The organism is Streptococcus sp. (assembly GCF_032481935.1).
In the GTDB taxonomy this organism is placed as follows: Bacteria; Bacillota; Bacilli; order Lactobacillales; family Streptococcaceae; genus Streptococcus.
The window spans coordinates 1-44,815 of record NZ_JAWERU010000013.1 but is presented as its reverse complement, the minus strand read 5'-3'; the positions used below and the strand labels follow the sequence as shown (position 1 = coordinate 44,815).

The 44,815-nt window shown below is 39.5% G+C and carries 42 protein-coding genes, 1 tRNA gene and 1 pseudogene; 39 read left to right on the top strand and 5 right to left on the bottom strand.

Going from position 1 to position 44,815, the window contains the following annotated elements; translation table 11 throughout:
* From rpsR to E7C97_RS04100, 9 genes are all read left to right on the top strand, one after another.
* Positions 1–214 (top strand): 30S ribosomal protein S18 (rpsR, locus tag E7C97_RS04140; protein WP_316108248.1); only part of this gene is annotated, 214 nt, incomplete at its 5' end.
* Between the two features lie 351 nt (positions 215–565).
* The gene (locus tag E7C97_RS04135; RefSeq protein WP_316108247.1) at positions 566–1,069 is read left to right on the top strand and encodes a GNAT family N-acetyltransferase; all 504 of its coding nucleotides are present in this window, start codon (positions 566–568) and stop codon (positions 1,067–1,069) included.
* An 80-nt stretch (positions 1,070–1,149) separates the two neighbouring features.
* Positions 1,150–2,550: a bifunctional Cof-type HAD-IIB family hydrolase/peptidylprolyl isomerase gene (locus E7C97_RS04130; protein ID WP_316108246.1), complete on the top strand. Its 1,401-nt coding sequence runs from the start codon at positions 1,150–1,152 to the stop codon at positions 2,548–2,550.
* A 1-nt stretch (position 2,551) separates the two neighbouring features.
* On the top strand, positions 2,552–2,914 hold the full coding sequence (locus tag E7C97_RS04125; RefSeq protein ID WP_281334780.1) for a S1 RNA-binding domain-containing protein: 363 nt from the start codon (positions 2,552–2,554) through the stop codon (positions 2,912–2,914).
* Between the two features lie 45 nt (positions 2,915–2,959).
* Entirely contained in the window at positions 2,960–3,709 is a 750-nt protein-coding gene (locus E7C97_RS04120; protein WP_316108249.1) for a tRNA1(Val) (adenine(37)-N6)-methyltransferase, read from the top strand.
* Complete coding sequence (locus E7C97_RS04115; RefSeq protein WP_000349621.1) at positions 3,699–3,983, top strand: GIY-YIG nuclease family protein; 285 nt, start codon at positions 3,699–3,701, stop codon at positions 3,981–3,983. The genes E7C97_RS04120 and E7C97_RS04115 overlap by 11 nt, the downstream gene beginning before the upstream one ends.
* A gap of 84 nt (positions 3,984–4,067) precedes the next feature.
* On the top strand, positions 4,068–5,003 hold the full coding sequence (locus E7C97_RS04110; RefSeq protein ID WP_316108245.1) for a manganese-dependent inorganic pyrophosphatase: 936 nt from the start codon (positions 4,068–4,070) through the stop codon (positions 5,001–5,003).
* Between the two features lie 63 nt (positions 5,004–5,066).
* On the top strand, positions 5,067–5,579 hold the full coding sequence (locus tag E7C97_RS04105) for a YiiX/YebB-like N1pC/P60 family cysteine hydrolase (protein WP_248034775.1): 513 nt from the start codon (positions 5,067–5,069) through the stop codon (positions 5,577–5,579).
* Positions 5,563–6,213, top strand: coding sequence for a DUF1803 domain-containing protein (locus E7C97_RS04100; protein WP_316108244.1), 651 nt, complete (start codon positions 5,563–5,565; stop codon positions 6,211–6,213). The genes E7C97_RS04105 and E7C97_RS04100 overlap by 17 nt, the downstream gene beginning before the upstream one ends.
* Positions 6,214–6,247: 34 nt before the next feature.
* Here the strand turns inward: E7C97_RS04100 and E7C97_RS04095 are convergent, their stop codons facing one another.
* Positions 6,248–7,693, bottom strand: a complete 1,446-nt coding sequence (locus E7C97_RS04095; RefSeq protein WP_316108243.1) for a UDP-N-acetylmuramoyl-L-alanyl-D-glutamate--L-lysine ligase — start codon at positions 7,691–7,693, stop codon at positions 6,248–6,250.
* A gap of 105 nt (positions 7,694–7,798) precedes the next feature.
* Between E7C97_RS04095 and E7C97_RS04090 the strand changes: the two genes are divergently transcribed.
* The 19 genes from E7C97_RS04090 to E7C97_RS04000 all read left to right on the top strand — a co-directional run bounded on the left by E7C97_RS04090 (position 7,799) and on the right by E7C97_RS04000 (position 29,683).
* On the top strand, positions 7,799–9,421 hold the full coding sequence (locus tag E7C97_RS04090) for a polysaccharide biosynthesis protein (protein WP_316108242.1): 1,623 nt from the start codon (positions 7,799–7,801) through the stop codon (positions 9,419–9,421).
* Positions 9,422–9,610: 189 nt separating this feature from the next.
* Positions 9,611–11,569 (top strand): peptide ABC transporter substrate-binding protein, encoded by a 1,959-nt coding sequence (locus E7C97_RS04085; protein WP_316108241.1) that lies wholly within the window; start codon positions 9,611–9,613, stop codon positions 11,567–11,569.
* Between the two features lie 145 nt (positions 11,570–11,714).
* Positions 11,715–12,809: a cystathionine gamma-synthase gene (locus E7C97_RS04080; RefSeq protein ID WP_316108240.1), complete on the top strand. Its 1,095-nt coding sequence runs from the start codon at positions 11,715–11,717 to the stop codon at positions 12,807–12,809.
* Between the two features lie 4 nt (positions 12,810–12,813).
* On the top strand, positions 12,814–13,980 hold the full coding sequence (locus E7C97_RS04075) for a MalY/PatB family protein (RefSeq protein ID WP_316108239.1): 1,167 nt from the start codon (positions 12,814–12,816) through the stop codon (positions 13,978–13,980).
* Between the two features lie 91 nt (positions 13,981–14,071).
* A complete protein-coding gene (locus tag E7C97_RS04070) occupies positions 14,072–17,158 on the top strand; it encodes a DEAD/DEAH box helicase (protein ID WP_316108238.1) in 3,087 nt (1,028 codons plus the stop codon).
* Between the two features lie 58 nt (positions 17,159–17,216).
* The gene (locus E7C97_RS04065) at positions 17,217–17,813 is read left to right on the top strand and encodes a cystathionine gamma-synthase (RefSeq protein ID WP_316108237.1); all 597 of its coding nucleotides are present in this window, start codon (positions 17,217–17,219) and stop codon (positions 17,811–17,813) included.
* Between the two features lie 11 nt (positions 17,814–17,824).
* Entirely contained in the window at positions 17,825–19,159 is a 1,335-nt protein-coding gene (murC, locus tag E7C97_RS04060; RefSeq protein ID WP_316108236.1) for a UDP-N-acetylmuramate--L-alanine ligase, read from the top strand.
* 8 nt (positions 19,160–19,167) lie between these two features.
* Positions 19,168–19,683, top strand: a complete 516-nt coding sequence (locus E7C97_RS04055; RefSeq protein WP_316108235.1) for a GNAT family N-acetyltransferase — start codon at positions 19,168–19,170, stop codon at positions 19,681–19,683.
* Positions 19,680–20,174, top strand: coding sequence for an N-acetyltransferase (locus E7C97_RS04050; RefSeq protein ID WP_316108234.1), 495 nt, complete (start codon positions 19,680–19,682; stop codon positions 20,172–20,174). The genes E7C97_RS04055 and E7C97_RS04050 overlap by 4 nt, the downstream gene beginning before the upstream one ends.
* An 81-nt stretch (positions 20,175–20,255) precedes the next feature.
* Positions 20,256–22,016 (top strand): endolytic transglycosylase MltG, encoded by a 1,761-nt coding sequence (mltG, locus tag E7C97_RS04045; protein WP_316108233.1) that lies wholly within the window; start codon positions 20,256–20,258, stop codon positions 22,014–22,016.
* Positions 22,017–22,370: 354 nt separating this feature from the next.
* Entirely contained in the window at positions 22,371–22,853 is a 483-nt protein-coding gene (greA, locus tag E7C97_RS04040) for a transcription elongation factor GreA (RefSeq protein ID WP_000818756.1), read from the top strand.
* An 82-nt stretch (positions 22,854–22,935) separates the two neighbouring features.
* Positions 22,936–24,309: an amino acid permease gene (locus E7C97_RS04035; protein WP_070459129.1), complete on the top strand. Its 1,374-nt coding sequence runs from the start codon at positions 22,936–22,938 to the stop codon at positions 24,307–24,309.
* A 100-nt stretch (positions 24,310–24,409) separates the two neighbouring features.
* Positions 24,410–24,835, top strand: a complete 426-nt coding sequence (locus E7C97_RS04030) for a GNAT family N-acetyltransferase (protein ID WP_080982689.1) — start codon at positions 24,410–24,412, stop codon at positions 24,833–24,835.
* A 36-nt stretch (positions 24,836–24,871) separates the two neighbouring features.
* Positions 24,872–25,468, top strand: a complete 597-nt coding sequence (locus E7C97_RS04025) for an HAD family phosphatase (protein WP_316108232.1) — start codon at positions 24,872–24,874, stop codon at positions 25,466–25,468.
* A gap of 149 nt (positions 25,469–25,617) precedes the next feature.
* Positions 25,618–25,827, top strand: coding sequence for a helix-turn-helix transcriptional regulator (locus E7C97_RS04020; RefSeq protein ID WP_001107501.1), 210 nt, complete (start codon positions 25,618–25,620; stop codon positions 25,825–25,827).
* Positions 25,817–26,305 (top strand): DUF6773 family protein, encoded by a 489-nt coding sequence (locus tag E7C97_RS04015; protein ID WP_316108231.1) that lies wholly within the window; start codon positions 25,817–25,819, stop codon positions 26,303–26,305. The genes E7C97_RS04020 and E7C97_RS04015 overlap by 11 nt, the downstream gene beginning before the upstream one ends.
* A 107-nt stretch (positions 26,306–26,412) precedes the next feature.
* Positions 26,413–27,873, top strand: a complete 1,461-nt coding sequence (locus E7C97_RS04010) for a nicotinate phosphoribosyltransferase (protein ID WP_316108230.1) — start codon at positions 26,413–26,415, stop codon at positions 27,871–27,873.
* The gene (gene nadE / locus E7C97_RS04005) at positions 27,870–28,694 is read left to right on the top strand and encodes an ammonia-dependent NAD(+) synthetase (protein WP_316108229.1); all 825 of its coding nucleotides are present in this window, start codon (positions 27,870–27,872) and stop codon (positions 28,692–28,694) included. The genes E7C97_RS04010 and nadE overlap by 4 nt, the downstream gene beginning before the upstream one ends.
* A 446-nt stretch (positions 28,695–29,140) precedes the next feature.
* Positions 29,141–29,683, top strand: a complete 543-nt coding sequence (locus E7C97_RS04000) for a GNAT family N-acetyltransferase (RefSeq protein WP_316108228.1) — start codon at positions 29,141–29,143, stop codon at positions 29,681–29,683.
* A 45-nt stretch (positions 29,684–29,728) separates the two neighbouring features.
* Here E7C97_RS04000 and E7C97_RS03995 read toward each other — a convergent pair whose 3' ends face one another.
* The 4 genes from E7C97_RS03995 to E7C97_RS03980 all read right to left on the bottom strand — a co-directional run bounded on the left by E7C97_RS03995 (position 29,729) and on the right by E7C97_RS03980 (position 34,455).
* The gene (locus E7C97_RS03995; protein ID WP_316108227.1) at positions 29,729–30,811 is read right to left on the bottom strand and encodes a Xaa-Pro peptidase family protein; all 1,083 of its coding nucleotides are present in this window, start codon (positions 30,809–30,811) and stop codon (positions 29,729–29,731) included.
* A gap of 115 nt (positions 30,812–30,926) precedes the next feature.
* Entirely contained in the window at positions 30,927–31,709 is a 783-nt protein-coding gene (gene gatD, locus E7C97_RS03990; RefSeq protein WP_316108226.1) for a lipid II isoglutaminyl synthase subunit GatD, read from the bottom strand.
* Entirely contained in the window at positions 31,709–33,052 is a 1,344-nt protein-coding gene (gene murT, locus E7C97_RS03985) for a lipid II isoglutaminyl synthase subunit MurT (protein WP_316108225.1), read from the bottom strand. Before murT ends, gatD begins: the two co-directional genes overlap by 1 nt.
* An 86-nt stretch (positions 33,053–33,138) precedes the next feature.
* Complete coding sequence (locus E7C97_RS03980; RefSeq protein ID WP_316108224.1) at positions 33,139–34,455, bottom strand: FAD-containing oxidoreductase; 1,317 nt, start codon at positions 34,453–34,455, stop codon at positions 33,139–33,141.
* Between the two features lie 368 nt (positions 34,456–34,823).
* On the opposite strand from E7C97_RS03980, the gene E7C97_RS03975 reads away from it, so the two are divergent.
* The 11 genes and pseudogenes from E7C97_RS03975 to E7C97_RS03925 form a co-directional block, all read left to right on the top strand.
* Positions 34,824–36,401, top strand: coding sequence for a DEAD/DEAH box helicase (locus E7C97_RS03975; protein WP_316108223.1), 1,578 nt, complete (start codon positions 34,824–34,826; stop codon positions 36,399–36,401).
* A gap of 272 nt (positions 36,402–36,673) precedes the next feature.
* A complete protein-coding gene (gene codY / locus E7C97_RS03970) occupies positions 36,674–37,462 on the top strand; it encodes a GTP-sensing pleiotropic transcriptional regulator CodY (RefSeq protein ID WP_316108222.1) in 789 nt (262 codons plus the stop codon).
* On the top strand, positions 37,462–38,037 hold the full coding sequence (locus E7C97_RS03965) for an isochorismatase family cysteine hydrolase (protein ID WP_316108221.1): 576 nt from the start codon (positions 37,462–37,464) through the stop codon (positions 38,035–38,037). The genes codY and E7C97_RS03965 overlap by 1 nt, the downstream gene beginning before the upstream one ends.
* A gap of 42 nt (positions 38,038–38,079) precedes the next feature.
* Positions 38,080–38,165, top strand: a tRNA-Leu gene (locus tag E7C97_RS03960).
* Between the two features lie 288 nt (positions 38,166–38,453).
* Positions 38,454–39,065 (top strand): CPBP family intramembrane glutamic endopeptidase, encoded by a 612-nt coding sequence (locus tag E7C97_RS03955; protein WP_316108220.1) that lies wholly within the window; start codon positions 38,454–38,456, stop codon positions 39,063–39,065.
* Positions 39,066–39,190: 125 nt separating this feature from the next.
* The gene (locus E7C97_RS03950) at positions 39,191–40,468 is read left to right on the top strand and encodes an ABC transporter permease (protein WP_316108219.1); all 1,278 of its coding nucleotides are present in this window, start codon (positions 39,191–39,193) and stop codon (positions 40,466–40,468) included.
* Positions 40,469–40,481: 13 nt separating this feature from the next.
* Positions 40,482–41,129, top strand: coding sequence for an ABC transporter ATP-binding subunit Vex2 (vex2, locus tag E7C97_RS03945; protein ID WP_316108218.1), 648 nt, complete (start codon positions 40,482–40,484; stop codon positions 41,127–41,129).
* A gap of 47 nt (positions 41,130–41,176) precedes the next feature.
* The gene (gene vex3 / locus E7C97_RS03940) at positions 41,177–42,556 is read left to right on the top strand and encodes an ABC transporter permease subunit Vex3 (protein WP_316108217.1); all 1,380 of its coding nucleotides are present in this window, start codon (positions 41,177–41,179) and stop codon (positions 42,554–42,556) included.
* Positions 42,557–42,626: 70 nt separating this feature from the next.
* Positions 42,627–43,283: a response regulator transcription factor VncR gene (gene vncR, locus E7C97_RS03935; RefSeq protein ID WP_316108216.1), complete on the top strand. Its 657-nt coding sequence runs from the start codon at positions 42,627–42,629 to the stop codon at positions 43,281–43,283.
* Positions 43,280–44,611, top strand: a complete 1,332-nt coding sequence (vncS, locus tag E7C97_RS03930; protein WP_316108215.1) for a sensor histidine kinase VncS — start codon at positions 43,280–43,282, stop codon at positions 44,609–44,611. Before vncR ends, vncS begins: the two co-directional genes overlap by 4 nt.
* Before the next feature lie 135 nt (positions 44,612–44,746).
* A pseudogene (locus E7C97_RS03925) lies at positions 44,747–44,815 on the top strand (fructose/tagatose bisphosphate aldolase); the annotation flags it as partial.

Here is a 44,815-nt window from a genome sequence, read left to right as displayed (position 1 = left end):
CAAACGCCGTAAAAAAGTTGATTACATCGCAGCAAACAAAATTGAATATGTTGATTACAAAGATACTGAGCTTCTTAGCCGTTTCGTTTCAGAACGTGGAAAAATCCTTCCTCGTCGTGTAACAGGAACTTCAGCTAAAAACCAACGTAAAGTAACAAAAGCTATCAAACGCGCTCGCGTAATGGCTTTGATGCCTTTCGTAAACGAAGATTAAAAAAGGGGTCCGGGTGGACCTCTTTTTCATGAGCATGAAAACAAGAAAGCGAATTAAGACCCCGACGGGTCTTTTTTTCACGAGCATAGAAATGTGAAAGCGAGTTGAGGTCCGGTGGACCTCTTTTTCATGAGCATGAAAACAAGAAAGCGAATTAAAACCCGTTTGGGTCTTTTTTCACGAGCATAGAAATGTGAAAGCGAGTTGAGGTCCGGGTGGCCCTCTTTTTCATGAGCTTGAAAATAGGAAAGCGAATTAAAACCCGGTTGGGTCTTTTTTCACGAGATAGTTTTTTTCTGACCTTGGCGTGCTATAATGGTAATAGAAAGAGTAAAGGTGGGTAAGTCAAAGATGAATTGTACGATTAGAAATATGATTAAGTCTGATATTGAATCCTTATCTCATGGATTTATGAATCAAGGTTGGCCTGGTAGAGAGGAAATTTTGGCTAGATATTTTCTGGAACAGGAAAGTGGGGAGAGAGAAGTCTTAGTTGCAGAGATTGATGGTGTTGTAGTGGGCTACGTTACCATTTTGCCCTCTGCTAAACATGGTCCTTTTGCAGAAGTCTATCCAGAATTATCAGATTTTAATGTGTTTGAGCCTTTTCGAAATCAAGGGATTGGGAATCAACTGCTAGAAGAAGCAGAAAAACGAGTCAAGTTTGTTTCGAGTAAGGTCACTCTTGGTGTAGGCTTGCACTTAGGCTATGGCCCTGCCCAGAGATTGTATATCAGACGGGGCTACATTCCAGATGGGACAGGTGTCTGGTATCGAAATCAACCCTTGGAAATGAATGCAACTAGCCAAAATAATGATGATTTGGTTTTGTATCTAGTAAAGGAATTCGGATAAGAGATAAGGATTTTATTGGGGATGTGGGATTCCTCTACTTTATGGTATAATGGAAAGAGTGAATTGAAGGAGGTAATGAGATGGATGCGAAATTAAGATATAAGGCAAAAAAGATAAAGATTGTTTTTTTTGATATTGATGATACTTTGCGAAACTCAAAGACTGGTTTTATCCCAACCTCAATTCCAACAGTATTTCAACAATTACGTGAAAAAGGTATTTTGACTGGGATTGCGACTGGTCGTGGGATTTTCGGTGTCGTGCCAGAGATTCGCGAGCTTAAACCTGACTTTTTTGTTACTCTGAATGGTGCCTATATTGAGGATAAAAAAGGCAATGTGATTGATAGTAACAAAATCTCTAAAGATAAGGTTGAAAGCTATATTGCTTGGACTAAGGAAGTGGGGATTGACTATGGTTTAGTTGGTAGTCATACTGCTAAACTCTCCACTAGAACTGAGTTGATTAGTGAGGCCATTGATCCAATTTATCCCGACTTAGATGTAGATCCAGATTTTTATGAAAAAGAAGACATCTATCAGATGTGGACTTTTGAAGATAAGGGAGATGACCTGACTTTGCCTGAAAGTTTAGCATCGACTTTGCGTATGGTACGCTGGCATGAACATTCGTCAGATGTTGTACCAATTTCAGGTTCAAAAGCAGCTGGTGTAGCAAAAGTTGTAGAACATTTAGGTCTTAAACCTGAGAACGTCATGGTTTTTGGGGACGGACTCAACGATTTAGAGCTCTTTGATTATGCAGGTATTAGTGTTGCTATGGGAATTTCTCATGACGAAATCAAAGAAAAAGCAGATTATATTACAAAAACATTAGAAGAAGATGGCATTTTTGATGCCTTAGAAGGATTTGGTATGGTAGAAAAAGAATTACATTTTCCACAAGTAGACATTGAAGCAGTAGAAGGTCCGATTGCGACTATTAAAACAAATCATGGAGATATGCGTATTAAGCTTTTCCCTGAACATGCACCAAAAACAGTAGCCAACTTTATCTCTCTGTCAAAAGATGGTTACTATGACGGGGTCATTTTCCACCGTATTATTAAAGACTTTATGATTCAAGGTGGAGATCCAACTGGAACTGGTATGGGTGGCGAATCAATCTATGGTGAGTCATTTGAAGACGAATTTTCAGAGGAACTTTACAATATCCGCGGAGCCCTTTCTATGGCTAATGCTGGACCAAATACAAACGGTAGCCAGTTCTTTATCGTGCAAAATCAACACTTGCCATACTCTAAGAAAGAAATTGCTCGTGGTGGTTGGCCAGAACCAATTGCGGAAATTTATGCGGAACAAGGTGGAACTCCTCACCTTGATCGTCGTCACACAGTTTTTGGACAGCTTGCAGATGAAGCTTCTTATGAAGTTCTGGATGCAATTGCAGGTGTAGAAACAGGTGCAATGGACAAGCCAGTTGAAGATGTCGTTATCGAAACGATTGAAATCGAGGACTAAGATGAAAATAGGTGATAAGCTAACAGGGCGAATTACAGGGATTCAGTCTTATGGAGCCTTTGTGGAGCTAGAGACTGGTATCACAGGTTTGATTCATATTTCTGAAATTCGCACAGGATTTATTGAGAATATCTATGATGTACTGAAAATCGGTGAAGAAGTTCAAGTTCAGGTTGTCGATTTGGACGAATATACAGGGAAAGCAAGTCTTTCTATTCGGACTTTGGAAGAAGAGAAACATCAGTTACCGAGACGGAGACGTTTTTCAAGTGACCGTGTCAAATACGGCTTTGCTCCTTTGGCTCGCATGATGCCTATCTGGACCAAGGAAGCTATCTCTAATTTAAATAAGAAAAATTCCTAATTGATCCTTCTTTTTTGAAATGTTAATATAGTTTGATATAATAGAATTATGGTAGAAGAATTATTAAAATCAGGAGAGAGAATCAATCAACTCTTCTCTACAGATATCAAGATTATTCAAAATAGAGAGGTTTTCAGCTATTCGGTGGATAGTGTACTTTTGTCACGTTTTCCTCGCTTTCCTAAAAATGGCTTGATAGTGGATTTTTGTGCAGGTAATGGAGCTGTTGGACTTTTTGCCAGTAGTCGTACCAAGGCTAAAATTCTATCTGTAGAAATTCAGGAACGTCTCGCTGATATGGCTGAACGGTCAGTTCGTTTAAATAGCTTGGAAGAGCAGATGCAGGTCATTTGCGATGATTTGAAGAACATGCCTAGCTACATTCAGGGGAGCAAGGTTGATTTGATTTTGTGTAATCCGCCTTATTTTAAGGTAGATCCAAATTCTAATCTGAACGAGAGTGAGCACTACTTGTTGGCTCGGCATGAAATTACGACCAATCTTAAGGAAATCTGCCGTAGTGCCCAAAGTATTCTCAAATCCAATGGGCGTTTAGCCATGGTTCACCGTCCTGATCGTTTGTTAGATATTTTAGAAACGCTTCAACAACACAATTTGGCTCCAAAACGTCTGCAATTTGTCTACCCTAAACGGGAGAAGGAAGCCAATATGCTTTTGATCGAGGCTATTAAGGACGGCTCCACTAGTGGTTTTAAGGTTCTGCCACCACTCATTGTTCATAATGATGATGGTTCCTATACTCCAGAAATTCAAGAAATCTATTATGGATCATAAAGCTTATATGTATGTAGTTGAGTGTCGGGATGGTTCCTACTATACTGGTTATACAACGGATGTCAAAAAAAGAATAGCTGTTCACAATAGTGGTAAGGGAGCCAAGTACACACGAGCTCGGTTGCCAGTAAAACTCATCTATGTTCAAGGTTTCGATAGTAAGGAAGAAGCCATGTCTGCTGAAGCCCTTCTCAAACGTAAGAAGAGAGTGCAAAAGGAAAGATTTTTATCTGAAAACCAAGAGGAAAATTTACTCGGTCATTTTGAAGAGTAGAGGGGAGTTCTTTGACTCCTCTTACTTTTGTCAAAAATTGAAAAAAATGCTACAATAAAGAGAATAAAGAAACGAGGTATTATCATGTCTAAGATTCTAGTATTTGGTCACCAAAATCCAGATTCAGATGCTATCGGTTCATCAGTAGCCTTTGCTTATCTTGCAAAAGAAGCTTATGGTTTGGATACAGAAGCGGTGGCTCTTGGAACTCCAAATGAAGAAACAGCTTTCGTATTGAACTATTTTGGTGTGGAAGCACCGCGCGTTATCACATCAGCTAAAGCAGAAGGTGCAGAACAAGTCATCTTAACAGACCACAATGAATTCCAACAATCAGTTTCAGATATTGCTGAAGTAGAAGTTTACGGTGTTGTGGACCACCACCGTGTGGCTAACTTTGAAACTGCCAGCCCACTTTACATGCGTTTGGAGCCAGTAGGATCAGCATCTTCTATCGTTTACCGCATGTTCAAAGAACACGGTGTAGCAGTGCCAAAAGAATTGGCAGGTTTGATGCTATCAGGTTTGATTTCAGATACTCTTCTTTTGAAATCTCCAACAACTCATCCATCTGATAAGGTGATTGCGCCTGAATTGGCCGAATTGGCTGGTGTGAACTTGGAAGAATACGGTCTTGCCATGCTCAAGGCTGGTACAAACTTGGCAAGCAAGTCAGCAGAAGAATTGATTGATATTGATGCTAAGACATTTGAACTCAACGGAAACAATGTCCGTGTGGCTCAAGTGAATACAGTTGATATTGCTGAAGTATTGGAACGCCAAGCTGAAATCGAAGCAGCTATCCAAGCCGCAAATGCAGCTAACGGATACTCTGACTTTGTCTTGATGATTACAGACATCGTCAACTCAAACTCAGAAATTTTGGCTCTTGGTGCCAATATGGACAAGGTAGAAGCAGCTTTCAAATTCAAACTTGAAAACAATCATGCCTTCCTTCCAGGTGCTGTTTCACGTAAGAAACAAGTGGTGCCTCAATTGACAGAAAGCTTTAATGCTTAATGATTGATGGGGAAAACCATTATTAAAAAGGAGTTTCGACTCCTTTTTTGCTAGGAGGAGATCATGTTAGAAAATGGTGATTTAATCTTTGTGAAAGATGAATCGGATATAGGACAAGCCATCCAGGAATCTACTGGTAACTACAGCCATGTGGCCATCTTTTTGGACGGACAGGTCTATCATGCAATTACGGAAGGCGGTGTCCTTGCCCAGTCCCCTGAAGATTTCTTTGAAGCTGAGAAAGTATATGACCTTTATCTCTATCCAAAAATGGATCAAAAAGAAGTCAAAAAGCTGGCAGAGAGCCTTTTAGGGACTCCCTACAATTTCTCTTTTTATCCCGACGGAGATGGTTATTACTGTTCCCAGTTTGTAGCAGACATTCTACCTATTTTTGAGACCATTCCTATGAAGTTTGGGGATGATACACAGGAAATCAGTGATTTCTGGAGTGAATATTATAGAGAACTAGGACTCCCTGTACCTCTGAATCAGCCTGGCACTAACCCGAGTCAATTAGCAACATCACCACTTTTAGTTTGTAAAGAAAGGAATCTTCATGATTCAGATTTTTAATCCATCTCGCTTGACGCGTCAACCATTCTTTAGAGATTTGGTAAACTATCTTGATAAGCATGATGATGTTATCCTCCGCGAAATCAAGGCTCAGTTTCCAGAGGTTCCAGTTGACAAGTATTTGGAGGAATATATTAAAGCGGGTTTGATTTTGAGAGAAAATAAACGCTATTATCTCAATCTCCCATTTCTAGAATCTACAGAATCTCTTGAACTAGACCAAGAAATCTTTGTGAGAGATGATAGTCCAATCTATCAAGAAATCCTGGAGAAAGATTTTCAGACCGAATTGCGCAATCAAACCAATGCAGCTATCTTAGAAGAGCATACAGATTTTGCAAGAGAAAAGATGACCTTGTCTAATTACTTTTATAAGGTCAAACACCAGTATCCACTGACGGAAGAACAGCAGGCGCTCTACGGAATTTTAGGGGATGTCAATCCTGAGTATGCCCTCAAGTACATGACTACCTTTTTACTCAAGTTCCTCAAAAAAGATCAACTCATGCAGAAACGACGTGATATCTTTGTTGATAGTTTAGTCTTATTAGGTTACATCCTTCAAAATGAAGATGGGAAATACGAGTTAGCTGTAGAATTTGACAAAGAAAGACTCATATTTATAAAAAAATAAAGGCTAGGAAATTTCCTAGCCTTCTTTTAATTTATTATAGATAACGTTCAGCGATGGCTGCATCTCCAGGGTAGTCTTCCTTCTTGCCTTGGACGATTTGGTAGCAGTCTGCTCCTTTACCAGCGATAATCACAGCGTCCAGTTCTTGACTTGTAACAGACATAGCAGCCTTGATAGCTTGCTCGCGATCGACAATCTTTTCTACAGGATGGTTGATATAACTACTGATTTCATCTGCAATAGCCATTGGATCTTCGTGGTTTGGATCATCAGCCGTTAGAAAGACTTGAATTTCAGGGTGCTGATTGAGAAGAAGTCCAAAGTCCTTACGACGGCTTTCTCCCTTGTTTCCAGTTGAGCCAAGTACTAGAGCAATTTTTCCAGTCTGATGTGTTTCAACCACTGAGATTAGTTTTTTAAGACTGTCACCATTGTGGGCGTAGTCAATGAAAACTTTTGCGCCATTTTTCTGAGTGAGGACTTCCATGCGGCCAGGGACACGAGTTATCGCGATTCCTTTTTTAATGTCTTCCAGACTAGCACCTAAACGAAGGCAGGCAAGTCCAGCAGCGACTGCATTTTCTTGGTTGAAATGTCCAATCAACTGGATATCATAGTCTCCTGCTAATTTACCAGTAGCTGAGAAGCTAAAGGCTTTGGAGTTTTCGATCTGGTTATTTGACTGGCTACCGTAGAAGTCATGCTCTTGGTTCTCAACTTGTTCTTTTAGAACAGAGAAGTGGTCCATATCGCTATTAATGACAACTGCTCGGCTATTTTTCATCAAGAGACGCTTGTGGTAGAAGTAGTCTTCAAAGGTTGGATGTTCAATAGGACCAATATGGTCTGGTGTGATGTTGAGAAAAACTCCCACGTCGAAAGTTAAACCATACACTCGATTTACCAGATAAGCTTGGCTGGAAACTTCCATTACTAGATGAGTTCTACCATTTTTAACCGCTTGAGCCATCATATCAAAGAGATCAATATTTTCAGGTGTTGAGAAGGAAGATTTGAAGAAAGTCTTGCCGTCTAAAGTTGTATTCATTGTCGATAAGAGGGCTGTTGGGTAGCGTTGGGACAAGATATGATAGGCAAAGTAAGCAGCTGTTGTTTTTCCTTTAGTGCCAGTGAAAGCAAGGATTTTCAGTTTCTCCTGAGGGTTGCCATAAAATTCCATGGCAATCAAACTCATGGCCTTCTTGATATTGTTAACAACAATAACAGGAATTCCAACTTCATAATCCTGTTCCGCTACATACCAACCAAGCCCTTGTGCGATAGCTGAAAATAGATATTCTTTTTTAAAGGCAGCTCCTTTTGCAAAAAATAGAGTATTTTCTTTGGTTGTTCGGCTATCGTAACTGATGCTGTCAAAAATAACATCGTTGTAGTTGTAGTGGTAATGTCCTTGGTCGATAATCTCACGGAAGAGACCATCTTTCTTTAAAATATCTAATATAGTTTCAATCTTTATCATACTTTCTATTGTAAACCGAAAGTCTGAATTTTACAAGTAACAAGGAAAAGTTTATAATGGAATATAAGGAACATTTCCTAGTTATTAAAATTGAATGAGGAAGTTATGTCTAACGAAAATAATCATCAGCAGGCCCAGATGTTACGCGGAACTGCCTGGCTAACGGCTAGTAACTTTATCAGTCGCCTGCTTGGGGCCATTTACATCATCCCTTGGTATATCTGGATGGGGACTTATGCTGCTAAGGCTAATGGTCTCTTTACTATGGGTTACAATATCTATGCTTGGTTCTTGTTGATTTCGACAGCAGGTATCCCTGTGGCGGTCGCTAAGCAGGTTGCCAAGTATAACACCATGAAAGAAGAAGAGCATAGTTTTGCTTTGATTCGGAGTTTCCTAGGCTTTATGACTGGGCTTGGACTTGTCTTTGCTTTGATCTTATATCTCTTTGCACCTTGGTTGGCAGATCTTTCGGGTGTCGGTAAGGACTTGATTCCCATTATGCAGAGTCTAGCTTGGGCTGTCTTGATTTTCCCGTCTATGAGTGTTATCCGTGGATTTTTCCAAGGGATGAATAATCTCAAGCCTTATGCCATGAGTCAAATTGCTGAGCAAGTTATCCGAGTTATTTGGATGCTCTTAGCAACCTTTATCATCATGAAGCTTGGTTCGGGAGACTATCTAGCAGCAGTCACCCAGTCTACCTTTGCGGCCTTTGTGGGAATGGTAGCTAGCTTTGCTGTCTTGCTTTATTTCCTCTATAAAGAAGGAATGCTTCGAAAAGTCTTTGAAACACGAGATAAGATTGATAGCAAACATCTGTTAATGGATACGATTAAGGAAGCTATTCCTTTTATCATAACAGGGTCAGCTATTCAGCTCTTCCAAATCTTGGACCAAATGACCTTTATCAATAGCATGAAGTGGTTTACCAACTATAGTAATGAAGACTTAGTTGTCATGTTTTCTTATTTCTCTGCCAATCCTAATAAAATCACCATGATTTTAATTTCGGTAGGAGTTTCGATTGGTAGCGTTGGGCTGCCTCTCTTGACGGAGAACTATGTCAAAGGGGATTTGCCAGCAGCTTCTCGGCTCGTTCAAGATAGTATCACCATGCTTTTCCTATTCCTCTTACCTGCAACGGTTGGAGTAGTCATGGTAGGAGAACCACTCTATACAGTCTTTTACGGTAAACCAGATAGCTTGGCTATGGGCTTGTTTATTTTTGCAGTTTTACAGTCAACCATTCTTGGATTGTATATGGTCTTGTCCCCTATGCTTCAAGCTATGTTTCGTAACCGCAAGGCAGTCTTGTATTTTGTTTATGGATCAATTGCAAAAATTATTTTACAATTACCATCAATAGCGCTTTTTCATAGTTATGGTCCTCTCATTTCAACGACTATCGGTCTTATCATTCCAATTGTTTTAATGTATCGCGAGATCTGTCAGATTACAGGGGTTCATCGAAAGATCATCCTAAAACGAACCATCCTAGTGAGCATTTTAACTCTTGTCATGTTTATCTTGGTAGGCTTCTTACAATGGATGATAGGATTTGTCTTCCAACCAACTGGACGTTTTTGGAGCTTCATCTATGTCGCCCTAATCGGAACAATCGGTGGTGGGCTCTACGGATTCATGAGTCTCTATACTCGTCTCTTAGATAAGGTTATTGGACAGGCAAAAGCTGACCAGTTACGAGCACGATTAAAATTATCATAATGCTTTATAAATAAAATGAACAGTTTGAACTTTTAAGAGAAAAAAGTTTAAATTGTTCATTTTTTATTTAAAAAAGAGAGAAAAAAATAAAAATTGTAGAAAAATATAAATTTTTAACACATAAACGCTTGACTAAAAAAAACTTTAACTGTATAATGATACAAATATTTAATTTTGGAGGTTCTGGAAATGAAAAAGTCTAAGGCAAAATATCTGACGCTAGCAGGCCTTGCCCTAAGTGCCGGTTTACTATTGGCGGCTTGTAGCAACTCAGCTAGTTCAACTAAAACATACAACTATGTCTATTCTAGCGATCCGTCTAGTTTGAACTATCTTGCAGAAAACCGTGCAACAACCAATGACATCGTTACCAATTTGGTAGATGGGTTGATGGAAAATGACCAATACGGTAACTACGTTCCATCCTTGGCAGAAGATTGGACTGTTTCTCAGGACGGTTTGACATACACTTATAAACTTCGTAAAGATGCTAAGTGGTATACCTCTGAAGGTGAAGAATATGCTCCAGTAACTGCCCAAGATTTTGTAACTGGTTTGAAATATGCTGCTGATAAAAAATCCGAAGCTTTGTACCTGGTTCAAGATTCTGTAGCAGGTTTGGATGACTATATCAACGGGAAAACAACTGACTTTTCAACTGTCGGTGTTAAGGCGATTGACGACCAAACAGTTCAGTACACTTTGACACGACCAGAATCTTATTGGAATTCTAAAACAACATCAACCATTCTCTTCCCTGTCAATGCAGACTTCCTGAAATCAAAAGGGGATGACTTTGGTAAGGTAGACCCTTCTAGCATTTTGTACAATGGACCTTTCTTGATGAAATCCTTTGTTTCAAAATCTGTTATCGAGTTCAAGAAAAATCCCAACTACTGGGATGAAAAAAATGTCTTTGTAGATGATGTGAAATTGGCCTATTATGATGGTAGTGACCAAGATGCACTAGCTCGTAACTTTGTAGAAGGAGTCTACAGCTACGCACGTCTCTATCCAAATAGCTCAAGCTTTGAAGGAATTAAAGAGAAGAACAAGGATAACATCATCTATAGTATGCAAAATGCAACTTCTTATTACTTGAACTTCAACTTGGACAGAAAGTCTTATAACTTCACTTCTAAGTCCTCAGATATCGAAAAGAAATCAACCCAAGAAGCAGTTCTGAATAAAAACTTCCGTCAAGCCTTCAACTATGCTTATAACCGTACAGCCTATGGAGCTCAATCTCAAGGGGAAGACGGAGCAACGAAGATTATTCGTAACCTAGTTGTACCTCCTACATTTGTAAGCATCAACGGAAAAGACTTTGGTGATGTTGTTTCAGAAAAGATGGTCAACTATGGCCAAGAATGGCAAGGAATCAACTTTGCAGATGCGCAAGACCCATACTACAATCCTGACAAGGCTAAGGCTAAATTTGCGGAAGCCAAGAAAGAATTGGAAGCTAAGGGTGTGCAATTCCCAATCCACTTGGATGTAACAGTTGACCAATCAGCTAAAAAAGGTGTACTTGAAGCAAGCTCTTTGAAACAATCCATCGAATCTGTTCTAGGAGCTGAGAATGTGGTGATCGATATCCAACAATTATCAACAGACGATTACGATAATTCTGGCTACCTAGCTCAAACTGCAGCTCAAAAAGACTTTGATATCTATAATGGCGGTTGGAGTGCGGACTACTTGGATCCATCAAGTTATCTTGATATCTTAAATGTCAATAACGGTGGTATGTTGCAAAACATTGGTCTAGAACCAGGTGAGGTCAATGACAAGGCTAAGGCAGTTGGTCTGGATACTTACACTCAAATGCTAGAAGAAGCGAACAAGGAGCAAGAACCAGCAAAACGTTATGAAAAATATGCTGAAGTTCAAGCTTGGCTCGTTGATAGCGCCCTTGCTATTCCAAACGTTTCTCAGGGTGGAACACCGACTTTGAGAAAGACAGTTCCATTCTCATCGCCATTCTCACAAGCTGGAAATAAGGGTGTCGAATCATACAAGTACCTCAAGTTGCAAGATAAGACTGTAACGGCTGCTGAGTATGAAAAAGCTAAAGAAAAATGGCTGAAAGAAAAAGAAGAATCAAATAAAAAAGCCCAAGAAGAACTGGCAAAACACGTTAAATAACCAGTATATTCAACAGGAAAAACGATAGCTTCTCAAGGAACTATCGTTTTTATATAGTTTGAAACTATAACTAGCTCTTGAAAACAAGAAAACGAAGGATTCAAAATAAGTGGTACAATAGTTACTATAGATTTGGAGGTAAAGTATGAGCAAATCATTTCACATTAACACAATTTTAGCACAAGCAGGTATCAAGTCTGATGAGGCAACGGGAGCTTTGGTAACTCCCCTCCACTTTTCAACGACTTATCAGCATCCAGAATTCGGTCAATCAACTGGATTTGACTATACACGTACCAAAAACCCAACTCGTAGTAAAGCAGAAGAAGTCTTAGCAGCTATTGAATCAGCCCACTATGCTCTAGCAACTAGTTCAGGTATGTCTGCGATTGTCTTGGCCTTTAGTGTCTTTCCAGTAGGAAGCAAAGTTTTGGCAGTCCGTGACCTTTACGGTGGTTCTTTCCGCTGGTTCAATCAAGTTGAGCAAGAAGGACGTTTCCATTTTACCTATGCTAATACAGAAGAAGAGTTAATTGCTGAGCTAGAAAAGGATGTGGATGTACTTTATATCGAAACACCAACCAATCCTTTAATGTTGGAATTTGATATTGAAAAATTGTCAACATTAGCTCATGCAAAAGGTGCTAAAGTTGTCGTGGACAATACCTTCTACAGTCCAATCTATCAACGTCCAATTGAAGATGGAGCAGATATCGTCCTTCATTCAGCGACAAAATACCTTGCGGGACATAATGATGTGCTAGCTGGTGTAGTTGTGACAGATAGTGCTGATTTATACGAAAAACTCTTTTACAATCTCAATACGACAGGGGCTGTATTGTCACCATTTGATAGTTATCAACTGATTCGTGGTCTGAAGACCTTGTCACTTCGTATGGAGCGCTCAACTGCTAATGCCCAAGAAATTGTAGCCTTTTTAGAACAATCACCTGCTGTCAAAGAAGTTTTGTATACAGGACGCGGGGGAATGATTTCCTTTAAGGTAGCAGATGAGAAGCGTATTCCTCATATCTTAAATACTTTGAAAGTATTCTCGTTTGCTGAAAGTTTAGGTGGTGTTGAAAGTTTGATTACCTACCCAACTACTCAAACCCATGCAGACATTCCTGCAGAGGTTCGTCATTCTTATGGACTGACTGATGACCTCTTGCGCTTGTCTATTGGTATTGAGGATGCTAGAGATTTGATTGAAGACTTGCGTCAAGCCTTGGAAGGATAAAACTATGGGAAAATATGATTTTACGACCTTGCCCAATCGTTTTGGACATCATACCTATAAATGGAAAGAAGCAGAGACTGACCGTCAAGTATTACCAGCCTGGATTGCTGATATGGACTTTGAAGTGTTACCTGAGATTCGTCAGACTGTCCATGACTATGCGGAGCAATTAGTTTATGGCTATACCTATGCTAGTGATGGTTTGATTGAAGCAGTTCAAGACTGGGAAGAAAAACACCATGGTTATCGTTTTGATAAGGATGCTCTAGTCTTTATCGAAGGAGTAGTACCAGCCATTTCAACAGCCATTCAAGCTTTTACCAAAGAAGGCGAAGCAGTGCTCATTAACACCCCGGTTTATCCTCCTTTTGCTCGGAGCATTAAGCTCAATAATCGTAGACTAATCACCAACTCTCTAGTAGAAAAAGATGGACTTTTTGAGATTGACTTTGTCCAACTAGAAAAAGACTTTGTCGAAGAAGATGTGAAGCTCTACGTTCTCTGCAATCCTCATAATCCTGGTGGACGCGTTTGGGAGAAGGAAGTCTTAGAGAAGATTGGACAACTGTGTCAAAAACATGGAGTCTTGCTGGTATCTGATGAGATTCACCAAGATTTAGCCTTGTTTGGAAATAAACACCAGTCATTCAACACGGTAAATGAAGATTTTAAAGAATTTTCACTGATTTTAAGCAGTGCGACCAAGACCTTTAACATTGCTGGAACGAAAAATTCTTACGCCATTATCGAAAATCCCAAGTTGAGAGTGGCTTTCCAAAAACGCCAGCTGGCTAATAATCAACATGAAATCTCAGGTTTGGGATATTTAGCAACAGAAACTGCCTATCGATATGGTGAAGATTGGTTGACAGAACTCAAAGAACTGATTGAGAAACACATCAATTATGTAGTGGATGTATTTGGCAAAGAAACTAAAATCAAGGTCATGAAACCTCAAGGGACCTATCTCATTTGGCTTGATTTTTCAGCCTATGACCTGACTGATGAAAAATTGCAAGAGCTTTTGAGAAATGAATCCAAGGTTATCCTCAATCGTGGTTTGGATTTTGGGGAGGAAGGAAGTCTCCATGCCCGCCTCAATGTAGCCATGCCGACATCTGTCTTGGAAGAAGTTTGTCAACGAATTCTAACCACTTTCGCTAACCTTTAACAAGCTAGCCTTCTGGGGGAAAAGTACCCTAGAAGGCTATTTTCATAGGAAGAAATGTGGTATAATTAGGAGATAAAGAAAAGGGGAACATATGGCTAAATTGATTCCAGGGAAACTTCGGATGGAGGGAGCTCAACTCTACGAAACTAGTCAGATTGAAATTATCAAAGAGAAAGACCATCGTCTCTATGCGCGTGTAGCAGATGAAGAAATTCGCTATAGCCTGGATGATGATTTGGTTTTTTGTGCTTGTGATTTTTTCCAAAAAAGAGGGTTTTGTGTGCATTTGGCAGCACTAGAGCATTACCTGAAAAATGATCCGATTGGTCAGGAACTCTTAGGAAATCTGGAAAATGTGCACGAAAAGAAAGAAGAAGTTGAAACTCAGGTTACTTTTGGAGGAAAGTTTTTAGAATCCATTCAAATTCCGAAACTTTCTGAAATCTATCAGTTGTCTGCTCAAGGGCAGGTTGAAGCAGGGACTAATCGTATTATTTGGACTTTGAGAGTCGGTCTTATTCAGACACAGAAATTCTATGTAATCCGAGATATACCCCTTTTTCTGAAGGTTTTAGAAACTAGCAAACCCTATATGATTGGGAAGTTATATGAAACTTCCTTGAATATTCGTCAGTTTGATGAAAGTAGTCAATTTGTTCTAAATTTCCTTCAAGGAATTCTAGAAGATGAGGCTGAAAACGCCCTCTTTTTCCAAAATCAAGGTCGTCATCTTTATTTCCCGCTGTCTTTTTTTGAGCAGGGTGTTAGTCTGCTGATGGGCTTAGATGCATTTCAATTTGACCATCAGATTTCGAATTATCACCACTTTGTATTTCAAGATTATGATGGTCAAGCAGGTTTGTTTACCTTTCAAATTGAAGAAAAGTCCAACTATTTTGAGATGGAAATTGTTCAACAGGTAGGGCTTAATTCGTTTTATAAGGGACAAGTCTTGTTTACTAAAGGTACATTTTATCTTCTGTCTAAAGAACAAGCTAGACTTATAGAAAAATTAAAAAAAGTATCTATCGATAAAAGTGGTAGAAAGATTTTACAATTTGATACCAGTGATCGAGACCTTTTAGCTTCGACCTTATCCCAGTTCAAAAACGTAGGAAAGGTAGAGGCTCCTGATGGGCTTCGAATTCAGTCTTTCCGTCCTTCTTTCTACATGGAAGGAGAAGAGGATGGCTCTATTCGCTTGGATATGCAGTTTCAGTATGAAACTTGCCTAGTAAGGAATCGTAATGAACTAGAGAATCTTCCATTTGCTAGCGATATTCAACTAGAGAAAGAGATTTTTCAACTAGCTCTATCAGCTGGATTTGAAGCAGATTTTCGTTCATGGCGTCAAAGTTTGAAAGCTGATGCAGTCCATGCCTTCTTCCAGGAAGTTTTGCCAGCCTTTGCAGCACTTGGAGAATTAAAGATTTCTGAAAGCTTGCAAGACCTTTATCAGGTTCAGAAGCCTCAAGTTCACATCTCATCCAAGGGAAACCTATTAGAAATTCAATTTGATTTTCAAGATATAGATCAAGAAGAAATCGATCGAGCGATGAAAGCGCTAGTTGAGAAGCAGGATTATTACATCAGCTCTTCGAATCAGGTTTACTATTTCGATGATCAGACCAAGCGTATCCGTCAGGATTTAGAAGAATTAGGGATAGAGGACCTACAAGATGGAGCTTTTCGAGCTCGTAAATCCCTAGCTTATACCCTATCTCATCTATTTAAGGACCAGGATCAAATTTCTTTCACCGAAGAATTTCGCAATCTGGCCCATGATTTGACGCATCCAGAAGATTTTCCGATGAAAGTGCTGAATATCCAAGCAGATCTCAGGGATTATCAGAAAAAGGGAATTCAGTGGCTTCAGATGCTTCACCATTATGGCTTTGGTGGGATTTTAGCAGACGATATGGGACTTGGGAAGACCTTGCAAACCATCGCCTTTTTAAGTAGTCAGGTTCAAGCAGATACTAGTGTCCTAATCCTTGCTCCATCTGGCTTAATCTATAACTGGGCTGATGAATTTCAAAAGTTTGCTCCAGATTTGGATGTTGCGGTCGTGCATGGCTTAAAATCTCATCGAGAATCAATTTTGGCAGAAAATCATCAGATTTATGTGACAAGCTATGCTACTTTCCGTCAGGACAGTGAGATTTATCGAAACCTATCTTTTGATTTTCTTTTTCTAGATGAAGCTCAAGTGATGAAAAATGCACAAACGAAGATTGCTCAAAGTTTGCGACGATTTGTGGTTCCATCTGTCTTTGCACTATCAGGAACACCGATTGAAAACCATCTGGGAGAACTCTGGTCGATTTTTCAGATTGTCTTACCAGGCCTCTTACCTGCTAAGAAGGAGTTTATGAAACTATCAACTGAAAGAGTGGCTCAATTTATCAAACCCTTTGTCATGAGACGCAAGAAAGAAGAGGTTTTGACAGAGTTACCTGACTTGATTGAAGTCGTCTATAAGAATGAACTGGAGGATCAACAAAAAGCTATCTATCTTGCTCAGCTGCAACAGATGCAGGAGCGTCTGGGACAGGTAAGCGATTCGGAATTTCAACGAAATCGCGTCGAAATTTTGACTGGTCTCATGCGTCTTCGCCAGATTTGTGATACACCTGCGCTCTTTATGGAGGACTACCAAGGAGAGAGCGGGAAACTGGATAGTTTACGAGATTTGCTGGTTCAGATTGCTGAAGGTGGACACCGTGTACTTATCTTCTCACAATTTAGAGGTATGTTGGATCGGATTGAGCAAGAGCTACCTGACTTAGGCTTGACTTCCTTTAAAATTACGGGCTCAACTCCTTCTCAAGAACGTCAGGAAATGACTAAGGCTTTTAACCGAGGAGAGCGCGATGTATTCTTGATTTCTCTAAAAGCTGGTGGGGTAGGACTCAATCTCACTGGTGCGGATACGGTCATTCTAGTAGACTTATGGTGGAATCCTGCAGTTGAATCTCAGGCTATCGGTCGAGCCCATCGTATGGGGCAAGAGCAGGCTGTTGAAGTTTATCGCCTTGTGACTCGAGGTACAATTGAAGAAAAGATTCAAGAATTGCAAGAGAAAAAGAAAAATCTTGTTTCTGAAATCTTGGATGGAACAGAGTCTCGAGGAAGTCTGAGTCTAGCTGAAATACGAGAAATTTTAGGGATTTCATGAGCCTATACTTGAAAAATCAAGACATTACGCTATAATGGAGTATTGAAAGGAAATAAATATGACACAAAAACGATTTCCAATAGTGGCAGATGATGAAGTCATGTTGACAGAAATGCCAGTTATGAATCTCTACGATGAGTCTGATTTCATCAGTAATATCAAAGGTGATTATCAAGATAAAAACTACTTAGAATGGTCTCCAATCACTGAAGAAAAAAAGCAAGAGAAAGTCAAGCCTCTTGTTAAACCGATTGAGAAAAAAGAAAAATCCTATGCTGAATTAGCGCGTGAAGAAGCTCGTGCGGATTTGAAAAAGAAGCGCTCGGCACGATATTTGACTCAGGATGTGAGTCATACGAGACGTCAAACGAAACCAAGCCAGGTACGTCCAGCAAATCAACCGACAGCACCTTTTCAAAAAGAAAATCCAGGAGAATTTGCGAAATATAGTCAGAAATTAGGTCAGTCTCACTATATTTTGGCAGAAACAGTTTCTCAAGTGGAACATCCAATTTCAGATGGTGAAACAAGTCATTCTAAGAAAAACAATTATGACTTTTTAAAGAAAAGTCAAATTTATAACAAAAAAAGTAAACAAAAAGAACAAGAACGTCAAGTGGCCCAAGAGCTCAACTTGACTAGAATGAGCGAATAGAGGGGAAGAAAATGGCAAAAACCTATCATTTTATCGGAATCAAAGGATCAGGTATGAGTGCCTTGGCTTTGATGTTGCATCAAATGGGGCACAAGGTGCAAGGTTCTGACGTTGAAAAGTACTACTTTACACAACGTGGACTAGAACAAGCAGGGATTACAATTTTACCGTTTGATGAAAAAAATCTTCAAGGAGATTTAGAAATTATCGCGGGTAATGCCTTCCGTCCAGATAACAATGTTGAGATTGCTTATGCGGACCAAAATGGTATCAGCTACAAACGTTATCATGAGTTTCTTGGTAGCTTTATGCGTGACTTTATCAGTATGGGAGTTGCTGGTGCACACGGTAAGACGTCAACAACTGGGATGCTTTCTCACGTCTTGTCACACATCACTGATACAAGCTACTTGATCGGAGATGGTACAGGTCGTGGTTCTGAAAATGCCAAGTATTTTGTCTTTGAATCAGACGAGTATGAGCGCCATTTCATGCCATATCACCCAGAGTACTCTATCATCACTAACATCGATTTTGACCACCCTGACTATTTCACAAGCTTGGAAGATGTCTTCAACGCCTTCAATGATTATGCCAAACAAATTACTAAAGGCTTGTTCGTTTACGGTGAAGATGCTGAGTTGCGTAAGATTACGGCAAATGCCCCAATCTATTATTACGGTTTTGAAGCAGACAACAATGACTTTGTAGCCAGCGATTTACTTCGTTCTACAACAGGTTCAACCTTTACCGTTCACTTCCGTGGTCAAGAGTTGGGCCAATTCCACATTCCAACTTTCGGTCGCCACAACATCATGAATGCCACAGCAGTGATTGGTTTGCTTTATACTGCTGGCTTTGACTTGAATTTGGTGCGTGAACACTTGAAGACTTTTGGAGGAGTGAAACGTCGCTTTACAGAAAAGATTGTCAATGATACGGTTATCATCGATGACTTTGCCCACCATCCAACTGAAATCGTAGCGACTCTTGATGCTGCACGTCAGAAATATCCAAGCAAGGAAATCGTGGCAATTTTCCAACCGCATACTTTTACTCGTACAATCGCCTTGTTGGACGATTTTGCCCAAGCCTTGAATCAGGCTGATGCGGTTTACCTAGCACAAATCTATGGATCTGCTCGTGAGGTAGACCATGGTGATGTCAAAGTAGAAGACCTTGCCAATAAAATCAACAAGAAACATCAAGTTATCACAGTTGAAAATGTTTCTCCACTCCTAGACCATGACAATGCTGTCTATGTCTTCATGGGAGCTGGCGACATTCAAACGTATGAATATTCATTCGAACGTCTCTTGTCTAACTTGACAAGCAATGTTCAGTAAGGAAGATCATGGAATTTCCAATTAAAATCAGGAAAGCTCAGAATTCAGATATTGATCAGATTTGCTTGATCCAAGAAAGTACTTCAAATTCCCTAGAAGTATTGAATAGAGAAATAATAGAAGAACGTATCCGCAAGCATGCGGGTACGTTTCTCTTAGCTAGCCTGGATGATCAAGGGATTGCTTATATCACTGCGACGACACCTCCTATTCCCTCTTTAAGAAAATGGATGCTTGAGATTGGAGATGAGGAATTCATTCGTGAGAACTCAATCATCCTTGAAGATTTAGCTGTCGATCCCGATTTTCAGGGGCAAGGCTTTGGAACCTTGTTGCTAGCAGCTTTGAAGGAAGTTACCCGTCAGCAAAATAGACCAGGTATTTATCTGCTTTGTGAGGATGAGTTGCTGGCCTACTTTGAAATGAATGGATTTGTGGAACAAAGGATCGTAGATGGAGAAAGGAGCAGTGAAGTTGCCTTTCTCATGCGTTGGCAGAATCCCTATTATCAGGAGAAAATATGATTATTAGACAAGCTAGATTGACAGATTTAGATCGTATCTTTGAAATTGAACTAGAAAATTTTTCAATTGAAGAAGCCATTCCTCGTCCTGTTTTTGAAGCTCATCTGAAGGAAATTAAGACCAGTTTTTTAGTGGCTGAAAAAGAGGGGGAAATACTAGGCTATATTGAGGGACCAGTAGTACCTCATCGACATTTACAAGACCAGTCCTTTACAGAAGACATTAAAGATGATAGCCATCAAAAAGGTGGCTATATCTCTGTGACTTGTCTATCCATTGCTAAGAAAGCTCAAGCTTTAGGTGTCGGACGAAAATTATTGACCGCTTTAAAAGATCTCGCTCTTGAGCATGAGCGTGAGGGAATCAATCTAACCTGCCATGACTATCTCATTGGCTATTATGAGAAACATGGTTTTGTGAATGAAGGAAAATCAAAGTCGACTTTTGCTGGTGAAGAATGGTATGACATGGTCTGGGAAAACACGAATTAGGCATCAGAAAGGCATCTATGGTTGCTTTTCTTTAGTTTTTAAGATATAATATTATGGATTATCAACAAGGAGGTAACACCTTTGAGCGAAAATTCTCGAGAAGAAGAAAAGTTAAGTTTTAAAGAACAAATTTTAAGAGATTTAGAAAGATTAAAAAGAGAAGACGGCATCGCGAATACTAAAAGTAGCAACGATGATTTGTTTTCAAATTTAAGTAATAGTTCAGAAGCGGAAAACCCAGTGGAAGAACCTTCTGTAGAAGATTTGATGGCCAATTCTGTTTCTTTAGTGGATGAATTGCTTGCTAATGCTCCAGCAGTTCCACCACGTCCAGTTTTACAAGATGATTCAGTTGAAACTTCTGTAGCTTCAGAACCAGTTGTAGCTTCAGAGCCAACTGTAGCTTCAGAGCCAGCTGTAGCTCCATATCCTCTACCATCAACGGAAGCTGTTGAACCCGTCAAGCCTCTTGAACCTGCTCAACCAGCGGAAGAAGAGAAAGAGTTCAATGCTATTTCGACAAGGATTCCAGTTTCTTATCGTACGAATCAGGCTAAACCAAGTCCTGCTAGAAAGAATATTAAACCTCAACCGAAACCAACAGTTCTTGCAAAAGAAACTCCAAGTCAAGAGCCAGTTGCTCCAGTTGAAACTAGAACTGAACTTCCTAGAAGAAGTCGTAAAGAATCAGTGAAACCAATCAAGAAAAAGAAAAAATCACGCTTGAAAGGATTTTTCGTAACAGTATTTGTTTTATTGATTTTACTAGGTGTGGGTGGATTCTTCGGTTACCGTTATGTCGAATCTGCACTCCAACCAGTTGATGCAAATTCAAAACAGTATGTCACGGTTCAGATTCCAGAAGGGGCTAATCTTCAGCAAATTGGTGATACCTTAGAAAACTCTGGATTGGTAAAACACGGTTTTATCTTTAGCCTTTATGCTAAGTACAAAGACTACTCTGATTTAAAATCTGGTTACTATAATTTGCAAAAGAGCATGAGTACAGATGATATCATCAAAGAATTGCAAAAGGGTGGAACGCCTCAACCTCAAGAAGTTGCACTTGCAAATCTTACAATCCCTGAAGGTTATACCCTTGATCAAATCGCACAAACAGTTGGTCAGCTTCAAGGAGACTTTAAAGAACCTTTGACTGCTGATGCCTTCTTGGCAAAAGTGCAAGATGAAACCTTCATCTCTCAATTAGTTGCTAAGTACCCAACCCTTCTCGAAAGTCTACCAACTAAAGAAAGTGGTGTTCGTTATCGTTTAGAAGGATACCTATTCCCAGCAACTTATGCTATCAAAGAAAACACAACTATTGAAAGCTTGATTGATGAAATGGTGGCAGCTATGGACAAAAACTTGTCAGGGCATTATACTGCAATCAAAGAAAAGAACTTGACAGTGAATGAACTCCTCACCATTGCATCACTTGTGGAAAAAGAAGGATTGAAAACTGACGATCGCAAACTGATCGCTGGAGTTTTCTATAATCGTTTGAACCTTGGTATGCCGCTCCAAAGTAACATTGCTATTCTCTATGCAGAAGGTAAGCTAGGACAAAATATTAGCTTGGCAGATGATGCAGCAATTGATACAACAATCAATTCACCTTATAATGTTTATACAAACCTTGGCTTAATGCCTGGCCCAGTAGACAGTCCAAGTCTAGATGCAATTGAAGCAAGTATCAATCAAACTAAGAGCGACTATCTCTACTTTGTAGCCAACGTACAAGATGGCAAGGTTTACTTTGCAACCACACGAGAAGAACATGATCGAAACGTTGCAGAGCATGTCAACAGTAAATTGACACAATCAAGTAGTTCAAACTAACTCTTAGAACAAGATTTGCTATTAAATTCGTGAATGTAGAAGTAAAACTCTCTTTTTTACGATCAAAGCAAGTCCTACCAGTCTTTCCGCTATGATTAGAAACGCCTGAAATTCACAAGTTTTAGGCGTTCGGAAATTGCGAAAGTAAAAACCTACCTAATTTTTGAACCTGAGTCTAGAAGTGATAGAATCATTAGATTTAGGCACAGATTTTAAAAGGTCGATACTGACCAAAATCATTTAAGGAAAGCTTTTAAAAGACTTTGTCTTCATTGTAAAATTATGTGGTTTACCACATAATTTTGCTTTACTACCTAAAGAAATATAAATTTAATCAAAAGAAAGTTGAGAAAAATGGCAGAAAAAACATATCCAATGACCCTTGAAGAAAAGGAAAAACTCGAAAAAGAATTAGAAGAGTTGAAACTAGTTCGTCGTCCAGAAGTTGTAGAACGCATCAAGATTGCGCGTTCATACGGTGACTTGTCAGAAAATAGTGAGTATGAAGCAGCTAAGGACGAGCAAGCCTTCGTTGAAGGACAAATCTCTAGCTTGGAAACAAAAATCCGTTATGCTGAGATTGTCAATAGCGATGCAGTTGCTCAAGATGAAGTTGCTATCGGGAAAACAGTCACTATCCAAGAAATTGGTGAAGACGACGAAGAAGTATATATCATCGTGGGATCAGCGGGTGCAGATGCCTTTGCAGGTAAAGTATCAAATGAAAGCCCAATTGGGCAAGCCTTGATTGGTAAGAAAACAGGTGATACTGCTACGATTGAAACACCTGTAGGAAGCTATGATGTTAAAATCTTAAAAGTAGAAAAAACAGTTTAATAGGAATGAAAAGAAGGAGTAGATATAGGGAAAGCGCTTCCCATCACTCCTTTTCTTAATTCTCAAAACTAGAGGAGACTATATGAATTCAGAAAATAAGCACAAAAAGAAAAATAAAATGGAACGTGGGTTAACCAATCGCCATGTACAGGTTATGGCTATTGCAGGAACGATTGGAACGGGACTGTTTCTAGGGGCTGGACGTTCCATTAGTTTGACAGGTCCGTCAATCGTCTTGGTCTATATGATTACGGGTGGCTTTATGTATCTTATGATGCGTGCTATCGGGGAAATGTTGTACCAAGATCCGGAGCAACATACCTTTATCAACTTTATTACCCGTTATCTTGGTCAGGGTTGGGGTTACTTCTCAGTCTGGTCTTACTGGCTCTCAGTAGTCTTTATCGGTATGGCTGAGATCACGGCTATTGCTCACTATGTTCAGTTTTGGTTTCCATCCTGGCCGTCTTGGTTGATTCAGGTTGTATTTCTGACAATACTTGGCTTGGTGAACTTGATTGCCGTTAAAATCTTTGGTGAAGTAGAATTTTGGTTTGCTATGATCAAAATCGTGGCCATTCTTGCCATGATTGCGACAGGTGTCTTTCTAGTTTTGACTGGCTTTGAAACGCCTTATGGTTCAGCAAGTCTTGCCAATATCAGTGAACACTTCTCACTTTTCCCAAATGGTGCTATGAACTTTGTCATGGCCTTCCAGATGGTTTTCTTTGCATACTTGATGATTGAATTTATCGGTGTTACTACATCTGAAACTAAGGATCCAAGAAAAGTATTGCCTAAGGCTGTTAAGGAAATTCCTTTGCGAATTATCTTTTTCTATGGTGGAGCTCTTTTAGCCATCATGTCTATTATTCCTTGGCGTGAGCTTTCTGCAGCAGATTCACCATTTGTAACGGTATTTGAACTTGTTGGTCTTAAGTGGGCGGCAGCTTTAATTAACTTTGTTGTATTGACTTCAGCTGCATCAGCCTTGAATTCAACCCTTTACTCAACAGGTCGTCACTTGTACCAAATTGCCCATGATTCACCAAATCGTTTCTTGAAAGCTATTAAGGCAGATACCCTCTCACGCCACAACGTTCCTCAGAATGCAATCATTGCTTCTGCCGTATTGATTGGTTTTGCAGCATTCATCAATGTCCTTCCAGGAGTATCAGATGCCTTTGCTTTGATTACGGCTTCTTCATCAGGTGTTTATATCGCCATCTACATCTTGATCATGGTAGCCCATCTCAAATATCGTAAGTCTAAAGACTTTATGTCAGATGGCTATCTTATGCCTCAATATCGCTTGCTAAATCCTCTGACCATGCTCTTCTTTATCTTTGTATTTGGAACACTCTTCTTACAAGAGTCAACTGTAATGGGAGCTAGAGGTTCAGCTATCTGGATTGTTGCATTTGGTATTTATAGTCAATGGAAATTTAGAAAATAAGTTATACTCTCATCAACTTAGGTTGGTGAGTTTTTTTAAGTTTGACAGTTCTTCAAAATAGGAATATAATCAAGGCATAAGTGTCTTTGAGGAGGTTTTGATGCACATTAGATTGGATAATACAGAGTCTCAGAAAGCACAGGAAATAGGGAATTTGATTCGCTCCTATAATCGTTCTAAGAGAGAAGCAGCTGAAAGTGAGCCACTTAACCTTTATGTCGAAGACGATAGCGGTCAACTCATGGCTGGTTTAGTAGCAGAGACCTTTGGAAATTGGCTAGAAATCGAGTATTTATTTGTGAAAGAGGACTTGCGAGGACAAGGAATCGGCTCCCAACTATTACAGCAAGCAGAGAGTGAAGCTAAGAAGAGAAACTGTCGCTTTGCTTTTGTGAATACATATCAGTTTCAAGCGCCAGCCTTTTATCAAAAGCAGGGCTACAAGGAAGTCTTTACCTTAAAAGATTATCCCTACACTGGACAAAGATACTATTATCAAAAGGATTTGAAAACAGGAAATGAATGATCGAAGAAATCGACACATCATAATGGAGTTGGCTTAATGGATATCATACTAGATATGGGTAATGTTTTATTGGAATGGAACAAGGATAAGATTTTGAAAGCTGTAGCTAAAACTCAGAAAGATTATCTGATCTTAGACAAGGCTATTTTCCAGTCGGGGCTCTGGGAAAGATTGGACCTGGGGACCTTGACTCGAGAAGAATTGGTTGATAAGGTTCTTTCTATGATAGGGGATTGCTATCAGAAAAAGGTAGAAGAAGTCATTTGGAACTGGCCTGCCTATATCGATATTTACACGGAAGTCTTTCCGCTTCTTGCACGTTTAAAGGAAAATGGCCATCGTATTTTTGTCCTATCTAATACCTCACCAGTTTTTTATGAATTATTGAAAGATCAATTAGCACCTCTAGAAAAGATTTTAGATGGGTTTGTTCTTTCCTGTGATATTAAGGTCATCAAACCTGATCGAGAAATGTTTGAAGAAATCCTCCGTAAATACGAGTTGGATCCAGCAAATTGTGTCTTTCTTGATGATATAGCAGACAACACTAAGATGGCTGAGACATTAGGCATCAAAGCCTATCAAGTCAAACAGAGAAGTGACGTTGTAGATATTTTGAAAAAATTTGAATAAGCAGAAAACTCTCTATCATTTAGCTGGTAGAGAGTTTTTTGTTAAAAAAAATGTACAAAATGACAGATATATATTGCGTAATGTAAACTATATGATATAATGAACTTAGAAAGAAGCGCAACTTTTTAAAATTATAAAGGAGGTAAGAAGTGGCTAAGAATTTAAAATTAAAACTTGCTCGAGTAGAGCTTGATATGACACAAGGTGACTTGGCAGAAGCTGTAGGTGTGACTAGACAGACTATCGGCTTGATAGAAGCTGGGAAATATAATCCTAGTCTCTCCCTTTGCCAGTCCATTTGCAGATGCTTAGGCAAAACCCTAGACCAACTATTTTGGGAGGAAGAAGATGAAAAATAGATTTTATTATTATCAATTATTAGACGAAAGAGAAGAACAACTGATGAATAAAGCTAGTGCAGAGAGTTTTCATATCTCTATCGGATTGTTGTTTCTAGCTTATTTCATAGCAGTGTTAGCACCAAGCCTTTTTAATCCAAGTATGCTTCTCGTTATTATTTTCATAGGGACTTTTTACTTTTTCACCCGTGCTCGCAATCTCGGTGTGACCTACTATAGTCGTTTTCATTTTACAATTTTAGGATGTCTGTTATTTACTTTAGTGATTACAGCTACCTTGATGCTACAAAACTACCAGTTCAATATCGAAATTTATCAGCATAATCCTCTACATCTTAAATACATTTTTGCTTGGGTATTTACCTATATCTTTTATCTTCCTTGGGTATTTATTGGAAACTTAGGTTTGAAAAGTTATGGTGAATGGGCTCAGAAAAAGTTTGAAAAAGATATGGATAAGCTCGAGAGCATGGAATAGCTTGTTAGCTTTTTATCAATATCGAGAAAATGTGTTATAATAGTACTAATTTATGAGAAAAGAAGAAACATTTTCATTTTTTTACAAATAGGGAAGAAGGACAGTATATGTACCCAGATGATAGTTTAACTTTACACACTGATTTGTATCAAATTAACATGATGCAAGTTTACTTCGACCAAGGCATTCATAACAAGAAAGCAGTTTTTGAAGTTTATTTCCGCCAACAACCGTTTAAAAACGGTTATGCTGTATTTGCAGGTTTGGAACGAATTGTGAAATATCTTGAAAACTTGCGTTTCTCAGATAGCGATATTGCTTATTTGGAATCACTTGGTTATCATGGTGCCTTCTTGGAATATCTCCGTAATCTCAAGTTGGAATTGACTGTACGTTCTGCTCAAGAAGGGGACTTGGTATTTGCCAATGAACCGATTGTTCAAGTGGAGGGGCCTTTGGCTCAATGTCAATTGGTTGAAACAGCCCTCTTGAACATCGTCAACTTTCAAACCTTGATTGCGACTAAGGCAGCTCGTATTCGCTCGGTCATTGAAGATGAACCTTTGATGGAGTTTGGTACACGTCGTGCGCAAGAGATGGATGCAGCTATCTGGGGAACTCGTGCCGCTGTCATTGGTGGTGCTAATGGAACCAGTAATGTGCGTGCTGGTAAGTTCTTTGGTATTCCGGTTTTAGGGACTCATGCACATGCTTTAGTTCAAGTTTATGGAAATGACTATCAGGCTTTCAAGGCTTATGCCTCAACGCACAAAAACTGTGTATTCCTAGTGGATACCTACGATACTCTTCGGATCGGAGTTCCAGCAGCGATTCAGGTTGCGCGTGAACTTGGTGACAAGATTAATTTCCTTGGCGTTCGCATTGACTCTGGAGACATTGCTTATATTTCTAAAAAAGTTCGTCAACAACTGGATGAAGCAGGATTTACGGATGCTAAGATCTATGCATCCAATGACCTTGATGAAAATACCATCCTTAACCTCAAAATGCAAAAAGCTAAGATTGATGTCTGGGGTGTCGGGACTAAGCTCATTACAGCCTATGACCAACCAGCACTTGGAGCAGTTTACAAGGTTGTTGCCATTGAAGATGAAAATGGTCAGATGCGTAATACTATCAAACTTTCAAACAATGCAGAGAAGGTTTCAACACCAGGTAAGAAACAAGTTTGGCGTATCACCAGCCGTGAAAAAGGCAAGTCTGAAGGTGACTACATTACCTACGATGGTGTAGATGTTACTAGTATGACTGAAATCAAGATGTTCCATCCGACCTATACTTACATCAAGAAAACTGTCCGCAATTTTGATGCCGTTCCTCTCTTGGTGAACATCTTCAAGGACGGTAAGCTGGTCTATGATTTACCAAGTCTGCCTGAAATCCAAGCCTATGCTCGTAAGGAATTTGACAAGCTCTGGGACGAATACAAACGTGTTCTTAACCCACAACATTATCCTGTTGACTTGGCTCGTGATGTATGGCAAGACAAGATGGACTTGATTGATAAGATGCGTAAAGAAGCTCTGGGCGAAGGAGAAGAAGAATGAGTTTGCAAGAGACCATTATCCAAGAACTGGGGGTTAAACCAGTGATTGATGCCCAGGAAGAAATCCGTCGTTCGATTGACTTTTTGAAAAGATACTTGAAAAAACATCCTTTTTTAAAGACATTTGTCTTAGGAATTTCTGGGGGACAGGACTCGACCTTGGCAGGACGCTTGGCTCAACTAGCCATGGAAGAAATGCGATCAGAAACAGGTGACGACAGCTATAAATTTATCGCTGTTCGCCTCCCTTATGGAGTGCAAGCTGACGAGGATGATGCTCAAAAAGCCCTAGCATTTATTCAGCCAGATGTGAGCCTGGTAGTGAATATCAAGGAGTCTGCTGATGCTATGACGGCAGCAGTAGAAGCAACAGGCAGTCCTGTTTCCGATTTTAACAAAGGAAATATCAAGGCTCGTAGTCGTATGATTGCCCAATATGCACTCGCAGGAGCTCATAGTGGAGCAGTTATCGGGACTGACCATGCTGCGGAGAATATCACAGGTTTCTTTACCAAATTTGGTGACGGTGGTGCAGATATTCTCCCACTTTATCGCCTCAATAAACGCCAAGGAAAACAACTTTTGAAGGAGCTTGGAGCTGATCCAGCCCTCTATGAAAAAATCCCAACAGCAGATTTGGAAGAAGAAAAACCAGGTATTGCAGACGAAGTAGCTTTAGGAGTTACTTACAATGAAATTGATGATTACCTCGAAGGTAAGCAAGTCAGCCCAGAAGCTCAAGCAACCATTGAAAAATGGTGGTACAAAGGCCAACACAAACGCCACTTACCAATCACTGTCTTTGATACGTTTTGGGAGTAAAAAGGTCCGGGGGACCTTTTTACCTTCTTGCCTAGAAATAAGAAAGCAAGAATAACCTCCAGTGGAGGTTTTTACCCTCTCACCTAGAAATAAGAAAGTGAGAGTAAGTCCGGGGGACTTTTTTAGCCCGAGCCTGAAAATAGAGAAGCGAGGAAAGTCGGGGGGACCTTTTTACCCCGAGTCTAGAAATAGGGAAACGAGGCAGGTCGGTAACTCGAAGAGTTCGATTTCCTTGTCTCACCCCCGCAACGATGACTAGGCTTGAAAAAACTTGCTAAAGTGCATTTCAAGCCAGACAGCGACTGCGTCATAAAATTAGAGGAAACTGTTGTTTTCTCAATGTTTATGAGTAAAGTGTTTTTACCCTGATCCTAGAAATAAGAAAACTAAGAAGGTCCAGTGGACCTTTTTAGCTTGAACATTCAAATAGAAAGCGAGTTACGATTATGAAAGCACTAGGTACACAAACTATTGAGACAGAACGTTTGATACTGAGGAGATTTGTGGAAGGTGATGCTGAAGCCATGTTTGATAATTGGGCTTCACGCTCAGAAAATCTAACTTATGTGACTTGGAATCCACACCTGAATGTCGAACAGACTCGAAATTCTATTGGCAATTGGGTAAAATCCTATGACGATCCAAATTACTACAAATGGGCCATTAGTCTCAAAGAAAATACAGACTATGTCATTGGAGATATTAGTCTGGTCAGTGTGGATGAAGAAAACTTTAGCTGTGAGATCGGATATATCTTAGGGATGGACTACTGGGGGCGAGGACTCATGACAGAAGCCTTGAAGGCAGTTTTATCATACTGTCTGGATGAGATTGAATTTAAAGAGGTTGATGCTTGCTATGTAAGTCTAAATCCTGCATCTGGTCGTGTGATGGAAAAGGCTGGAATGACTTTTTGGAAGACAATTCCAAATGCAGTTGAACGAAAAGGTTATATAGCTGATAAAATTTATTATCAAATCAAAAAATAAGATGGAAAGTTAAGCTTTTCCATCTTATTTTTTGTAATATACTTTTTAATCAAAATAAAGCAAATCTTTGCTGGTACTTGTAAAGAGGTTGAAACCATCTTTGGTTACAACACCACAATCTTCGATACGGACACCGACTTTACCAGGGATGTAGATGCCGGGCTCAACTGAGAAACACATGCCTTCTTCGATAACCATGTCATTTCCTTCCATGATAGATGGGAATTCGTGGACATCCATACCGATACCGTGACCGAGACGGTGGTTGAAGTACTCACCGTAGCCAGCTTTTTCAATCACTTCACGAGCTGCGCGGTCTACTTCATGAGCCGTCACACCAGGTTTGATAAAGTCAAGGGCAGCTTGTTGAGCTTCTAGAGTCAAGTTGTAAATATCTTTCTTGAACTGGTCAGGTTTACCAACAGCGACTGTACGAGTCATATCTGATGCATAACCATTCACCATCACACCGAGGTCAAAGAGGAGAAGGGCATTGTTTTCAACCTTGTTAGCTCCAGGAATACCATGTGGATTCGCAGCATTGTCACCAGTCAAGACCATGGTATCAAAGCTCATTTCATAGCCTTCACGTTTCATAGCGAAATCGATTTGCGCAATGATATCAGTTTCCGTATTATCAAGAGAGATATTGTCAAAACCAACTTTAACAGACTTGTCGGCGTAAACACCTGCAACCATCATCTTTTGCACTTCGTCTGCTGATTTGATCAAGCGCATGCGTTGGATCAATGGAGTCAAGTTTTCAAACTCGGCAGTTTCAAAGACAGTCTTCAAGCCATGATATTTGGTCAAGATGAGATTATCAAACTCAACTGCTACACGTTTGAAATCAAGCTGAGGCAAGGCATTTTGGATCTTCTTCCAAGGGTTTTCAGAGTCCACATAACCAACTACTGGGAATGAGACAGTGCTAGTTGCACGCTCAACCTCAAGTGCTGGAACGAAGAGAAGCGGTTCCTGATCTGCAAGGACAAAAAGGAACATTTGACGTTCGTGTGGATCACTGTAAAAGCCAGTGAGGTAATTAATTGTGACGGGGTCAGACACGACAGCGACGTCTAGTTTTTCTGATTCAAGATATGTTAGGATTTGTTGTAATTTAGACATATGCTACCTTCTTTCTACCCCTCTATTTTTGCAAAAATTAGTAGAAAATGCAAGGGAGAAGGGGAAAAGAACCTAAAAAAATTCCAACAGCTAATAGCATGTTGGAAACTAAATATTAATTGAAGTCTGCCTTGCTTTTAACATCGCTGTATTCTTCAGCAACTTCTTGGCTAAGGATATCCTCATAAGCTGGAAGGTCGATGTCCTGACCATATTTTTTCTTAAGAGCAGTAGTGATCAAGCGATAGGCTAGGTTGGCGTTACGAGATAAGATAGGCCCATGGAAATAAGAACCGAAAACATTTTTATAGTGAACACCTTCACCGACCTTTTCTTCGTTGTTTCCATTTCCGTAGACAACCTGCCCCAGTGGTTTTTGGTCATCTGAGAGGAAGGTACGGCCTTGGTGGTTTTCAAAACCATAGTAGGTTTCATCGAATTCTTCGTTATGAATTTTAATGTCACCAATGAATCGGTTATTGGTTTGGTTGAGTGTGTAATGTCCCATGACACCGAGACCTTCGATGCGTCTTCCGGAAGCTTCAATATAGTATTGGCCTAATAGCTGGAAGCCACCACAGATAGCAAGGACGACACCATCATTTTGGATAAAGTTATCGATGTGTTCTTTTTTAGCAGGCAAATCACCAGCAATGATGCTTTGTTCAAAGTCTTGGCCACCACCGAAAAAGGCAATATCGTAGTGATGTTCATCGAAATCATCATGAAGCGAAACGATATCAACTGTTACATGGGCACCCAGCTTTTCAGCGACGTACTTGAGCATGAGGATATTCCCATTATCTCCGTAGGTGTTCATGAGATTCCCATAGAGGTGGGCGATATTTAGTTGGTAAGGATAAATGCCGTCTTTTGAGGAAAGTGAAGTATAAACCATTAGTTCATCTCCTTTCTAACAAGTTGACGATTGGCTAGTAATTCTCGGAATTCCAGCATAGCAGTGTATGTCGCAAGGATATAGGCATGCTTGCAGTCTTGAGCTTCAATCGTTTTAAGAACTTGTTCCAGGCTACTTGTTTCAGTGATCTTGTCAGCTGGATAGCCAGTAACACGTAGACGACGAGCAATTTCAGAATGACGAACGCCACCCGCATTGATTTCAGGAATGTCCATATCAGTAATTTGCTCAAAGTCAGCATCCCAAATCCAGCTGGTATCAATCCCGTCCGCATAGTTGGCATTGAGGAGAACAGATAGACTAAATGGGTAAGGAGCTAGTTTGATCATTTCGATGGCCTGGGTAGCACCAACAGGATTCTTGATAAGGACAAGGGTACATTCTTTGTCACCAATCTGGAAGGTTTCTTGGCGTCCAAAAACTGCACGACTCTTGTCAAATCCTTGCTTGATTAGTTGTGGCTCAGCTCCGAGGAAGCGGGCAATAGCGACAGCAGCCAGAGCATTGTAGATGTTGTAGAGACCACCGATTTGAATACCGTATTCTTGGCCGTCGATAACAAAACGAGAGCGATTGTTGGTTAACTCAACCAATTCTGTCAGACGGTAATCCAAGTCAGGGCGTTTACATCCACAATTTTCACAGATGTAGGCACCCAAGTTGGCATAGGTATTGAGCTCATATTTGAGGATGCTATGACATTCAGGACAGAGGATTCCCTCCGTGTTGTAGTGAGCTAGCTGTGCTGGACCTTTTTCCAAATCAAAACCAAAATATTGAACAGGATTTGGAATTGCAGGTTTATAGAAAAGTGGACTATCACCGTTCAGCAGAACAGTAGCAGTAGGAACTTTTCGAATAGCATCCAAAATCATGTTATAGGTTGTATAAATCTCACCGTAGCGGTCCATTTGATCGCGGAAAATATTGGTGATAACGAAAAGACTAGGATGGATGTAGTCACAGATATGTGAGAGACTAGCTTCGTCGATTTCAAGAACTGCAATATTTTTTCCAGTTTTTGAAGATTTTGCAGTCAAGAAAGTAGTCGTGATTCCTGTTATCATGTTGGCACCACTAGGATTAGTTAAAACTTGACCATAAATTTCCTTTAGGATACCGACAGTGAGAGCGGTTGTCAAGGTTTTTCCATTGGTTCCAGTTACCACAACAATCTCGTAGTTCTTTGCTAAATGTTGTAAAATATCTTTATCAAATTGAAGGGCAAGTTTTCCAGGGAGTGTACTTCCACGTCCAAGACGACTCAAAATAAAATGAGAAGAACGCCCAGCAAGAAGGCCCAAAGTAGTTTTTAATTTCATGTTTCTATTATATCATAAATGCTGAAAAAGACAGATTTGAGATTTTAGAAAAAGAAAAACAGCCCAAGGAGGGCTGCTTGATAAAACTAAATCGCAAACAAGTCATTCAAGTTCTCAGCCAAGGTTGGGTGAGTGAAGATTTGTTTTGTGAAGTAAGTGTAAGGAATCTTGTTGTCCATTGCAACAGTGATGATATTAATGATTTCTTGTGATCCTTCTGAAAAGATAGTTGCACCTAGAATTTCTTTAGTTTCAGTGTTGACAACAGCTTTGAAGGCTCCACGAAGGTCACCATTTACATGACCACGAGGCATAGCAGCAACAGGAATTTCCTTAACAGCGTATGGAAGTTTCAAATCAGCTGCTTGGCTTTCAGTCAAACCAACTTGTGAAAGGGCAGGTGTGATGAACATGGTATTTGGCACATTGAGGCGGTCTTCAAGTGTGTAGCTGCCATCACCAGCAAGGTAGCTGTAAACAACACGAAAGTCATCTAGTGAAATGTAGGTAAATTGTAGTCCACCGTTGACATCTCCAACTGCAAAGACACCAGGAACGTTTGTTTGACAAAGTTTGTCCACCTTGATAGCACCACGTTCAGTTAGTTGAATATCCGTATTTTCAAGATGAAGTGGCTCTACATTTGGTTTACGTCCTGTTGCGTAGAGAAGGGCATCGAAACGGTAGGTTTCATTCTCTGTCACGACAAGAACTTGGTCACCATCGTTTTTGATTTCAGTAGTATGGATATTTTGAAGCAGTTCAATGCCGTCTTCTTCCATGTATTGTTTAGCAAGAGCTGCGATGGAAGGTTCTGCGCGAGGTAGGAAAGTATCTAGAGCATCTAGGACTGTTACCTTGCTTCCAAGTTTATTGTAGAGACCAGCAAACTCAAGGCCGATATTTCCACCACCAAGGATTCCGAGTTTTTCTGGTAATTGTTCCAAGTTTTGGATACCAGTTGAATCAAAGACATTCTTGCTAGTAGATAGTCCTGGAATAGGCAAAACGTTTGAAACAGCACCAGTGTTGATGACGATTGTTTCAGCAGTTAGTTCTTGTTTTTCATCACCAGCTTGAATTTCGATGACTTTATTAGAAACAAAGTGGGCTTCGGCATCAATGATATCAACTCCAGTACCAGCAATAGTAGCATAGTTTTTACCATTGAGACGACTGGTAATCGTATTTTTTGTTGCCATGACTTCGTCAAATGACAAGTTCTTTTCTGCAGCAACTAGCAAGGTTTTAGTTGGGATACAACCGATATTGATACAAGTTCCGCCGTACATCGCCTTACTACGTTCGATAAGGGCAACTTTTTTACCAGCTGAAGCTAGTTTGGCAGCAAGAGTTTTACCTGCCTTACCAAATCCAATAACAATTAAATCGTATGTTAACATTTTTAAATCCTCCTGTTTGATTTCATTCTAGCACAAGAAAAAAATAATTTCACAAATCTGCTACGGAAAATTAAAGAGACTTCCGCCTTGAGAGCAAGTCATTTATGAATGTTATTGATTAATCAAATTGAAGATATTACGAATACTTAAGCTAAAAAATCGTTTACATGATTTAATCAGAGGGTCTGACTATCTTTTAACCATTTCTTGTGTTATACTAGATAAGTTGCAAAGAAAGCAGTACTTTTCTTTTGTGGAAAAGAAGCAACACGATCTTTCATAGAAGATATGAAAATACGTCATGAAAAGAAAAGTATAAACTAAGCGCTATAGGGTGGCTTCGCACCACCTTTAGAAAGAAGAAAAACGTGAAATTTAATGAATTTAACTTGTCTGCTGACCTTTTGGCAGAAGTTGATAAAGCAGGATTTGTGGAAGCAAGTCCTATCCAAGAGCAAACTATTCCTTTGGCTCTTGAGGGAAAAGATGTTATCGGTCAAGCACAGACTGGTACAGGGAAAACAGCAGCCTTTGGCTTACCAACCCTTGAAAAAATTCGAACAGAAGAAGCAACTATCCAAGCTTTGGTGATTGCCCCAACTCGTGAACTTGCTGTCCAAAGTCAAGAGGAACTCTTCCGTTTTGGTCGAAGCAAGGGAGTCAAAGTTCGTTCAGTCTATGGTGGTTCAAGTATTGAAAAACAAATCAAGGCTCTTAAATCAGGGGCTCATATCGTAGTAGGAACACCAGGACGACTTCTTGACCTCATTAAACGCAAGGCTTTGAAATTGCAGGACATTGAAACTCTCATCCTTGACGAAGCAGATGAGATGCTGAATATGGGATTCCTTGAAGACATCGAAGCAATCATCTCTCGTGTACCGGAAAATCGTCAGACTCTACTCTTTTCAGCAACCATGCCAGAAGCTATCAAGCGTATCGGTGTTCAGTTCATGAATGAACCTGAGCATGTGAAGATTGCTGCCAAAGAATTAACAACAGAACTAGTTGACCAGTACTATATCCGTGTTAAGGAACAAGAAAAATTTGATACCATGACTCGTCTCATGGATGTTGAACAACCAGAATTGTCTATCGTCTTCGGTCGTACTAAACGTCGTGTGGATGAGTTGACTCGTGGGCTTAAAATCCGTGGTTTCCGTGCAGAAGGGATTCATGGAGATTTGGACCAAAACAAACGCCTTCGTGTCCTTCGTGATTTTAAAAATGGCAACCTTGATGTCTTAGTTGCAACAGACGTGGCTGCTCGTGGTTTGGATATTTCAGGTGTGACTCATGTCTATAACTACGATATTCCTCAAGACCCTGAGAGTTATGTTCACCGTATCGGCCGTACAGGGCGTGCAGGTAAGTCAGGTCAGTCTATTACCTTCGTTTCACCTAATGAAATGGGTTATCTACAAATCATTGAGAACTTGACTAAGAAACGCATGAAAGGTCTCAAACCTGCAAGTGCAGAAGAAGCCTTCCAAGCTAAGAAACAAGTTGCTCTCAAGAAAATTGAACGTGATTTTGCTGATGAAGCTATTCGTGGAAATTTCGAGAAATTTAGCAAAGATGCCCGTAAATTAGCAGCTGAATTCAGTCCTGAAGAATTGGCTATGTACATTCTTAGCTTAACAGTTCAGGATCCAGATAGTCTTCCAGAAGTTGAGATTGCACGTGAAAAACCACTGCCATTTAAACCATCAGGTAATGGCTTCGGTGGTAAAGGCAAGGGAGGACGTCGTGGTGAGGATCGTCGAGATCGTGATCGCCGTCGCGACAATCGTCGTGGTGAACGTCGAGATGATTTCAAAAAAGGCAGTCGCAAAAACGACCGCTTTGAGAAGGAAAAACGTTACCGTAAGGATAATAAAAAACCACGTAATACTTCAAGTGAGAAGAAAACTGGTTTTGTAATCCGTAACAAGGGTGATAAATAATAAAAAAAGCGGTTCACTGAGGTGGATCGCTTTTATATATAAGGAGACCGAGAGTCAAGAAAAGTTTAATACGAGAAAATAGATTTATATATTTATTATTTTGTAATATTATATTATCAAAAATTTAGAAACCTGTCAACAAGAAAATTAGAAAAAACTAGTAAAAATTTTCGAACAGTCATGAATTGCAATTCAATAAACAATTTTCAGATAATTATTGAAATAATGATCAATTTATGATATAATGGAAGCGATTAAATACGAGGTGAAAAATGGCACATTTATTAGAAAAAACGAGAAAAATTACGTCTATCCTGAAGCGTGCGGAGGAGAAATTACAAGATGATCTTCCATATAATGCCATCACACGCCAATTAGCGGATATTATTGATTGCAACGCTTGTATCCTAAATAGTAAGGGACGTCTTTTGGGATATTTCATGCGCTACAAGACTAATAATGATCGTGTAGAGCAGTTCTTCCAAACAAAGATTTTCCCTGAGGACTATATCCAAGGGGCAAATATGATTTACGATACAGAAGCAAATCTGACTGTAGATCACGAATTAAGCATCTTTCCAGTTGAGAGTCGTGCAGATTTCTCAGAAGGTTTGACAACAATTGCTCCAATCCATGTTTCTGGGATTCGTTTGGGATCTTTGATTATCTGGCGTAATGATAAGAAATTTGAAGATGAGGATTTGATTCTTGTTGAGATAGCTAGTACGGTGGTTGGTATTCAGCTTTTGAACTTCCAACGTGAAGAAGACGAGAAAAATATCCGTCGTCGTACAGCCGTAACGATGGCAGTCAACACTCTTTCTTACTCTGAGTTACGAGCAGTGTCAGCTATTTTGGGTGAATTGAAAGGCAATGAAGGACAATTAACTGCGTCAGTCATTGCAGACCGTATCGGTATTACGCGTTCTGTGATTGTCAATGCCCTTCGGAAGCTCGAATCAGCAGGAATTATTGAAAGTCGTTCACTGGGGATGAAGGGAACTTATCTTAAGGTCTTGATCCCAGATATCTTTGAAGAAGTGAAAAAGAGGGACTATTAATGGCTAAGGCTTTAATTTCGATTGACTATACAGAAGATTTTGTAGCGGAACATGGAAAATTGACAGCTGGAGCTCCCGCTCAAGCTATATCAGAAGCGATCAATCAGGTGACTAGATTAGCATTTGACCGTGGAGATTATATTTTCTTTACCATTGATGCTCATGAGGAAAATGATGTCTTTCATCCAGAAAGTAAACTATTTCCCCCTCATAATCTGATTGGGACTAGCGGGCGTAATCTATATGGTAAGTTAGCCGAGTTCTATCAGGAATATGCTGGCGATAGTCGTGTTTTCTGGATGGACAAACGTCACTATTCGGCTTTTTCTGGCACAGATTTGGATATCCGTCTGAGAGAGCGTCGCGTGGATACAGTCATTTTAACAGGTGTTCTTACAGATATCTGTGTATTGCATACGGCTATTGATGCCTATAATCTTGGGTATCAGATAGAAGTTGTTAAGCCAGCAGTCGCATCAATCTGGCCTGAAAATCACCAGTTTGCACTTGGACATTTTAAGAATACATTAGGAGCGAAACTCCTTGATGAAAATCTAGTTGAAATCAAAGAATAATGTATTCAAAAAAAATGAAAAAAATCTGAAAAAGTAATCGACGCGGGGATGGCGGAATTGGCAGACGCGCAGGACTAAGGATCCTGTGACCGCTTTAGGTCGTGAGGGTTCAAGTCCCTCTCTCCGCATAGTAGTGAGCTAGCTTTGGCTAGCTCTTTTTTGTTGAAATGCATAGCAATAAATCTCCAGGAGAAGAATACCTTTTTCTTATGGTTTTTTTCTTTCAATTCAAAAAGTGCTATAATAGAGATAGAAAAGATGGCAAAAGTTCAGTTTTGAAAAATTAGAGAGGTAGTAGTGTAGAAAAGTTTAATCTATCCTAGTTTATAAGGGTTCTTATCAGAAAGCTTTCATAGTTAAAGACTTGTATTTCCTGATTTAAAATAAGTATTTCAAAAATGTAAAGGGGGATTACGATGGTTAATGAACTTCAACGAATAATGAGCGCCTTTATTCAAATTCTCTTTATTATTTTACTACCTTCTATCTGGTGGTTTCTGACTGTGAGGGGGAAAGTCCCATTTCTGGAATGGATTGGTTTAAAATCTATTAAAAGGGATAAAGATTCTTATCTAATTACATGGATAATTGGTGGTTTTCTCTTGTTTACCATTTTTTATATGCTTGTCTTTCCTCTAACACGTAGTATAGAAACGGCTACTTCGACTTTTTCTGGTATGGGCTATAAGGCTTTACCAAGTATTCTAATTTATAGTATTTTGCAAACATCTTTGCCAGAGGAACTGCTATTTAGAGGTTTTCTACTGAAACGAATGGCAAATCACACGCCATTTGTCTTTGCAAATACGATACAGGCTATCACTTTTGGACTGCTTCATGGAATATTATTTGCTTCAGTAGTAAGTTTAGAAGTCACTTTTTTCATTATATTTTTTACCGGAGCAATAGCAGCTTACCTTGGTTTTGTTAATGAAAAGAAAGCAGGAGGCTCTATTTTTACAAGTTGGATCATACATGCTGTAGCTAACATTTTCTCTGGGATAGTTGCTGCATTTTCTCTGTTTTAATCTGGGTGATTTATAAATATAAAGTCAGTAGAAATACTGGCTTATTTTATTTCAAAAATTTTTCTTATTTCATAAACATTTCATATTTGGATATTATAATAGTCTTACAAATATGGAGGTGCTATATGAATCCCACTCAAAGAGCTTGGGCTTACGTCAGCAGAAAACGACTGAGAAGTCTCATTTTATTCTTGATTCTATTTGTCTTATTGGCTGGAATATCGGCTTGTTTGACGCTCATGAAGTCCAACAAAACAGTAGAAAATAATCTCTATCGCTCATTGAATACATCTTTTTCGATTAAAAGAATAGAAGCAGATCAGACCTTTCAACTGTCTCAACTAGACGAGCTTAAAAAGATAAAAGGTCTTGAGGAGATTTCCCCAGAGCTTGAGACAATAGCTAAGTTGACTGACAAAGAAGTCGTTACTGGAGAACAAAGTATCCAAAGGGATGATTTGACAGAGGCTGAAAAAAATCTTATCAGTTTAATGGCTTTGAAAGATTCTTCCAAGGATGTTTCCTTTACAAGTTCCGCCTTTACCCTTAAAGAAGGAAGGCATATCGAAAAAGGGGATAGTAAAAAAATCTTAATCCACGAAGATTTAGCTAAGAAAAACAATCTAAAGCTAGGAGATAAGATTAGCTTAAATCCTGGTCAAGTAGAAAATGGTAGTGGAAAAACTCTTGAGTTTGAAATAGTCGGTATTTTCTCAGGTAAAAAACAAGAGAAATTTACTGGTCTTAGCTCAGACTTTAGTGAAAACACGGTCTATACAGACTATGAAAGTAGCCAAACTCTTCTTGGAAATAAGGAAGCTCAAGTAACTGCCGCTCGTTTCTATCTAGAAAATCCAAAAGAGATGGACAGCATCATTCAAGAAGTTGAAAAATTATCTCTGGAAACTAAAGATTATCAAGTTGAAAAGGAAAATAAGGCGTTTGAACAAATCAAGGATTCAGTTTCGACCTTCCAAACCTTCTTACAAATTTTCCTCTATGGCATGATGATTGCTGGTGTAGGAGCGCTAGTCTTGGTCTTGTCCCTTTGGTTACGAGAGCGTATTTACGAGGTTGGTATTTTATTGGCACTAGGGAAGGGAAAAGGAGCAATCTTTAGCCAATTCTGCCTGGAAGTCATCTTGGTTTCAGTGGCAGCTATTCTACCTGCATTTGTGGCTGGGAATGTCATCACTTCCTATCTCTTGAAGACTGTACTAGCAAGCGGTGACCAAGCTGCACTACAAGATACTCTGGCAAAGGCAACGAATCTTACAACAAGTCTTCTATCATTTGGAGAATCTTATATTTTCCTACTTATAATTAGCTGCTTGTCAGTTGCACTTTGTTTTATCTTTTTATTTAGAAAATCACCTAAGGGAATTTTATCATCTATTAGTTAATGAAGGAGAAATCATGACTTTACTACAATTACAAGATCTTACGTATCGTTATAAAAACACTGCAGAAGCAGTTTTGTATAAAATCAATTACGATTTTGAACCAGGGAAATTTTATAGCATCATTGGAGAATCAGGAGCAGGGAAGTCTACGCTCTTGTCTCTCTTAGCAGGACTTGATAGCCCAGTAGAAGGTGCTATTAAGTTTGAGGGAAAAGATATTCGTGAACAAGGTTATTCTTATCACCGTATGCACCATATCTCGCTGGTTTTCCAAAACTATAACTTGATTGATTATCTTTCTCCATTGGAAAATATCCGCTTGGTCAATAAAAAGGCCAGCAAGGAGACTCTTCTTGAACTTGGTTTAGATGAAAGTCAGATTAAGCGGAATGTTCTTCAATTATCAGGTGGGCAACAACAACGCGTTGCCATTGCTCGTAGCCTTGTATCTGAAGCACCAGTGATTTTAGCAGATGAACCAACAGGAAACTTGGATCCTAAGACTGCTGGGGATATCATCGATTTGCTCAAATCTCTCGCTGAGAAAACAGGCAAGTGTGTGATCGTTGTGACCCACAGCAAGGAAGTAGCACAGGCGTCTGATATTACACTTGAATTGAAGGATAAGAAATTGACTGAAATAAGAACAAATAGTAACTAAAACTTTTAAACATATTAAAAACGGAAGTAAATCTAGAAAGGAATCTTATGTTACACAACGCATTTGCCTATGTCACAAGAAAATTTTTCAAGTCTATTGTGATCTTTCTTATCATTCTCTTGATGGCTAGTTTGAGTTTGGTCGGTTTGTCTATCAAGGGTGCGACAGCCAAGGCTTCTCAAGAAACCTTTAAAAATATCACCAATAGTTTCTCCATGCAAATCAACCGCAGGGTCAATCAAGGAACTCCACGTGGTGCGGGGAATATCAAGGGTGAAGATATCAAAAAAATTACCGAGAACAAGGCCATTGAATCCTACATCAAACGGATTAATGCTATCGGTGATTTGACAGGCTATGAACTTATTGAAACGCCTGAAACCAAGAAAAATCTAACTGCAGATCGAGCTCAACGTTTTGGAAGTAGCTTGATGATAACAGGTGTCAATGACTCTTCTAAAGAAGACAAGTTTGTGTCAGGCTCTTACAAACTAGTCGAAGGTGAGCATTTAACCAATGACGACAAATACCAGATTCTCATGCACAAAGACTTGGCTGCTAAACATGGCTGGAAAGTAGGGGACAAGGTCAAACTGAACTCCAATATCTACGATGCAGATAATGAAAAAGGAGCCAAGGAAACAGTAGAAGTAACGATCAAAGGACTTTTTGATGGACACAACAAATCTGCTGTGACCTATTCACAAGAACTTTATGAGAATACAGCTATCACAGATATTCACACAGCTGCCCAACTCTATGGTTATACAGAAGATACAGCTATTTATGGAGATGCTACCTTCTTTGTGGCTGGAGATAAGAACCTAGATACTGTCATGCAAGAATTAGGGTCGATCAACGGCATCAACTGGAAGATGTATAGTTTGATTAAGAGTTCATCTAACTATCCTGCCCTCGAACAATCTATCTCAGGCATGTACAAGATGGCCAATCTTATCTTCTGGGGTAGCTTGAGCTTCTCAGTTCTTCTACTTGCTCTCTTACTCACACTATGGATTAACGCCCGTCGTAAAGAGGTTGGAATTCTCCTTTCAATTGGTCTTAAACAAGCAAGTATTCTAGGACAATTTATCACAGAAGCAGTTATGATTGCAATTCCAGCACTAATTTCAGCTTACTTCTTAGCTAACTATACTGCTCGTGCCATTGGAAATACAGTTCTTGCAAATGTCACATCAGATGTGGCTAAGCAGGCTAGTAAGGCAGCCCAAGCCTCTAATCTTGGTGGTGGTGCAGAAGTCGACGGCTTTAGCAAGACACTTTCAAGTCTGGATATTTCCATTCAACCTTCGGACTTTGCCATCATCTTTGTACTTGGCTTAGTTCTAGTAGTGCTAGTTATGGCACTTGCTTCCAGCAATCTCCTCTTTAAACAACCAAAAGAACTCTTGTTGGATAGTGAATAAAAAACATGCTACCTATTCTCATTCAAATGAGATATAATATAGGTAGCATTTTTGATAGAAAAGGATTTATATGAAAATTCTAATTGTAGAAGATGAAGACATGATCCGTGAGGGGATTAGTGACTATTTGACGGATTGTGGATATGAAACCATTCAGGCAGCTGATGGCCTTGAGGCCTTAGAACAATTTGCCAACCACCAAGTTGCCCTGGTTCTCTTAGATATTCAAATGCCGAAACTCAATGGTTTAGAGGTTTTGTCAGAAATCCGTAAAAACAGCCAAGTTCCAGTCTTGATGTTGACAGCCTTTCAGGACGAAGAATATAAGATGAGTGCCTTTGCTGCATTAGCTGATGGTTATTTGGAAAAGCCTTTTTCTCTATCTTTGTTAAAAGTACGAGTGGATGCCATCTTTAAACGTTATTATGATACTGGTCGTATTTTCACCTATAGAGATACTGAGGTAGACTTTGACAGTTATAGCGCCAAAGTGGCTGGTCAAGAAGTTGCAGTGAATGCAAAAGAACTGGAAATTTTAGACTATCTGGTTAAAAATGAAGGTCGAGCCTTAACACGGTCGCAAATTATCGATGCTGTATGGAAGATGACAGATGAGGTTCCTTTTGACAGAGTGATCGATGTCTATATCAAGGAACTACGGAAAAAATTGGATTTAGATTGTATTCTTACCGTGCGCAATGTTGGTTATAAATTGGAGAGAAAATGAGACGTTCAGGTTTATTTAAAAAAATTTTTATCTATACCTTCTCGGTATTTTCTACCTTGGTCATTTGTTTGCATTTGGCCATCTATTTTCTCTTTCCTCCGACCTATCTCAGTCACCGTCAGGAAAGCATCGGGCAAAAGGCTACAGAAATTGCCCAGTCTCTCCAAGGTAAAGATAGTCAAGCTATTCAGGAAGTCCTTGAACTTTATTCTAAAAGCAGTGATATTAAGGGAGCTGTTAAGGGAGAGATGACTCAGGATAAGTTGGAAGTCAATGATAATCTTCCCATTGATAAACAACGACAGACGGCCTCCTTGGTTATTGAGGAAAGAGAAGTTCAAACCAAGGATGGTCAGACGATGACCTTGCAATTCTTGGCATCTATGGATTTGCAGAAAGAAGCAGAAGACATCAGTCTTCAATTTCTGCCTTATACTTTATTAGCGTCTTTCATCATTTCGCTTCTCATCGCCTTTATCTATGCTAGAACCATTGTTGCTCCTATTTTGGAAATCAAACGAGTGACTCGACGAATGATGGATTTGGATGCAGAAGTGAGGTTGCGCGTGGATTCTAAGGATGAAATTGGCGATCTCAAAGAACAAATCAATAGCCTTTATCAGCATCTCTTGACGGTCATTGCAGACTTGCATGAAAAGAACGAGGCCATCCTCCAGCTTGAAAAGATGAAGGTTGAGTTTTTGCGAGGAGCTTCCCATGAGCTCAAGACACCTCTTGCTAGTCTAAAGATTCTTTTGGAAAATATGCAAGCCAATATTGGTCGCTATAAAGATCGTGATCGTTATCTGGGAGTTTCTCTAGGAATTGTGGATGATTTAAGTCACCATGTCCAGCAAATTCTATCCCTTTCTTCGGTACAGGAATTGCGAGATAAGAAGGAAGAAATCAATCTTTTGGATATGACCAATCTTCTATTGAAGGACTATGACTTATTAGCCAAAGAGAGAGAAATCACTGTAGACAATCAACTGACTAACCAACAAACTTATCTAAATCCTTCTGTACTCAAGCTTATTCTTTCCAATCTTATCAGTAATGCTGTGAAACACTCTGTTCAAGGAGGCTATCTAAAAATTGGAGCAAAAGATGGTTGGGTTTTCATTGAGAACGCCTGTACACCTGAGGAGCAAGATAAGTTTGAACAATCCTTTACGGCTTCTAGTCGACAAAGTAAGGGAGCTGGCTTGGGACTTTTCGTGGTCAAAAGTTTATTAGAAAATGAAGAAATTAACTATCATTTTGAAAGAGCTGAAGATCACCTAGTATTTTTCATGAAGCTACCTCAGACCGAGTTGGAAAGTGATTAAGAAAGGGTTTACATCTATCTAATTGGAAGAAATTCAATCTAAAGTATGGGAAAAACTAGCTTTTTTTGCTAAAAAGTGATAAAATGAACAATGTAAATGGGATGTCCCATAAAAATATACAGGAGGCCTGATAAAATGGCAATCGTTTCAGCAGAAAAATTTGTCCAAGCAGCTCGTGACAACGGTTATGCAGTTGGTGGATTT

Bases quoted from the DNA above. Each gene is read 5' to 3' on its own strand.
- E7C97_RS04135 (WP_316108247.1), top strand. From the start codon at position 566: ATGAATTGTACGATTAGAAATATGATTAAGTCTGATATTGAATCCTTA.
- E7C97_RS04130 (WP_316108246.1), top strand. From the start codon at position 1,150: ATGGATGCGAAATTAAGATATAAGGCAAAAAAGATAAAGATTGTTTTT.
- E7C97_RS04125 (WP_281334780.1), top strand. From the start codon at position 2,552: ATGAAAATAGGTGATAAGCTAACAGGGCGAATTACAGGGATTCAGTCT.
- E7C97_RS04115 (WP_000349621.1), top strand. From the start codon at position 3,699: ATGGATCATAAAGCTTATATGTATGTAGTTGAGTGTCGGGATGGTTCC.
- E7C97_RS04110 (WP_316108245.1), top strand. From the start codon at position 4,068: ATGTCTAAGATTCTAGTATTTGGTCACCAAAATCCAGATTCAGATGCT.
- E7C97_RS04105 (WP_248034775.1), top strand. From the start codon at position 5,067: ATGTTAGAAAATGGTGATTTAATCTTTGTGAAAGATGAATCGGATATA.
- E7C97_RS04100 (WP_316108244.1), top strand. From the start codon at position 5,563: ATGATTCAGATTTTTAATCCATCTCGCTTGACGCGTCAACCATTCTTT.
- E7C97_RS04095 (WP_316108243.1), bottom strand. From the start codon at position 7,693: ATGATAAAGATTGAAACTATATTAGATATTTTAAAGAAAGATGGTCTC.
- E7C97_RS04090 (WP_316108242.1), top strand. From the start codon at position 7,799: ATGTCTAACGAAAATAATCATCAGCAGGCCCAGATGTTACGCGGAACT.
- E7C97_RS04085 (WP_316108241.1), top strand. From the start codon at position 9,611: ATGAAAAAGTCTAAGGCAAAATATCTGACGCTAGCAGGCCTTGCCCTA.
- E7C97_RS04080 (WP_316108240.1), top strand. From the start codon at position 11,715: ATGAGCAAATCATTTCACATTAACACAATTTTAGCACAAGCAGGTATC.
- E7C97_RS04075 (WP_316108239.1), top strand. From the start codon at position 12,814: ATGGGAAAATATGATTTTACGACCTTGCCCAATCGTTTTGGACATCAT.
- E7C97_RS04070 (WP_316108238.1), top strand. From the start codon at position 14,072: ATGGCTAAATTGATTCCAGGGAAACTTCGGATGGAGGGAGCTCAACTC.
- E7C97_RS04065 (WP_316108237.1), top strand. From the start codon at position 17,217: ATGACACAAAAACGATTTCCAATAGTGGCAGATGATGAAGTCATGTTG.
- murC (WP_316108236.1), top strand. From the start codon at position 17,825: ATGGCAAAAACCTATCATTTTATCGGAATCAAAGGATCAGGTATGAGT.
- E7C97_RS04055 (WP_316108235.1), top strand. From the start codon at position 19,168: ATGGAATTTCCAATTAAAATCAGGAAAGCTCAGAATTCAGATATTGAT.
- E7C97_RS04050 (WP_316108234.1), top strand. From the start codon at position 19,680: ATGATTATTAGACAAGCTAGATTGACAGATTTAGATCGTATCTTTGAA.
- greA (WP_000818756.1), top strand. From the start codon at position 22,371: ATGGCAGAAAAAACATATCCAATGACCCTTGAAGAAAAGGAAAAACTC.
- E7C97_RS04035 (WP_070459129.1), top strand. From the start codon at position 22,936: ATGAATTCAGAAAATAAGCACAAAAAGAAAAATAAAATGGAACGTGGG.
- E7C97_RS04030 (WP_080982689.1), top strand. From the start codon at position 24,410: ATGCACATTAGATTGGATAATACAGAGTCTCAGAAAGCACAGGAAATA.
- E7C97_RS04025 (WP_316108232.1), top strand. From the start codon at position 24,872: ATGGATATCATACTAGATATGGGTAATGTTTTATTGGAATGGAACAAG.
- E7C97_RS04015 (WP_316108231.1), top strand. From the start codon at position 25,817: ATGAAAAATAGATTTTATTATTATCAATTATTAGACGAAAGAGAAGAA.
- E7C97_RS04010 (WP_316108230.1), top strand. From the start codon at position 26,413: ATGTACCCAGATGATAGTTTAACTTTACACACTGATTTGTATCAAATT.
- nadE (WP_316108229.1), top strand. From the start codon at position 27,870: ATGAGTTTGCAAGAGACCATTATCCAAGAACTGGGGGTTAAACCAGTG.
- E7C97_RS04000 (WP_316108228.1), top strand. From the start codon at position 29,141: ATGAAAGCACTAGGTACACAAACTATTGAGACAGAACGTTTGATACTG.
- E7C97_RS03995 (WP_316108227.1), bottom strand. From the start codon at position 30,811: ATGTCTAAATTACAACAAATCCTAACATATCTTGAATCAGAAAAACTA.
- gatD (WP_316108226.1), bottom strand. From the start codon at position 31,709: ATGGTTTATACTTCACTTTCCTCAAAAGACGGCATTTATCCTTACCAA.
- murT (WP_316108225.1), bottom strand. From the start codon at position 33,052: ATGAAATTAAAAACTACTTTGGGCCTTCTTGCTGGGCGTTCTTCTCAT.
- E7C97_RS03980 (WP_316108224.1), bottom strand. From the start codon at position 34,455: ATGTTAACATACGATTTAATTGTTATTGGATTTGGTAAGGCAGGTAAA.
- codY (WP_316108222.1), top strand. From the start codon at position 36,674: ATGGCACATTTATTAGAAAAAACGAGAAAAATTACGTCTATCCTGAAG.
- E7C97_RS03965 (WP_316108221.1), top strand. From the start codon at position 37,462: ATGGCTAAGGCTTTAATTTCGATTGACTATACAGAAGATTTTGTAGCG.
- E7C97_RS03955 (WP_316108220.1), top strand. From the start codon at position 38,454: ATGGTTAATGAACTTCAACGAATAATGAGCGCCTTTATTCAAATTCTC.
- E7C97_RS03950 (WP_316108219.1), top strand. From the start codon at position 39,191: ATGAATCCCACTCAAAGAGCTTGGGCTTACGTCAGCAGAAAACGACTG.
- vex2 (WP_316108218.1), top strand. From the start codon at position 40,482: ATGACTTTACTACAATTACAAGATCTTACGTATCGTTATAAAAACACT.
- vex3 (WP_316108217.1), top strand. From the start codon at position 41,177: ATGTTACACAACGCATTTGCCTATGTCACAAGAAAATTTTTCAAGTCT.
- vncR (WP_316108216.1), top strand. From the start codon at position 42,627: ATGAAAATTCTAATTGTAGAAGATGAAGACATGATCCGTGAGGGGATT.
- vncS (WP_316108215.1), top strand. From the start codon at position 43,280: ATGAGACGTTCAGGTTTATTTAAAAAAATTTTTATCTATACCTTCTCG.